General features: G+C 71.6%; 56 protein-coding genes and 1 riboswitch (1 of these 57 cut by a window edge). Of the genes, 22 read left to right on the forward strand and 34 right to left on the reverse strand.

Features of this window, described 5'->3' with window-relative positions:
- Positions 1-1987 (forward strand): LuxR C-terminal-related transcriptional regulator (locus tag ABZ896_RS10260; RefSeq protein ID WP_360924960.1); only part of this gene is annotated, 1987 nt, incomplete at its 5' end.
- 7 nt (positions 1988-1994) lie between these two features.
- Here the strand turns inward: ABZ896_RS10260 and bioD are convergent.
- From bioD to bioB, 3 genes are read right to left on the reverse strand one after another with little or no spacing between them, the layout of a single operon-like run.
- The gene (gene bioD, locus ABZ896_RS10265) at positions 1995-2711 is read right to left on the reverse strand and encodes a dethiobiotin synthase (RefSeq protein ID WP_360924963.1); all 717 of its coding nucleotides are present in this window, start codon (positions 2709-2711) and stop codon (positions 1995-1997) included.
- Position 2712: 1 nt separating this feature from the next.
- The gene (locus ABZ896_RS10270; RefSeq protein ID WP_360924966.1) at positions 2713-3984 is read right to left on the reverse strand and encodes an adenosylmethionine--8-amino-7-oxononanoate transaminase; all 1272 of its coding nucleotides are present in this window, start codon (positions 3982-3984) and stop codon (positions 2713-2715) included.
- The gene (gene bioB, locus ABZ896_RS10275; protein ID WP_360924969.1) at positions 3977-5119 is read right to left on the reverse strand and encodes a biotin synthase BioB; all 1143 of its coding nucleotides are present in this window, start codon (positions 5117-5119) and stop codon (positions 3977-3979) included. The genes ABZ896_RS10270 and bioB overlap by 8 nt, the downstream gene beginning before the upstream one ends.
- A gap of 148 nt (positions 5120-5267) precedes the next feature.
- Between bioB and ABZ896_RS10280 the strand changes: the two genes are divergently transcribed.
- Positions 5268-6395, forward strand: coding sequence for an 8-amino-7-oxononanoate synthase (locus ABZ896_RS10280; protein ID WP_360924972.1), 1128 nt, complete (start codon positions 5268-5270; stop codon positions 6393-6395).
- Positions 6396-6436: 41 nt separating this feature from the next.
- On the opposite strand, the gene ABZ896_RS10285 is transcribed toward ABZ896_RS10280, so the two are convergent.
- Together ABZ896_RS10285 and ABZ896_RS10290 are read right to left on the reverse strand one after the other, a co-directional pair.
- On the reverse strand, positions 6437-6658 hold the full coding sequence (locus ABZ896_RS10285; RefSeq protein WP_360924975.1) for a DUF397 domain-containing protein: 222 nt from the start codon (positions 6656-6658) through the stop codon (positions 6437-6439).
- A gap of 9 nt (positions 6659-6667) precedes the next feature.
- The gene (locus ABZ896_RS10290; RefSeq protein WP_360924977.1) at positions 6668-7528 is read right to left on the reverse strand and encodes a helix-turn-helix transcriptional regulator; all 861 of its coding nucleotides are present in this window, start codon (positions 7526-7528) and stop codon (positions 6668-6670) included.
- 214 nt (positions 7529-7742) lie between these two features.
- Between ABZ896_RS10290 and ABZ896_RS10295 the strand changes: the two genes are divergently transcribed.
- Complete coding sequence (locus ABZ896_RS10295; RefSeq protein ID WP_360924980.1) at positions 7743-8201, forward strand: ATP-binding protein; 459 nt, start codon at positions 7743-7745, stop codon at positions 8199-8201.
- Positions 8202-8210: 9 nt separating this feature from the next.
- Here the strand turns inward: ABZ896_RS10295 and ABZ896_RS10300 are convergent, their stop codons facing one another.
- A complete protein-coding gene (locus ABZ896_RS10300; RefSeq protein WP_360924982.1) occupies positions 8211-9125 on the reverse strand; it encodes a LysR family transcriptional regulator in 915 nt (304 codons plus the stop codon).
- A gap of 85 nt (positions 9126-9210) precedes the next feature.
- Here ABZ896_RS10300 and ABZ896_RS10305 point away from each other — a divergent pair, with 85 nt between their 5' ends.
- Positions 9211-9870, forward strand: a complete 660-nt coding sequence (locus ABZ896_RS10305; RefSeq protein WP_360924984.1) for a LysE family translocator — start codon at positions 9211-9213, stop codon at positions 9868-9870.
- 53 nt (positions 9871-9923) lie between these two features.
- On the opposite strand, the gene ABZ896_RS10310 is transcribed toward ABZ896_RS10305, so the two are convergent.
- The 3 genes from ABZ896_RS10310 to ABZ896_RS10320 form a co-directional block, all read right to left on the reverse strand.
- The gene (locus ABZ896_RS10310; RefSeq protein WP_360924987.1) at positions 9924-10397 is read right to left on the reverse strand and encodes a C40 family peptidase; all 474 of its coding nucleotides are present in this window, start codon (positions 10395-10397) and stop codon (positions 9924-9926) included.
- Between the two features lie 3 nt (positions 10398-10400).
- A riboswitch (cyclic di-AMP (ydaO/yuaA leader) is annotated at positions 10401-10612 on the reverse strand.
- A 301-nt stretch (positions 10613-10913) separates the two neighbouring features.
- Positions 10914-11219 carry a hypothetical protein gene (locus ABZ896_RS10315; RefSeq protein WP_360924989.1) on the reverse strand — a complete coding sequence of 102 codons (306 nt, stop codon included), beginning with the start codon at positions 11217-11219 and terminating at the stop codon, positions 10914-10916.
- 7 nt (positions 11220-11226) lie between these two features.
- Entirely contained in the window at positions 11227-11856 is a 630-nt protein-coding gene (locus ABZ896_RS10320) for an ATP-dependent Clp protease proteolytic subunit (protein WP_360924992.1), read from the reverse strand.
- Between the two features lie 85 nt (positions 11857-11941).
- On the opposite strand from ABZ896_RS10320, the gene ABZ896_RS10325 reads away from it, so the two are divergent.
- Positions 11942-12214 carry a type II toxin-antitoxin system Phd/YefM family antitoxin gene (locus ABZ896_RS10325; protein ID WP_360924995.1) on the forward strand — a complete coding sequence of 91 codons (273 nt, stop codon included), beginning with the start codon at positions 11942-11944 and terminating at the stop codon, positions 12212-12214.
- 51 nt (positions 12215-12265) lie between these two features.
- Here the strand turns inward: ABZ896_RS10325 and ABZ896_RS10330 are convergent, their stop codons facing one another.
- A complete protein-coding gene (locus tag ABZ896_RS10330) occupies positions 12266-13258 on the reverse strand; it encodes an ABC transporter permease (RefSeq protein WP_360924998.1) in 993 nt (330 codons plus the stop codon).
- 129 nt (positions 13259-13387) lie between these two features.
- On the opposite strand from ABZ896_RS10330, the gene ABZ896_RS10335 reads away from it, so the two are divergent.
- From ABZ896_RS10335 to ABZ896_RS10370, 8 genes are all read left to right on the forward strand, one after another.
- Entirely contained in the window at positions 13388-14017 is a 630-nt protein-coding gene (locus tag ABZ896_RS10335) for a TetR/AcrR family transcriptional regulator (protein ID WP_360925001.1), read from the forward strand.
- 131 nt (positions 14018-14148) lie between these two features.
- Entirely contained in the window at positions 14149-14451 is a 303-nt protein-coding gene (locus tag ABZ896_RS10340) for an urease subunit gamma (RefSeq protein ID WP_010355509.1), read from the forward strand.
- A 9-nt stretch (positions 14452-14460) separates the two neighbouring features.
- Positions 14461-14772, forward strand: coding sequence for an urease subunit beta (locus tag ABZ896_RS10345; protein WP_360925004.1), 312 nt, complete (start codon positions 14461-14463; stop codon positions 14770-14772).
- Positions 14765-16486: an urease subunit alpha gene (locus ABZ896_RS10350; protein WP_360925007.1), complete on the forward strand. Its 1722-nt coding sequence runs from the start codon at positions 14765-14767 to the stop codon at positions 16484-16486. The genes ABZ896_RS10345 and ABZ896_RS10350 overlap by 8 nt, the downstream gene beginning before the upstream one ends.
- A 13-nt stretch (positions 16487-16499) precedes the next feature.
- Complete coding sequence (locus tag ABZ896_RS10355) at positions 16500-17174, forward strand: urease accessory UreF family protein (RefSeq protein WP_360925010.1); 675 nt, start codon at positions 16500-16502, stop codon at positions 17172-17174.
- A gap of 99 nt (positions 17175-17273) precedes the next feature.
- The gene (gene ureG / locus ABZ896_RS10360; protein ID WP_360925013.1) at positions 17274-17951 is read left to right on the forward strand and encodes an urease accessory protein UreG; all 678 of its coding nucleotides are present in this window, start codon (positions 17274-17276) and stop codon (positions 17949-17951) included.
- On the forward strand, positions 17939-18724 hold the full coding sequence (locus ABZ896_RS10365; protein WP_360925016.1) for an urease accessory protein UreD: 786 nt from the start codon (positions 17939-17941) through the stop codon (positions 18722-18724). The genes ureG and ABZ896_RS10365 overlap by 13 nt, the downstream gene beginning before the upstream one ends.
- Before the next feature lie 127 nt (positions 18725-18851).
- Positions 18852-20465, forward strand: a complete 1614-nt coding sequence (locus ABZ896_RS10370; protein ID WP_360925019.1) for an alpha/beta hydrolase — start codon at positions 18852-18854, stop codon at positions 20463-20465.
- Between the two features lie 51 nt (positions 20466-20516).
- Here ABZ896_RS10370 and ABZ896_RS10375 read toward each other — a convergent pair whose 3' ends face one another.
- From ABZ896_RS10375 to ABZ896_RS10405, 7 genes are all read right to left on the reverse strand, one after another.
- Positions 20517-21548 carry an NAD(P)-dependent oxidoreductase gene (locus tag ABZ896_RS10375; RefSeq protein ID WP_360925022.1) on the reverse strand — a complete coding sequence of 344 codons (1032 nt, stop codon included), beginning with the start codon at positions 21546-21548 and terminating at the stop codon, positions 20517-20519.
- Between the two features lie 58 nt (positions 21549-21606).
- Positions 21607-22326 carry a lysophospholipid acyltransferase family protein gene (locus tag ABZ896_RS10380; protein ID WP_360925025.1) on the reverse strand — a complete coding sequence of 240 codons (720 nt, stop codon included), beginning with the start codon at positions 22324-22326 and terminating at the stop codon, positions 21607-21609.
- 115 nt (positions 22327-22441) lie between these two features.
- A complete protein-coding gene (locus ABZ896_RS10385) occupies positions 22442-23668 on the reverse strand; it encodes a SpoIIE family protein phosphatase (protein WP_360925028.1) in 1227 nt (408 codons plus the stop codon).
- A gap of 57 nt (positions 23669-23725) precedes the next feature.
- Positions 23726-26158 (reverse strand): SpoIIE family protein phosphatase, encoded by a 2433-nt coding sequence (locus ABZ896_RS10390; protein WP_360925031.1) that lies wholly within the window; start codon positions 26156-26158, stop codon positions 23726-23728.
- A gap of 78 nt (positions 26159-26236) precedes the next feature.
- Entirely contained in the window at positions 26237-27457 is a 1221-nt protein-coding gene (gene rocD, locus ABZ896_RS10395; protein ID WP_360925034.1) for an ornithine--oxo-acid transaminase, read from the reverse strand.
- Entirely contained in the window at positions 27454-28266 is an 813-nt protein-coding gene (gene ddaH, locus ABZ896_RS10400) for a dimethylargininase (protein ID WP_360925037.1), read from the reverse strand. The genes rocD and ddaH overlap by 4 nt, the downstream gene beginning before the upstream one ends.
- A gap of 151 nt (positions 28267-28417) precedes the next feature.
- Entirely contained in the window at positions 28418-28906 is a 489-nt protein-coding gene (locus tag ABZ896_RS10405) for an Lrp/AsnC family transcriptional regulator (RefSeq protein WP_360925039.1), read from the reverse strand.
- An 84-nt stretch (positions 28907-28990) separates the two neighbouring features.
- On the opposite strand from ABZ896_RS10405, the gene ABZ896_RS10410 reads away from it, so the two are divergent.
- The 4 genes from ABZ896_RS10410 to ABZ896_RS10425 are packed head-to-tail and all read left to right on the forward strand — an operon-like array spanning position 28991 to position 33063.
- The gene (locus tag ABZ896_RS10410; RefSeq protein WP_360925041.1) at positions 28991-29740 is read left to right on the forward strand and encodes a LytTR family DNA-binding domain-containing protein; all 750 of its coding nucleotides are present in this window, start codon (positions 28991-28993) and stop codon (positions 29738-29740) included.
- A 2-nt stretch (positions 29741-29742) separates the two neighbouring features.
- Complete coding sequence (locus ABZ896_RS10415; protein WP_360925042.1) at positions 29743-30105, forward strand: hypothetical protein; 363 nt, start codon at positions 29743-29745, stop codon at positions 30103-30105.
- A gap of 34 nt (positions 30106-30139) precedes the next feature.
- Entirely contained in the window at positions 30140-31852 is a 1713-nt protein-coding gene (locus tag ABZ896_RS10420) for a cation acetate symporter (RefSeq protein ID WP_360925044.1), read from the forward strand.
- Positions 31849-33063 carry a histidine kinase gene (locus tag ABZ896_RS10425; RefSeq protein ID WP_360925046.1) on the forward strand — a complete coding sequence of 405 codons (1215 nt, stop codon included), beginning with the start codon at positions 31849-31851 and terminating at the stop codon, positions 33061-33063. Before ABZ896_RS10420 ends, ABZ896_RS10425 begins: the two co-directional genes overlap by 4 nt.
- A 3-nt stretch (positions 33064-33066) precedes the next feature.
- Here ABZ896_RS10425 and ABZ896_RS10430 read toward each other — a convergent pair whose 3' ends face one another.
- From ABZ896_RS10430 to ABZ896_RS10460, 7 genes are all read right to left on the reverse strand, one after another.
- Complete coding sequence (locus ABZ896_RS10430) at positions 33067-33231, reverse strand: hypothetical protein (protein WP_360925048.1); 165 nt, start codon at positions 33229-33231, stop codon at positions 33067-33069.
- A 13-nt stretch (positions 33232-33244) separates the two neighbouring features.
- Complete coding sequence (locus ABZ896_RS10435) at positions 33245-35269, reverse strand: protein kinase (RefSeq protein WP_360925051.1); 2025 nt, start codon at positions 35267-35269, stop codon at positions 33245-33247.
- 36 nt (positions 35270-35305) lie between these two features.
- The gene (locus ABZ896_RS10440; RefSeq protein WP_360925054.1) at positions 35306-36670 is read right to left on the reverse strand and encodes a PASTA domain-containing protein; all 1365 of its coding nucleotides are present in this window, start codon (positions 36668-36670) and stop codon (positions 35306-35308) included.
- Positions 36671-36756: 86 nt separating this feature from the next.
- Positions 36757-37704: a cytochrome c oxidase assembly protein gene (locus ABZ896_RS10445; protein ID WP_360925058.1), complete on the reverse strand. Its 948-nt coding sequence runs from the start codon at positions 37702-37704 to the stop codon at positions 36757-36759.
- Positions 37705-37855: 151 nt separating this feature from the next.
- The gene (locus ABZ896_RS10450) at positions 37856-38881 is read right to left on the reverse strand and encodes a 6-phosphofructokinase (protein WP_360925061.1); all 1026 of its coding nucleotides are present in this window, start codon (positions 38879-38881) and stop codon (positions 37856-37858) included.
- Positions 38882-39072: 191 nt separating this feature from the next.
- A complete protein-coding gene (locus ABZ896_RS10455) occupies positions 39073-39801 on the reverse strand; it encodes a glutamine amidotransferase (protein ID WP_360925064.1) in 729 nt (242 codons plus the stop codon).
- 14 nt (positions 39802-39815) lie between these two features.
- Positions 39816-41054 carry a MurT ligase domain-containing protein gene (locus ABZ896_RS10460; RefSeq protein WP_360925066.1) on the reverse strand — a complete coding sequence of 413 codons (1239 nt, stop codon included), beginning with the start codon at positions 41052-41054 and terminating at the stop codon, positions 39816-39818.
- A gap of 110 nt (positions 41055-41164) precedes the next feature.
- Here ABZ896_RS10460 and def point away from each other — a divergent pair, with 110 nt between their 5' ends.
- Positions 41165-41767 (forward strand): peptide deformylase, encoded by a 603-nt coding sequence (def, locus tag ABZ896_RS10465; RefSeq protein WP_360925069.1) that lies wholly within the window; start codon positions 41165-41167, stop codon positions 41765-41767.
- Between the two features lie 7 nt (positions 41768-41774).
- On the opposite strand, the gene ABZ896_RS10470 is transcribed toward def, so the two are convergent.
- Positions 41775-42419 (reverse strand): TetR family transcriptional regulator, encoded by a 645-nt coding sequence (locus ABZ896_RS10470; RefSeq protein WP_360925072.1) that lies wholly within the window; start codon positions 42417-42419, stop codon positions 41775-41777.
- A gap of 172 nt (positions 42420-42591) precedes the next feature.
- On the opposite strand from ABZ896_RS10470, the gene ABZ896_RS10475 reads away from it, so the two are divergent.
- Positions 42592-43821, forward strand: coding sequence for an acyl-CoA dehydrogenase family protein (locus ABZ896_RS10475; protein WP_360925075.1), 1230 nt, complete (start codon positions 42592-42594; stop codon positions 43819-43821).
- Here the strand turns inward: ABZ896_RS10475 and ABZ896_RS10480 are convergent.
- The 8 genes from ABZ896_RS10480 to ABZ896_RS10515 form a co-directional block, all read right to left on the reverse strand.
- Positions 43818-44339: a cupin domain-containing protein gene (locus tag ABZ896_RS10480; RefSeq protein ID WP_360925077.1), complete on the reverse strand. Its 522-nt coding sequence runs from the start codon at positions 44337-44339 to the stop codon at positions 43818-43820. The genes ABZ896_RS10475 and ABZ896_RS10480 overlap by 4 nt on opposite strands.
- The gene (locus ABZ896_RS10485; RefSeq protein WP_360925080.1) at positions 44336-45550 is read right to left on the reverse strand and encodes a cytochrome P450; all 1215 of its coding nucleotides are present in this window, start codon (positions 45548-45550) and stop codon (positions 44336-44338) included. The genes ABZ896_RS10480 and ABZ896_RS10485 overlap by 4 nt, the downstream gene beginning before the upstream one ends.
- Position 45551: 1 nt before the next feature.
- Positions 45552-46613, reverse strand: coding sequence for a type III polyketide synthase (locus ABZ896_RS10490; RefSeq protein ID WP_360925083.1), 1062 nt, complete (start codon positions 46611-46613; stop codon positions 45552-45554).
- Positions 46614-46783: 170 nt separating this feature from the next.
- On the reverse strand, positions 46784-47020 hold the full coding sequence (locus tag ABZ896_RS10495; protein WP_360925086.1) for a DUF6213 family protein: 237 nt from the start codon (positions 47018-47020) through the stop codon (positions 46784-46786).
- A gap of 25 nt (positions 47021-47045) precedes the next feature.
- Positions 47046-48431: an NADP-dependent succinic semialdehyde dehydrogenase gene (locus ABZ896_RS10500; protein ID WP_360925089.1), complete on the reverse strand. Its 1386-nt coding sequence runs from the start codon at positions 48429-48431 to the stop codon at positions 47046-47048.
- Between the two features lie 70 nt (positions 48432-48501).
- Positions 48502-48963 carry an NUDIX domain-containing protein gene (locus tag ABZ896_RS10505; RefSeq protein WP_360925092.1) on the reverse strand — a complete coding sequence of 154 codons (462 nt, stop codon included), beginning with the start codon at positions 48961-48963 and terminating at the stop codon, positions 48502-48504.
- Complete coding sequence (locus ABZ896_RS10510) at positions 48960-50498, reverse strand: ATP-dependent DNA ligase (protein ID WP_360925095.1); 1539 nt, start codon at positions 50496-50498, stop codon at positions 48960-48962. Before ABZ896_RS10510 ends, ABZ896_RS10505 begins: the two co-directional genes overlap by 4 nt.
- 29 nt (positions 50499-50527) lie before the next feature.
- Positions 50528-51451, reverse strand: coding sequence for an NAD(P)/FAD-dependent oxidoreductase (locus tag ABZ896_RS10515; RefSeq protein WP_360925098.1), 924 nt, complete (start codon positions 51449-51451; stop codon positions 50528-50530).
- Positions 51452-51515: 64 nt separating this feature from the next.
- Between ABZ896_RS10515 and ABZ896_RS10520 the strand changes: the two genes are divergently transcribed.
- Positions 51516-52088, forward strand: coding sequence for an XRE family transcriptional regulator (locus tag ABZ896_RS10520; RefSeq protein WP_360925101.1), 573 nt, complete (start codon positions 51516-51518; stop codon positions 52086-52088).
- Between the two features lie 7 nt (positions 52089-52095).
- Here ABZ896_RS10520 and ABZ896_RS10525 read toward each other — a convergent pair whose 3' ends face one another.
- Positions 52096-52515 carry a hypothetical protein gene (locus ABZ896_RS10525; RefSeq protein WP_360925104.1) on the reverse strand — a complete coding sequence of 140 codons (420 nt, stop codon included), beginning with the start codon at positions 52513-52515 and terminating at the stop codon, positions 52096-52098.
- A 96-nt stretch (positions 52516-52611) separates the two neighbouring features.
- On the opposite strand from ABZ896_RS10525, the gene ABZ896_RS10530 reads away from it, so the two are divergent.
- Together ABZ896_RS10530 and ABZ896_RS10535 are read left to right on the forward strand one after the other, a co-directional pair.
- Positions 52612-54696, forward strand: coding sequence for a hypothetical protein (locus ABZ896_RS10530; RefSeq protein WP_360925107.1), 2085 nt, complete (start codon positions 52612-52614; stop codon positions 54694-54696).
- Between the two features lie 200 nt (positions 54697-54896).
- A protein-coding gene (locus tag ABZ896_RS10535) for a hypothetical protein (protein ID WP_360925235.1) crosses the window boundary here: on the forward strand, positions 54897-54943 show its 5' end (the start). The gene runs 1564 nt beyond the window's last position; 47 of the gene's 1611 nt are visible here — the first part of the coding sequence; the start codon lies at positions 54897-54899; its stop codon lies off the right edge, out of view.

Genomic DNA, 54943 nt, shown 5'->3' on the forward strand with positions numbered 1-54943 from the left:
TCGACGGCGAACCGGTGTTGCTGGAGCGCACGGTGTACGCGGACTGGATCTCCCCCACGGTCTCGGCGATCGAACCGGACTGCCCCTCGGTCACCTCGCGCACGCGGGCGCGGGCGGTGTCGTCTTCCGGGACGCCTGGACGAGGATCGCCGCCTACGAGACCGGGTCGCCGGCGGACCGTCGTGACGTGCACCGGCTGCTGGCCCGCGTGCTGCACGGCACGGGGGAGACGCCCCACCGCTCGTGGCACCGGGGCGCGGGCGCGCTCGGCCCGAGCGGACGGCTCGTCGCGGAGCTGAAGGCGTCCGCGGACAAGGCGCGCAGGACGGGCCGGCTGGCGCTGGCGCGGGCTCTGCTGGAGCGTGCCGCCGCCCTCACCCCGGATCCACCGGAGAGCGCCCGGCTGCTGACACGTGCCGCCGCGGCCGCCTGGCAGTCGGGCGACGGCGACCGGGCCCGCCGCCTCGCGGCCGCGGGAGCCGCGGACGACGCCCTCACCGGGCTGTTCGCGCTGCGGGCGGGGAACGCGACGGAGGCGTTCGACGGGTTGCTGTCGGCGGTGGCCCGCCCCAGGAGACGGAACGATTCTTCAGGGACCTGTGGGACAAGAGAGATCCGAGGGATAGGAGAGGCCTGCAGGACAGGAGAGGCCTACGGGACAGGAGAGTACGACGGGGTCTCGGACCCCCGGCACCTCCTCGCCCGGGCCACCGAAGCCGCCATCTACACCGGTGACCTGCGCCGCTGCCGGGAGGCCGCCCAGGTCGCCGGAGAGCTGGAGATCGTGCCGCCCGGCACCCTCGGCGGGCTCGCGGCGGCCTTCGAGGGGCGTTACGAGGACGCCCGTGACCTGCTCCGGGCGGCCGCCGGGCACTGCGCCCCCGGCGGCGACCCCAGTTCCCTGGTGCACGCCGGCATCGCCTCGCTGCTGCTCGGCGACCACACCCGCGCCGCCACCGCGACCGTCCGCGCGGTGGCCGCGGCCCGCGACCGGGGCGAGAGCGCCGTGGCGGTGCAGGCCATGGAGTTCCGCGCCTACGCCGACTTCTGGACCGGGCGCCCCCAGGTCGGCCGGCTCGCCGCCCTCGACGTCCTGCACCAGGCCCACACCACCGGCCAGGACAACGGGGCCTGCCACCTCCAGGCCGCCCTCGCCATGTTCGCGGCGATCACCGGCGACGCGGACGCCTGCCGCGAACGCGCCGCCGCCGCACGGTCGTACGCCCTCGCCCGGGGCCTCGGCCTGCCCGCCGCCCTCGCCCAGTGGGCGCTCGCCTTCCTCGACCTCGGCACCGGCAACTTCGCGGGCGCCGCCGCCCGGCTACGCGCCCTCGCCGGGTTCGGCCCCGGACACGGGCACCGGGCCATCCGCCATCTCGCCACCCCGCACTACGTCGAGGCCGCCGTCCGTACCGACGACACCCGGATCGCCCGGGGCGCCCACGCCGACTACCACCGCTGGGCCACGACCGTACGCAGCCCCGACGACCTCGCCCTCAGCGCCCGCTGCCGGGCCCTGCTGGCGCCCGGTGAGGAGGCCGTCGAGCACTACCGCACCGCCCTCGACCTGCACGCGAGCGGCACCCGGGACTTCGAGCGCGCCCGCACCGAGATGCTGTTCGGCAGCGCCCTGCGCCGGCTGCGCCGCCGTACCGAGGCACGCGACCGCCTCCACAGCGCGCTGGAGGCCTTCGAGCACTTCGGGGCCCCGCAGTGCGCGGACCGGGCCCGCGCCGAACTCCGCGCCCTCGGCGCTCCCGCCGAACCCGCCCGCGCGGCGGCCGACCACCCCACCACCCGGCTCACCGCGCAGCAGTTCCTGGTCGCGCGGATGGCCGCCGAGGGCGCCACCAACCGTGAGATCGCCGCCCGTCTCGCCCTCAGCCCCCGCACCATCGACCACCATCTGCGCGGTGTCTTCACGCGGTTGGGGATCCGCTCCCGGATCGAGCTGGTGCGACTCATCGCGGACAGCGAGGTTTCCTGACGTTCCGTCAGGGTGCCTCGCGCACCCCGAACGCCTCCGCGTCCCACGTCCCGTCCAGTCGCGGTGCCAGCCAACTCGGCGCCGTGGTGCGGAAGTCGGCCGGTTCCAGCCGGCCGGCTCCCGCCGGGAGCGCGCCCAGCAGCGGTGCTGCGGACACCGTCGGAAGGTCCGCGAGGTTGCAACGCGAGGCCAGGTCAGGGGAGTCGGGCCAGCTGCCGATCACCACGCCCGCCAACTCCAGCCCGCGTCCTCGAAGTTCACGGGCCGTCAGCTCCGTCGTGTTCAGCGTGCCGAGGCCCGCCGACGCCACGACCAGCACCGGTGCCCGCAGCGCCCCGGCCACGTCCGCCAGCGTGCCGCCCTCCTCGTCGAAGCGGACGAGCAGCCCGCCCGCGCCCTCCACGAGGACCAGGTCGTGCCCGGCCGCCAGCTTCTGCGCCCGCTCCACCACGTCCCCCGGCCGCACCGGCGCCAGTCCGGCCCGCCGGGCCGCCGTCGCCGGGGCCAGCGGCTCGGGATAGCGCGCGCACTCCGCCGTCGTGACCGGCCCCGCGAGCCGCGCCACCTCGGCGGCGTCCCCCGGCTCGTCCGGCCGTACGCCGGTCTGCGCCGCCTTGAGGACCGCGACCGTACGGCCCGCGGCGAGCGCCGACGCGGCGACCGCGGCCGTGGCGACCGTCTTGCCGACCTCCGTGCCCGTCCCCGTGATCACCAGTACCGGCATGTCATCCCTCCCGCGCGGCGGCACCCACCGCACGCGCGATCCGCGCCACGTCCTCGTCGCCCGTGACGTACGGCGGCATCGTGTAGACGAGATCGCGGAACGGCCGCAGCCACACGCCTTCCCGTACGGCGGCCGCCGTCGCGGCCTTCATGTCGACCTCGTGGTCCAGCTGTACGACCCCGATGGCGCCCAGCACCCGTACGTCCCGCACGCCCGCGATCCCCCGAGCGGGTGCCAGCCCCTCCCGCAGCCCCGCCTCGATCCGCTTGACCTCCGCGCGCCAGTCCTGCCCGAGCAGCACACCGACAGAGGCGCAGGCCACCGAAGCCGCCAGCGGGTTGCCCATGAAGGTCGGGCCGTGGGCCAGCACCGGCACCTCGCCCCGCGAGATCCCGTCGGCCACCCGGGGCGTGCACAGCGTCGCCGCCATCGTCAGGTAGCCGCCGGTCAGCGCCTTGCCCACGCACATCACGTCCGGCGTCACCGCCGCGTGCTCCGCCGCGAACAGCGCTCCCGTACGTCCGAACCCGGTCGCGATCTCGTCGAACACCAGCAGCACGTCGTGCGCGTCACACGCCTCACGCAGCACCCGCAGATACGCGGGGGAGTGGAACCGCATCCCGCCCGCACCCTGCACCACCGGCTCCACGATCACGGCGGCCAGCTCGTCGGCGTGCCGCTCGATCGCCGCGCGCAGCTGGTCGGCGTACGACTCCTCGTACTCCGTCGGTGGCGCGTCCACGAACACCTGGCGGGGCAGCACCCCGGACCACAGTTCGTGCATCCCGCCCTCGGGGTCGCACACCGACATGGGCTGCCAGGTGTCGCCGTGGTAGCCGCCGCGCCAGGTCAGCAGGCGCTGCTTCCCCGGACGGCCCAGGGAACGCCAGTACTGGAGGCACATCTTGACCGCCACCTCGACCGACACGGACCCGGAGTCGGCGAGGAAGACATGCTCCAGGCCCTCGGGTGACATGTCGACAAGGAGCTTCGCGAGGCGGACGGCGGGCTCGTGGGTGAGCCCGCCGAACATCACATGGCTCATCCGGCCGAGCTGCTCGCGCGCGGCCTCGTCCAGCACCGGGTGGCGGTAGCCGTGGATCGCCGACCACCAGGACGACATGCCGTCGACCAGCTCCGAGCCGTCGGCCAGCCGCAGCCGCACCCCGCTCGCCGACTCCACGACCAGCGGGTCGACCCGGCCGGGCATCGGACCGTACGGATGCCAGACGTGCCGCCGGTCGAGGTCCAGAAGGTCCGGCAGGCTAGGCATTGGGTGCGAGATCCGTCCCGGCCCCTCGACGGCGTACGGCGACCAGGTCGGTCCGGGGCTCGTTCACCTCCGGCGCGGCAGCGGCCGTACCGCAGACACCACCACCCTCATGAGACCCACAGCCACCCGCTGCCCGGTGCTCCGGCAGTGTCACCTGATCCGCGCCCTCCACCTCGAACCCGGCGTCCGCGATCATCTCCAGGTCGGCCTTGCCGGCCTGGCCCTCGGTGGTGAGGTAGTCGCCCAGGAAGATCGAGTTGGCGAGGTTCAGGGCGAGCGGCTGCATGGTGCGCAGATGGACCTCGCGGCCGCCCGCGATGCGGACCTCCACGTCCGGGCAGACGAAGCGGACCATCGCGAGGATCCGCAGGCAGCGCTGCGGGGTGAGGTTCCACTCCTTGGCCAGCGGGGTGCCCTCGACCGGGATCAGGAAGTTGACCGGAACCGAGTCGGGGTCCAGCGCGCGCAGCGAGTAGACGACGTCGACGAGGTCCTCGTCCGACTCGCCCATGCCCGCGATCAGACCCGAGCAGGCGGACAGGCCCGCCGCGTGCGCCTTGGTCACGGTGTCCACGCGGTCCGCGTAGGTGTGTGTGGTGGTGATGTCGCCGTAGGTCGACTCGGACGTGTTGAGGTTGTGGTTGTAGGCGTCCGCGCCCGCCTCGCGCAGCCGCTCGGCCTGGCCGTCGGAGAGCAGACCGAGGCAGGCGCACACCTCGACGCCCTCGTTCTGCTCCTTGATCGCCTTGATGGTGCCCGCGACCCGGTCCACGTCCCGGTCGGTCGGACCGCGCCCGGAGGCGACCAGGCAGACCCGCTTGGCGCCACCGGCCAGACCGGCGGCCGCCGCCTTGGAGGCCTCGTCCGGCTTGAGCCAGGTGTACTTCAGGATGCCGGTCGTCGAGCCGAGCCGCTGGGAGCAGTAGGAGCAGTCCTCCGGGCACAACCCGGACTTCAGGTTGACCAGGTAGTTGAGTTTCACCCGCCGTCCGAACCAGTGGCGGCGCACCCTGCCGGCCGCGGCCACCACGTCGAGCAGGTCGTCGTCGGACGTGGCCAGCACGGCCAACGCCTCCTCGCGGGTCGGCAGCTCGCGCCGAAGCCCCTTGTCCACCAGCGTGTTCAGCAGGTCCATGAGAGCCGATCCTGTCCTACCGACCCGCCTCGGGCCAAGGTAGGGATCGAACAACTCACCCGCTTCGACGTGTGGGTATTGCCACACCGTGGGGAGCGTTTGCTGCCGCTAGGGTCTGTCCGTTGTCTACAAAAGTCCCGGAGGAGCCATGGCGTTCGGCTGGATCGACGAGCAGGCGGCCGCGCGCCGGCGGGCTGGGCTCGTACGGACCCTGCGGCCGCGTCCGGCCGACTCCCCGCTGCTCGATCTCGCGAGCAACGACTACCTGGGCCTGGCCCGCCATCCCGAGGTCGCCGAAGGGGCGGCGAGGGCCGCCCGGACCTGGGGCGGCGGGTCCACCGGATCGCGGCTCGTCACCGGCACCACCGAGCTGCACACCGAGCTCGAACGCGAACTGGCCGCCTTCTGCGGCTTCGAGGCGGCGCTCGTCTTCTCCTCCGGCTACGCGGCCAACCTCGCCGCCGTGACCGCGCTCGCCCCGCACGGCTCGCTGATCGTCTCCGACGCGGGCAACCACGCCTCGCTCATCGACGGCTGCCGGCTGGCCCGCGGGACGACCCAGGTGGTGGCGCACGCCGACCCGGCCGCGGTGCGCAAGGCGCTCGGCACCCACGACGGGCCCGCCGTCGCCGTGTCGGACACCGTCTTCTCGGTGGACGGGGACGCGGCACCGCTGGCCGAACTGGCCTTGGCGTGCCGGGAGTTCGGCGCGGGACTGGTCGTCGACGACGCGCACGGACTCGGAGTGCTCGGCGAGGGCGGCCAGGGCGCCCCGCACGCGGCGGGACTCGCGGGAGCCGACGACGTGGTCACCACGGTCACGCTCTCCAAGTCGCTCGGCAGCCAGGGCGGTGCCGTCCTCGGACCGGCGCGCGTGATCGACCACCTGGTCAACGCGGCCCGGACGTTCATCTTCGACACCGGACTCGCCCCCGCGGCGGCGGGCTCGGCCCTCGCAGCCCTGCGGCTGCTGCGCCGCGAGCCCGGGCGGGCGGCACGCGCGCGTGCGGTCGCCGCCGACCTGCACGCACGCCTGACCGCCGCGGGTCTGGAAGCGGTACGTCCGGACGCCGCGGTGGTCTCGGTGCGTGCTCCCTCCCCGGAGGGGGCCGTGCGGTGGGCGGCCGACTGCCGTGCCGCCGGGCTCTTCGTGGGCTGTTTCCGGCCCCCGTCGGTGCCCGACGGCATCTCACGGCTGAGGCTGACCGCCCGCGCGGACCTCTCCGAGGAGCAGATCGAGCGCGCTGTGCGTGTGATCGGCGAGACACGACCATGAGTCGGCGTGACACGGCCGTGCGCCGGTGCGGGACAGGACGGTCAGAACGCGGCAGTGAAGCCCGCCCAGCTCTCGGGGGAGAAGAGCAGCGCGGGTCCGTCCGGGTCCTTGGAGTCGCGTACGGCGATCAGTCCGGCCGGTGATCCGGCCGGCAGGCTCGCCGTCTCGACGCAGTTGTTCGCTCCGGTGCTGTAGCTGCTGCGCAGCCAGTGCACCCCGTGCAGTGCGGTACTGGAAGGTACGTTCCGAGGCAGAGCAGACATGGTGCCTCCTTACGCGCCGTCACCTATCACGGCGATGTAATCCAACGATTCCTCGGGCGAAAGGGCGTGTTCCTTAAGGGTGTTGAAGGCCTCCGTATAGGCCTGGAGGTCTTCTTTCCGTTCGAGGTAGAGGCTACTCGTCATGTGGTCGAGAACAACCACGTCCAGATCAGAAGTGCTCGAAAACGAGAAGATTACGAAAGGCCCGGTGATGCCCGCATGCGCCCCGGCGGTGAACGGCAGCACCTGCAGACACACTTGGGGCAGCCGGGCCGCGTCGAGGAGCCGGCGCAACTGACGCGCCATCACGTCCGGGCCGCCGACCTCGCGGCGCAGCACCGCCTCGTCCAGGACGGCGCTCAACTCCAGCGGCGGCGCCGCGCGCAGCACGTCCTGGCGGGCCAACCGTACCTCCACCAGCGCGTCCAGCCGCTCGTCGTCGAGGCCGTCCACCGCGGCCCGGGTCACCGCGCGGGCGTATTCGGGCGTCTGGAGCAGCCCGGGCACGACCGAGGTCTCCAGGGTGCGCATCGCACTCGCCTGGGACTCGAGGCTGATGAAGTCCCGGTAGGTGGCGGGCAGAATGCCCCGATAGGCGTGCCACCAGTGGTGCCGGCCGCCGCCCTCGTCCGGGCCGGCCAATGCCAGAAGCAATTCCCGCAATGGGGAATCGCCTACGGCATAGGCGTCCAGCAGTAACCGCACATCGGCCGGTTTCACCCCACTGGCGCCGGTCTCGATCCGGCTCACCTTCGACTGGTGCCAGCCCACCAGCCGGGCCGCCTCACCACTGGTGAGCTTCGCACCGGTGCGCAGGGCACGCAGTTCGGCACCCAGTTTCCGGCGGCGCACCGCGGGACCGTGCTGCATGGGGCCTCTCCTTACTCCTTACGGGGTGCCCAAATACGGTCTCGCGTCGCAGAGTTCACCGCTTTGAGCGACAGATATATGCATATCTTGGTGGATCGGCACCCGTCAGCGCCCCGGCAATGGCACTCTGGCGACGAAGCACCAGTCCGGGACCGTACTCGAACCATCCGCCTCGTGTCGGACTCCGGTCCCGTGGGAAAGGGACGACGTCGCCATGGCAGACCATCTGGAAGCATCCGTCACTCTGCCGAGCGAACCCGCCTCGGTCTCCGCGGCCCGCGGCTATGTCCTGAGCACCCTGGCGGAGTGGGGGCTGCCGGCGGACACCGAAGCGGCAGAGACCGTCCGCCTCATCGTCTCCGAACTCACCACCAACGCCGTACAGCACACCTTCGGCCAGTCACCCACCTTCACGGTGGACATCGAGCTGCACCGTGACGAACACCTGCGCATCGGGGTCACCGACAGCCACCCCCGCTTCCCCAAGCGCCTGCCGGCCGCGGTCCAGCAGGACAACGGCCGGGGCATGGTGATCATCCGCTGGCTGGCCGCCGAGTGCGGCGGCAAGCTGAGAGTCCGCCCCACCCGCGAGGGCGGCAAGACGGTCTCCATCGAACTGCCGTGGACGGCCCCGGCCCAGCCGGTCGCGACGGCGGGGCAGCAGGAGCCGTAGACAAGCCTGTCAGTGGTGGTGGACCCGGCCGAACGCGCCCCGCAGCAGGGCCCGGAAGGCGTCCGCGGCGGCCGCCGCCTCTCCCGTCCGGCGGACGACCGAGATCGTACGGCGCAGTCGTCCACCCTCCAGCCGCCGTACCCCCACCGGCGTGGCCGCCGTCCGCGCCACCATCTCCGGCACCACCCCGACCCCCAGCCCCGCGCTCGCCAGCGCGCACACCAGGGCGTAGCCCGGGGTCGCCACCAGCACCGACGGCGCGGCCCCGGCCCGGGCCAGTTCCGCCTCCACCTCCCGGCGGGCCGGATGATCCGGCGCCATGCTGATCAGCGGTTGCCCCGCGAGTTCCGTGAGCGGCAGGGGTGCGGTGTCACCGGCGAGGGCGTGTCCGGGGGCCGTCACCAGGACCAGTTCCTCCACCAGCACGGGTTCCGCGCTCAGGGTGGCCGGGAGCGGGGTCGGTTCGGCCGGTTCGTAGGTGTGCGTCAGCGCCAGGTCGATCGCGCCGGACGCCACCGCCGTTACCCCGGCGGGGGGTTCGTAGAAGGAGACCGTCAACTCCACGTCCGGGTGGGCCCGTCGGAAGGCGCTCAGGACCGGCGGCAGTAGTTGGATGCCGGCCGTCTGGAAGGTGCCCAGGCGCAGCTGACCGCCCGACAGGCCCGTCAGCAGGGCGAGTTCGTGCCGGGCGCGGTCCAGCTCGTCGAGCACCCGGCGGGCCCGTACGACCAGCAGCTCGCCCGCGCCGGTGAGCCGGGTGCCGCGGTGGTGCCGTACCAGAAGGGCCGTGCCCGCCTCCCGCTCCAGCTTGGCCAGCTGCTGGGAGAGCGCCGGTGCCGTGTAGCCGAGGCGCTCGGCGGCCCGGGTGATGGAGCCGGCCTCCGCGACGGCGACGAGGGCGGCGAGACGGGTGGGGTCGTACATACGGGCCTGCCCAAAGAGATGCTTAAGGGAGACCCAGGTTATTCGACATACCTGCTGAAGGCTTGGGGGCGGCAGGCTGGGTCGCATGGACGGACAGCTCATCGCTTTCACGGGGGTCGCCGCGGGCATGGTCGCCATGCCGGGGGCCGACTTCACCGTCGTCGTACGCAACGCCCTGGTCTCCCGCCGGGCCGGCGTCGCCTGCGCACTCGGCGTCGCGGGCGGCCTGCTCGTGCACACGGCGCTGGCGGTGGCGGGGGTCGCGGCGGTGCTGACGGCGGTGCCCGCGCTGTTCCGGGCGCTCCAAGTGGCGGGTGGCGCCTACGTGTTGTACATGGGGGTACGGGCCCTGCTGGCGCTGCGGGAGTGGACGGCGGGGGCCGGAACCGAAGCGGACGCCCGGACTGAAGCGGACGCCGGAGCCGACACCGGCACTCGGCGTTTCGCTCCCTTGCGCCAGGGCTTCGTCACCAACGCGCTCAACCCCAAGGCGCCGGTCACCTTCCTCAGCCTGCTGCCGCAGTTCGTGCCCGCGGGAAGTCCCGCGCTGCCGCGCACCCTGGTGCTCGCGCTGATCGTGGTCGCCCTCGCGCTGGTGTGGTTCCCCGCGGTCGCCGTCCTGGTGGACCGACTCGGGCGGTGGCTGCGCCGGCCCCGGGCCGCCCGGGCGATCACCGCGGTCACCGGCGGCGCGCTCACGGCTCTGGGGACCGTCCTGCTGGCCGAGCCGCTGCTGGCGGCCTGAGCGTGCCCGAGGGGGCGACGGCGGGTCAGGTCGCCGTCACCCCCTCGGAGAGGTCACTTGACCCGGCCGTACCAGACGCTCTTCGTCCAGATCTTCTGCAGTCGGACCACGTCCCCGGTCTTCGGGGCGTGCCAGATCTTTCCCTTCCCGGCGTAGATGCCGACGTGGTAGACGTTCGAGCCCGAGTGGAAGAACACCAGGTCTCCGGCCTTGCGGCTGCCCGCGGAGATGTGGCGGGTCTTGTTGTACTGCTGGGCCGCCGTTCGCGGGAGCTTCTTGCCCGCCTTCTTGAACGAGTACTGCGTAAGCCCTGAGCAGTCGAAACGCTTCGGCCCCACGGCGCCGTACCTGTACGGCGAGCCCTTCTTGGAGGCCGCGACGTTGAGTGCCTTGGTCGCCGGCGTCGCGGCCGCGGCATCGGAGGCGATGCCCGGGATCACGACGGAGCCGCTCACGGCGGCCAGGGTGAGCGCCGAAGCCGTACCGGCTCGGGCCATCAGCGACGGGACACGATTGAGCGCAGACATGCGCAACCCTTCGTCAGCCGCCTGTGAAGGATGACCTGTCGGATTCGGGCTGGCGAAGTTGCCCGGCCGCTGACGCGGCTTCACCCCAAGGGCTGCTCGGCCCGGTCATGGCGTGACCGTCCCGGCGACCCGTCGTGCTTGGGTCCTCCACTCCTGCCGATCCACTCCTGTCGACCGGTCATCCGGGCGGCGGCAGGACTCGGCGTCCACCCGGATCGCCCCGCCGCTGCGGCGGGGGCTTGTCGTCAGACAGGGATCTTGACGCACGGAAGTGCGAAAAACCCAACGGAACCATGGATTTGTGTTGTTACTCACCAACCACCCGTTTGGGTGGACACCCCTTCGAACGAGGGGGTGTCGAGGGGGCCGGGGACGCCCGGACCAGCAACGAAGGCCCCTATCCCGCTCCCGTTATCGGCGCGTTGCGCAACCTTGACGGTCGTGAAAAAGGAGCCCCGCCTCCGCCAATGGGGGGTACGTCGTTTGGTCCGTTTCGACTCAGCTCCGGACGCCCCGTCAACTCACGGAGTCGGGCGGCAGGGTGACCCTGGCCGTGCGCCGCTCGCCGTCCAGGACCCGCAGAGCCCGCGCGAGAGTCGCCGCGTGCAGTTCGCGCTCGCCCCGGGTGTGCATCAGTACGAGTGCGTCGCGCAACTCGGTCGCCCTGCTCACCAGGGCCTGCGCCGCGCGCAGTCCGCCGTAGGTGTCCTCGTGCCGGGCGGGGTTGATCCGGCCGAGCAGGTCGACGACGTCGAGGTAACGGTCGATCAGCTCGCCCTCGGCGCGGGTGAGCGCGGGCAGCGGCGGCAGGTCCGGCACCATCGGCGACTCACCTCGCGCCGGGCAGCGAGGACTTGCGGCTCGGCACGATCCGGTCCGCGAGGCCGTAGTCCAGCGCCCCCTGCGCGTCCAGGAACTTGTCCCGCTCGATGTCGGCGCTCACCTGCTCGGGGGTGCGTCCGGTGTGCCGGACGAGCAGCTCCTCAAGGCGGGCCCGCACCCGGAGCAACTCGTCGGCCTGGATGGCCAGATCGCTGGCCTGTCCCTGGACGGGCTCGGTCAGCTCCGGCTGGTGGATCGTCACCCGCGCGCCCGGCAGCAGGGACCGCTTGCCCGGGGCGCCGGCCGCGAGCAGCACCGCCGCGGAGGAACCGGCCTGCCCGAGGCACGTCGTCTCCACGTCACAGGTGACGTACCGCATCGTGTCGTAGATCGCCGACATCGCGCTGAACGAGCCGCCGGGGGAGTTGATGTACAGCGAGATGTCCCGGTCCGGGTTCTGGTACTCGAGATACATGAACTGCGCCATCACGTCGTTCGCCGAGATGTCGTCGATCGGCGTCCCGAGGAAGACGATCCGCTCCTCAAGGAGCTTCGAGTACGGATCCATCGTCGTGCTGCCGGAACTCGTGCGCTCGGTGAACTCGGGCAGGACGTAACGGGCGGACGGTCGGGTCATGGCATACCCCTCCTCGCGACGGTGCTGTCTGTGCGGAGCTGTCTGTAAAAAATGTACAGGACGTACGTGACGTTATGATGGGGGTATGGCCTACGAGATTCCGGTGACGCAAGCCAGGGCTGAGCTCGCCGACCTGATCAACCGGGTGGTGTACGGCGGCGAGCGTGTCGTCGTCACACGGCACGGAAAGCCGCTGGTCGCCCTGGTCTCCGCCGCCGACCTCGAACGGCTGGAGGAGCTGCGGGAGCCCGCGGAGGAGCAGGTGGTGAGCGCCGTCTCCACGGTCCGCGAAGTCGCGTCCGCTCCTCGCGAACAGCAGCGGTTCGGCATCGCGGCACACCACAGGGGCCCCTCGTAGAACGCGAAGAACCGCGCACCCGGCGCGGTTCTTGACGACGAGCCTTGAGGGTCAGCCGGCAGGCATCAACTCCCGCTCGGCCACGGCCGGTTCACCACTCCTCGCCCGCCCCTTCAGCGCGCTCCCCAGGACTACGGCGCCCAGGCCCAGCGCGGCCCACCAGCTGAGCGTGAGGACCGGACCGGTCGCCGCCGCGCCGTCGAAGAAGGACACCGAGCGCAGCAGGCTCGCGCTCGCCCCCGGCGGGAGCCACTGACCGACCGTGCCGACCGGCTCGGGCAGCAGCTGCGGCGCCGAGGAGGCGCCGGAGAACGGGTTGCCGAGGAACATCACCAGCAACGCGACGACCCCGACCCCCGCGGTGCCGACCAGGGCGGCCACTCCCGCCACGGCCGCGCTCACCGCCAGCGTCGACAGGGCGAACACCCCTGCCTCCGCCCACCAGTTCCCGCCCAGCACGTCCAGCCAGCTGTGCGCCAGCGCGGCCGCGACGACACCCACCAGCGCGGCGGCCCCGGTCAGCGCGACCACAGCGCGGAAGCCGCGCAGCCCGACCACGGTCACGACCGCGCCCGCGATGATGCCGGCCAGGGCCAGCGGCAGCACGGAGGAACTCAGGGCCGCGCCCCGCGGGTCGTTCGCGGAAGCGGGGACGACGTCGGTCACCTTCACCTCGGCGCCGCCGCCGCTCGCGGCCGTCTGCTGGGCCACGGCCTGCTGGAGGAGCTGGGCGACGACCGGGCTCGCGGCCGAGGCGGTCAGCAGTTCGGGCCCCTGGGCGGTGACCACCACCGCGCCGTATACGGTCCGGTCCGCGATCGCGTCCCGGGCGGCGGCCTCGTCCGCGTAGTGGTGGATCTCGAAGGCCCCCTCGTGCTGCCGGAGCGCCTTCTCCATCTGTGCGGTCGCGGTGGCCGGTCCGGCCACGCCGAGGGGCAGGTCGCGAGGTGCGGTGCGGGCGGCGGGCCAGGCGAAGGCCCAGAGCGCGAGGGCGGCGAGCAGGGGGACGAGGAGGACGACCGCGAGCGTGCGGCGGGTGGACATGGGGATCTCCCGGGTCGGAGGGGTGGACGGGCGCTCTGAAAAAGAAGGATCGTTCGTTTTAGGTTCGCTCCCACCGTCCCGCCGAAGCCGCTCCTTGTCAAGAAGGAATGTTCGTTTTACGTTGTGGCCATGGCCCGCGTATCCCAGGAACACCTCGACGCCCGCCGCCGCCAGATCCTCGACGGCGCCGCGGTCTGCTTCGCCCGCAACGGCTTCCACGCCACCTCCATGCAGGACGTCCTCAAGGAGGTCGACCTCTCGGCCGGGGCGGTGTACCGCTACTTCAGCGGCAAGGAGGCGCTGATCGCCGCGATCGTGGGGGAGGTGCTCGGCCAGGTCCGCGAGGGCTTCGAGGAGGCGGCCCGCAGCACCCCGCCCCCGCCGCCGGACCTGCTGGTGGCGACCGTGCTCAGCCGCGTCCTCGCCACCAAGGAGTCGCTGACCGTCGACGGGCGGCCCGCGTTCCCGGGGCTGGTCGTCCAGGTGTGGGCGGAGACCATCCGCAACGAGGAGCTGGCGGCCGTCCTGCAGGAGGGCTACGGCGCGGTGCGCGAGGCCTGGACGCGGATCGTCCGGGCGCACCAGGACGCCGGGACGATCCGGTCGGACGTCCCCCCGGAGTACGTGGCCCGCACCATGATGGCCGCCGCGATGGGCTTCCTCGCGCAGCAGGCGCTGTTCGGTCCGGCGCCCGCCGAGGAGCTGCGGGACGGTCTACGGGCGTTGATGAGCGCGCGGGGCGAAGCCGGCGCGAACTGATGGATCACGGCTCGGTTAACGTGCCTGAAACCCGGTCCAACTAGCCTGCCGATCCACGCCACCAGCGACTTTGCCCGTGGCTGCGGCAACCGGATCCCGCACGGTCCGGAGCGAGGACTGTGAGGTGGGACGTGCAACTGACCCCGCACGAGCAAGAGCGACTGCTCATCCATGTGGCGGCCGACGTGGCCGAGAAGCGCCGGGCCCGCGGCCTGAAGCTGAACCACCCCGAGGCGGTCGCCCTCATCACGTCGCACATCCTCGAGGGCGCGCGTGACGGCCGTACCGTCGCCGAACTCATGGCCTCCGGGCGCAAGCTGCTGACCCGCGACGACGTCATGGAGGGCATCCCCGAGATGATCCACGACGTGCAGGTCGAGGCGACCTTCCCGGACGGCACCAAGCTCGTCACCGTCCACGACCCGATCGTCTGAGGGGCGCCGATGATTCCCGGAGAGATCCTCCACGGCGACGGGCCGATTGCCTACAACGAGGGCCGCGAGGTCACCCGGCTGACCGTCCTCAACGCCGCCGACCGGCCCGTCCAGGTCGGCTCCCACTACCACTTCGCCGAGGCCAACCCCGGCCTGGACTTCGACCGCGCGGCAGCGCGCGGCAAGCGGCTGAACGTCGCCGCCGGCACCGCCGTGCGCTTCGAGCCCGGGATCCCCGTCGACGTCGAACTCGTCCCGCTCGTCGGCGCCCGTGTGGTGCCGGGCCTGCGCGGGGAGACCGGAGGTGCCCTCGATGCCTGAGATCTCTCGTGCCGCCTACGCCGACCTGTTCGGCCCGACCACCGGCGACCGCATCCGGCTCGCCGACACCGACCTGCTGATCGAGGTCGAGGAGGACCGCAGCGGCGGCCCCGGACTCGCCGGTGACGAGGCGGTGTTCGGCGGCGGCAAGGTCATCCGCGAGTCCATGGGGCAGTCGCGTGCTACGCGCGCAGACGGCACCCCCGACACCGTCATCACCGGCGCGGTCATCGTCGACCACTGGGGCGTCGTCAAGGCCGACGTCGGCATCCGCGACGGCCGGATCACCGGCATCGGCAAGGCGGGCAACCCCGACACCATGGACGGGGTCCACCCCGACCTCGTGATCGGCCCCGAGACCGAGATCATCGCGGGCAACGGACGGATCCTGACCGCCGGTGCCGTCGACGCCCACGTCCACTTCATCTGCCCGCAGATCGCCGACGAGGCGCTGTCGGCGGGCGTGACCACCCTGGTCGGCGGCGGCACGGGCCCCGCCGAGGGCTCGAAGGCCACCACCGTCACCCCCGGCCCCTGGCACCTCGCCCGGATGATGGAGGCGATGGAGCAGTACCCGCTCAACATCGGCTTCCTCGGCAAGGGCAACACCGTCTCGCACGAGGCGATGCTCTCCCAGATCCGCGGCGGCGCCCTCGGCCTCAAGCTGCACGAGGACTGGGGCTCGACCCCGGCCGTCATCGACGCCTCGCTGACCGTCGCCGACCGCACCGGCGTCCAGGTCGCCATCCACACCGACACCCTCAACGAGGCCGGATTCGTCGGCGACACCCTCGCCGCGATCGCCGGCCGGGGCATCCACGCCTACCACACCGAGGGCGCGGGCGGCGGACACGCGCCGGACATCATGACCGTGGTCTCGCAGCCGCACGTCCTGCCCAGCTCGACCAACCCGACGCGGCCCTTCACCGTCAACACCGCCGAGGAACACCTCGACATGCTGATGGTCTGCCACCACCTCAACGCGGCGGTCCCGGAGGACCTCGCCTTCGCCGAGTCCCGCATCCGCCCGACCACCATCGGTGCCGAGGACATCCTCCACGACCTGGGCGCGATCTCGATCATCTCCTCGGACGCCCAGGCGATGGGGCGCTGCGGCGAGGTGATCATGCGCACCTGGCAGACGGCCCACGTCATGAAGCGGAAGCGGGGCGCCCTGCCCGGCGACGGCCGCGCGGACAACCATCGCGTACGGCGCTACGTCGCCAAGTACACGATCAACCCGGCCGTGGCCCAGGGCCTCGCCCACGAGATCGGCTCGGTGGAGACGGGCAAGCTCGCCGACCTGGTGCTGTGGGAGCCGGCCTTCTTCGGCGTCAAGCCGCACCTCGTCGTCAAGGGCGGCCAGATCGCCTACGCGCAGATGGGCGACGCCAACGCGTCCATCCCCACCCCGCAGCCGATCCTGCCCCGCCCGATGTACGGCGCGATCGGCCGTGCCCCCGCCTCGAACTCCTTCACCTTCGTGGCCCCGCTGGCCATCGAGGACGGGCTGCCGGAGCGGCTCCAGCTCGGCAAGCGGTTCGTCGCGATCGAGTCGACGCGCGGGGTCACCAAGGCCGACATGCGCGAGAACGACGCCCGCCCCGAGGTACGCGTCGACCCCGACAGCTTCGCCGTGCACATCGACGGTGAGCTGGTGGAGGCGACCCCGGCGGCGGAACTGCCGCTGGCGCAGCGGTACTTCCTCTTCTGATGGCAGGGCTGTGATGTCACGCGCCGCACTGCTCGTCCTGGCCGACGGCCGCTTCCCCGCCGGAGGGCACGCCCACTCCGGCGGGGCGGAGGAGGCGGTCAAGGCGGGCCGGATCACGGACGCGGAGAGCCTGGAGGCGTTCTGCCGGGGCCGGTTGCACACGGCGGGCCTGGTGTCGGCGGCACTGGCCGCGGCCGCGGCGGCGGGAGCGGACCCGACCCAACTGGACGCGGCCGCCGACGCCCGCACCCCGTCCCCCGCACTACGGCTGGCCGCCCGCAAACTGGGCCGCCAGCTGATGCGAGCGGCACGGGCGACCTGGCCGTCCGGCGAACTCGACGCTCTGGCAGGGAAGTTCCCCAAGGGCGCCCACCAGCCCGTGGTGCTGGGCCTGGCGGCACGAGCGGCCGGCCTGGAGCCTGTGGACGCGGCCTACTGCGCGGTGTACGAGAGCGTGAGCGGCCCGGCGAGCGCGACGGTGCGGTTGCTGAGCCTGGACCCCTTCGACGCGACAGCCGTACTGGCAAGACTGGCCCCGGAATTGGACCGCGTAGCGGACAGAGCGCTGGAGGCCGCTCGCAGAGCTGTAGGCGAGGGAGTAGACGTACTGCCCTCCGCATCCGCTCCGCTACTGGAAATCGGAGCAGAACTGCACGCGACCTGGCCAGTACGCCTGTTCGCCTCGTAGGAGAGGGCTGCGCGAACCCACCTGTTTTTAGGGGCGCGGGGAACTGCGCGACCAGCCCCCACAAACCCGCACTCGCCCACAAACCTCAAGGACCCGCACATGCACCTCGACCACACACACGACGGCCCCGCCGCAGTAAGCGCCGACGCTCACCGCAAAGACGGCTCCCACCGAGCCCTCCGCATCGGCCTCGGCGGCCCCGTAGGCTCCGGCAAAACCGCAACCGTAGCCGCCCTCTGCCGAGCCCTCCGGGACGACCTTTCCCTCGCAGTCGTCACGAACGACATCTACACAAGGGAAGACGCGGAGTTCCTCCTGAGAGAAGCGGTGTTGCCCCCCGAACGCATCACCGCCGTAGAAACGGGCGCCTGCCCCCACACGGCGATCAGAGACGACATCTCCGCCAACCTGGAAGCCGTGGAGGACCTGGAAGACGAGGTGGGCCCCCTCGACCTCATCCTCGTGGAGAGCGGCGGCGACAACCTCACCGCCACGTTCTCCAAGGGCCTGGTAGACGCTCAGATCTTCGTCATCGACGTGGCCGGAGGAGACGACATTCCAAGGAAGGGCGGCCCCGGCGTCACCACCGCCGACCTCCTCATCGTCAACAAGACCGACCTCGCCCCCTACGTCGGCTCCGACCTCGCCCGCATGGCCGCCGACGCGAAAGCACAACGCTCCGAACTCCCGGTCGTCTTCCAGTCGTTGAGGAGCGAGACCGGCGTCAGGGACACCGTCGACTGGGTGCGCGCGCAGCTCACCGCGTGGACGGCGTGACGGGGGTTCGGGCCACCGCCCGCCTGGTCGCGAGGGACGACGGCCGCGGCGGCACGGCCCTGCCCGTGCTGGAGAGCGACGGCCCCCTGGCGCTGCGGAAGACCCGGGGGACCGCCGACGAAGCGCGCGTGATGCTCGTGGGCGCGATGAGCGGCCCGCTCGGCGGTGACCGCTTCACCGTGGAGGCGAACACAGAGCCAGGCGCCCGCCTCCGCGTCGGCTCGGCCGCCGCCACCATCGCCCTGCCCGGCCAGACCAAGGGCGAGGCCCACTACGACGTCCGCCTCACCGTCGCCGACGACGCCGAACTCCACTGGCTGCCCGAGCAGTTGATCTGCGCCGGCGGCAGCGATCTGTACGTGAGCACACGGGTCGCCGTCGGCACGACGGGCCGGCTCGTGCTGCGCGAGGAGCAGGTGCTGGGCCGGGTGGGGGAGGAGCCCGGACGACTGACCGGCAGGCTGGTGCTGCGGATCGCGGGCCGGACCGTCCTCGACCAGGAACTCTCCTGCGGCCCGGGCGCCCCCGGCGGCTGGGACGGCCCCGCCGTGCTCGCCGGGCACCGTGCCGTCGGCCAACTCCTTGTCGTACGGCCGGAGTTCACCGAGAATCCGGTGCAGGCGCGCAAGATCGCCGAGCACGCCGTGGCCGTCCCCCTCGCCGGCCCCGCCGCCCTCGTGACCGCCGTGGCCCCGGACGCCCTGCGGCTGCGCCGGGTGCTGGACGAGGCGCTGACCGCCCTGAACGCCCGTTCCGCCCACCTGAGTATGTAGTCCGCCCAGCGAACTACCCCCTCCGGTTATCGGATTGGCAAAGAAGGTCCCCACCCCCCTGTTCACAGGGTCTCCATAGCCACGAGGATCCCCGTACGAATCGAATCGACGTACGGGGAGGTCCCCCTTGAGGGAGACGAGACCGAAGTGGCGCACGACGGCACTCGGTTCGGCCGGCGTGCTCATCGCGGCCACACTCATATCCGGTGCCGTCGCGGTGCCCGCGGCCGGAGCCAACGCGCACGTGGACGGCGCGCGGCACGGCCAGGACCGGGAGGCCGTGGGCGCGACGATCGCCGCCCAGCGCGCCGCGAAGGCCGGCATCGACTGGCAGGACTGCCCCGCCGACTGGGGTCTGGAGAAGCCGATCCAGTGCGGCTGGGTCAGCGTCCCGCTCGACTACGCGAAGCCCTACGGCAAGCAGATCAAGCTCGCCGTCGACCGCATCGGCAACACCGGGACCAAGGAGGAGCGCCAGGGCGCGCTCGTCTACAACCCCGGCGGTCCCGGCGGTTCCGGCCTGCGCTTCCCGCGCCGCGTCACGACCAAGAACGCGATCTGGGCCAACACGGCCAAGGCGTACGACTTCGTGGGCTTCGACCCGCGCGGCGTCGGCCACTCCGCGCCCATCTCCTGCATGGACCCGCAGGAGTTCGTGAAGGCGCCCAAGGCCGACCCGGTCCCGGACAGCGAGGCCGACAAGCTGGCCCAGCGCAAGCTGGCCGCCGAGTACGCCAAGGGCTGCGCCGAGCGCACCGGCAAGGCGATGCTCCAGCAGATGACCACGCCCAACACCGTGCGCGACCTCGACGTCATCCGTGCCGCGCTCGGCGAGAAGAAGCTCAACTACCTGGGCGTCTCCTACGGCACCTACATCGGCGCCGTCTACGGCACCATGTTCCCGGGCCACCTGCGCCGCATGGTCGTCGACAGCGTCGTCAACCCGTCCCGGGAGAAGATCTGGTACGAGGCCAACCTCGACCAGGACGTCGCCTTCGAGGGCCGCTGGAAGGACTGGGAGGACTGGGTCGCCGCCAACGACGCCGCCTTCCACCTCGGCACCACCCGCGCCGCCGTGCAGGCGAAGTGGCTCGAACTGCGCGCCACCGCCAAGAAGAACCCCATCGGCGGGGTCGTCGGCCCGGCCGAGCTGATCGGCTTCTTCCAGAGCGCCCCGTACTACGACTCCTCGTGGGTGCCGGTCGCCACGGTGTTCAGCAAGTACGTCGCCGGTGACACCCAGGCGCTCGTCGACGCGGCCGCCCCGGACCTCTCCGACACCGCGGGCAACATCACCTCGGAGAACGGCAACGCCGTCTACACGGCCGTCGAGTGCACCGACGCCAAGTGGCCCACCAGCTGGAAGAAGTGGGACAAGGACAACACCGCGCTCAACAAGAACTACCCGTTCATGACCTGGGCCAACGCCTGGCTGAACCTGCCGTGCGCCACCTGGCCGGTGAAGCAGCAGACTCCCGTGGACGTGAAGACCCACAAGGGCCTGCCGCAGGTGCTGATCGTGCAGTCCACGCGGGACGCCGCCACCCCGTACGACGGCGCCGTCGAACTGCACCAGCGCTTCAAGGGCTCCCGCCTGATCACCGAGAAGGACGCGGGCTCCCACGGTGTGACCGGCCTGGTCAACGCGTGCATCAACACGCGGGTGGACACCTACCTGCTCACCGGCAAGCTGGACAGCTCCGACGTGACCTGCACGCCGCACGCCACGCCGAAGCCGTAGCCCTCCGGGGGTGAAGTGAAGACGGACAGCCGGGAATCCGGCTGTCCGTCTTCACTTGTCGAGAAAGTCGTCCTCCGCCGTGTAGTCGAAGAGGTCGCCGTAGTTCTGGAACATCTTCGGGTACGCCTCCCGCCAGTCCCGTCCGGCCAGGCGCCCCTCGATCCACGCGACGGTCTCCGGCAGCCGGTCCGCGTACCGCGCCACCACCGGGCGGTACCCCAACTCCCGCTCGGCGGCGGACATGTCGCACACGACCGGCACCGGCACCGACCACGGAGTGTCACCCACGGTCGGCGACGGCGGCGGACCCTCCAGCAGCACGGTCTCCGTCTCGACGCCCATCACCGCGTCGATCGCGGCGGCGATCTCCGCGACCGTGGGAGCGTCCGGGTCCACGGCGTTCAGGGCCCTGCTACCGGGGCGCGCGGCGGCCAGCCGGATCAGCTCCGCGATGTTGTGCACGTTGGCCGGGTGGAAGCGGCTCAGCCCGCCGTACGGCAGCACGCGCCGGGACCGGCCGTCCAGGTTGCGCTTGACGAAGTACAGCTCGCGCGGGGTCTGGCAGCGCGGTCCGTGGATCGCGCCGGCCCGCAACAGTGTGGTCGGCAACCGCCCACCGGCCGCGAGGAGTTCACGTTCCAGCCCCGCCTTGCGGGTGCTGTACGACGTCTCGCCCGGCTTGACGGTCCGCTGACCCTCGCCCATCGGGACCGGGTACTCCGGGAAGCCGTCCGGCTCGCCCTGGGTGTCGAAGTTCCGGCCCTTGTCGTCCTCGTACACCGAGACGCTGGAGACCACCACGGCGGAGCCCACCCGGTCGGCCAGCGTCACCAACTGCCGTGCGTGCTCGGGCCCGTAGGCGACCATGTCCACCAGCACGTCACAGCCGTCGCCGACCGCCGCGGCCAGCGCGCCGTCGTCCGCCCGGTCGGCCGCCGCGACGCGCACGTCCTCGGGCCACTCCTCGTCCCGTCCGCCGCCGCGCGAGACGGCGGTCACCGCCCAGCCGTCCCGGGCCAGCGCCCCCACGGCCACCCGCCCGATCTGTCCCGTCGCCCCGATCACCACAGCACGTCGTGTCATGCCGTGACCCTACGGTCGGGCGGCTTGCCGGCCCAGGCCGCTCTGCCGACAGCAGAGGTCAACTGAGCGGCATGCGCGGGAACTTGCGTTCCTTGGCGGCGGCGGCCTCCTCCGCCTTGACCACGGCCGCGTACTGGTCGACGTACTCCTGGTCGGACAGCTTCAGGATGGCGTACATGATCTCGTCGGTGATGGCCCGCAGGATCGCCTTCTCGTTCTCCATGCCGTCGTAGCGGGAGAAGTCGAGCGGCTTGCCGAAGCGGATCACCACGGGGTGGACGTTCGGGATGACCTTGCCGGGCGGCTGGGCCTCGAAGGTGCCGATCATCGCGCAGGGGATGACCGGGACGCCGGCCTTGAGCGCCATCACCGCGACTCCGACCTTGCCCTTGTACAGGCGGCCGTCGTGGGAGCGGGTGCCCTCCGGGTAGATGCCGAGCAGCTCGTCCTTGCTCAGCACGCCGAGGCCCTCGCGGATGGCGGCCTGGCCGGCCTCCTTGCCGGAGCGGTCCACCGGGATCTGCCCGGCGCTGCGGAAGAAGAAGGCGGTGAGCCGGCCCTTGAGGCCGGGACCGGTGAAGTACTCGGCCTTGGCGAGGAAGGTGATCCGGCGCGTGAGGACCGCCGGCATCAGGAAGTGGTCCGAGAAGGAGAGGTGGTTGCCCGCGACGATGGCCGCGCCCGACTCCGGGATGTGTTCCAGGCCCTCTATTCGGGGCCGGAAGACCAGTCTCAGCAACGGCCCCAACAGCACGTATTTGAGCAGGTAGTAGAACAAGGCGAGGCGCTCCTCGGTCGGGCGGACGGCTCAACTCCGCGTCCTGGCTGGTCAACCGGCGTGAGATGGGGCTGTCAGTGTAGGCGTAGGCGAGGACGGCCGGAACAGGGCCGATTCACAGCCGCACGATGACCAGAGCCGTGTCGTCGGTGGCCCCGCCGGGCGGCAGCAGTTCCTCCAGGACGGCGTCGGCGAGCTGCTCGGGGTCGTCCTCCCGGTGCCGGGCGAGGGAGTCGGCGAGGCGGTCGAGGCCCGTGTCGATGTCCTCGCGCCGCCGTTCCACCAGACCGTCGGTGTACAGCACGAGCGTGGCGTCCTCGCCGAACGTGGTGGTGGCCTGCGGCCTCGGGATCGGGTCGGGGCGGGCGTCGAGCGGCGGGTCGGTCGCCCGGTCGAGGCACTCCACCCGCCCGTCGGCGTGCACCAGCATCGGCGGCGGGTGCCCGGCGCTGCTGTAGGTGATCGTCGAGAGGTCGAAGTCGATGAAGGCGGACACCGCGGTCGCCGACTCGGCCCCCTTGATCACATGGGCGTACCGGCCCAGCACCTCCAGTGCCTGCGCCGGGCCCGTGGCCACCCGGGAGGCCGCGCTCAGCGCGCTGCGCAGCTGGCCCATGACACAGGCGGCCCCGAGGCCGTGGCCGACGACATCGCCCACCGAGACGCCGATGCGGTGGCCGCCGACCAGGTCGACCAGGTCGTACCAGTCCCCGCAGACGTTCAGCGCGCCGACCGCGGGCCGGTAGCGGACGGCCGCCTGGTCGTGCAGCGTCTGGCAGGTGGGCAGCATGGCGTCCTGGAGGGCCAGCGCGACCTCGCGCTCGCGGGCGTGCGCCTGCCGCAGCCGTTCGTTGAGCTCCTGGAGCTCACGGGCCCGCGTGTACAGCTCGGCCTCCAGGACCCGGGCCCGGCTGCCCCGGGGCCCGCCGCGGGCCCGCATCAGCTCGGTGACCTCCTCGACCCGGTGCACCAGCAGCGCGACCTTGCCGTCCGGGCCGAGCACCGGCGCGTTCACCGGGCTCCAGTAGCGCACCTCCCACTCGCCGGGGCGCTCGGGGTTCTGCACGTCGTACCGCTGGAGCGCCATGGCGTCCCGCTCGCCGGTGTCCAGGACCCGCTGGAGCGAGGCGGCGAGATTGCGCATGCCGGTCGCGGCGGGGTCGTTCGGGTTGTCGGGGAAGACGTCGAAGAGATAGCGGCCGATCAGGTCCTCGCGGCGCCGCCCGGCCACCTGCGGGAACTCCTTGTTGACGTCCGCGAAGACCAACTCGGGCGTGAGCAGCGCGACCATGCCGGGCAGTGCCTGGAACACCGCGGCGTAGTCGATGGGTCTGTCGGTCATGTCTGCCGCCTCCCCGCCGGGATCACACCAGTTTGGCACGGTATGGACAGGCTGTTTTCAGTCCTGCGGATCCTGAAGGGACTGCTCGGCCCAGATGATCTTTCCCTCGGGCACGAAGCGGGTGCCCCAGCGCTGGGCGAACTGGGAGACCAGCAGCAGCCCGCGGCCGCCCTCGTCCGTGGTGCGCGGATGGCGCAGATGGGGCGCGGTGGCGCCGCCGTCGAAGACCTCGCAGATCAGCGTCCGGTCGTGGATCAGCCGCAGCCGGATCGGGCCGACCGCGTGCCGGATCGCGTTGGTGACCAGTTCGCTGACGACCAGCTCCGTCGTGAACGCGAACTCCTCCAGACCCCACTCGGTCAGCTGCCGGGAGGCCGTCTTGCGGGCGTCCGCGACGAGCGCCGGGTCGGCGGGCACGTCCCAGTCGGCCACCTGCCCGGGGCCGAGCAGCCGGGTGCGGGCCATCAGCAGGGCCACGTCGTCGTGCGGCCGGTCCGGGGCGAGCGCGTCGACCACGGCCCGGCAGTGCCCGTCGAGCGAGGACGCCTCCCGCTCCAGGGCCTCGCGCAGCCGGTCCCGGCCCGCGTCCAGAGTCCAGTCCTCGCCGTGCGCGAGCAGCCCGTCGGTGTGCAGGGCGAGGACGCTGCCCGCCGCCAGGGCCAGCTCGACCGACTCGAAGGGCGGACCGCCCGCGCCGAGCGCGGGGCCCTGCGGGAGGTCCACGAAGGCGACCGTGCCGTCCGGCATGATCACGGCGGGCGCGGGATGCCCGGCGGCGGCCATCGTGCACTGCCCGTCGACGGGGTCGTAGACGACGTACACACAGCCGGAGCCCTTGGCGCTGTCGGTGTCCTCCGTCCGCGCCCCGACCTCCTCCTCGCGCGCCGACCGGGCCACCAGGTCGTCCAGATGGCCCAGCACCTCCTCGGGCGGCAGATCCAGCGCCGCGAGCGTGCGTACGGCGGTCCGCAGCCGGCCCATGGCCGCGGCGGCGCCGATCCCGTGCCCGGGCACCTCGCCCACCACGAGGGCGACGCGCGCTCCGGAGAGCGGGATCAGGTCGTACCAGTCGCCGCCGAGGCCGGTCAGCTCGTCGGCGGGCCGGTAGCAGGCGCTCACCTCCACGGCGTCCTGCTCGGGGAGCCGGTGGGGGAGCAGACTGCGCTGGAGGACGAGGGCGGCGTCCCGCTCGCGGGTGTAGCGGCGGGCGTTGTCGACACAGACGGCGGCCCGCGAGACGAGGTCCTCGGCGAGGTTGAGGTCGTCCTCGTCGAAGGGCTCCTGGCGGTGCCGGCGGAAGAAGGTGGTGACGCCGAGGGTGACGCCCCGGGCGCGGATCGGCACGACCAGCACGCTGTGCAGGCCCAGGTCGAGGAAGGTGGCCCGGCGCTCGTCGGGTATGTCGACGGCCCACTCGGCGGCCAGCGGGTCCAGCCGCTCCTCCCGCCAGGCCACGCCGGTGGAAAGGCACAGCAGCGGGGGCGAGCCGGGCCGGTAGGCGGCCACGTCCCCGAGGCCTACGACGGCCTCCGGGACGCCCTCGTTCACGGACTGGTGGCCCGCCCGCCGCAACGGCGCGCCCGCGCCGGGCTCGGCGCCCCGCAGCACCGTCTCCAGCAGGTCGACGGTGACGAAGTCGGCCAGCGCCGGGACGGCCACGTCGGCCAGCTCCTGCGCGGTGCGGGGGATGTCCAGGCTGCGGCCGATCTGCTCGCCGGCCCGGTCGAGCAGGGCGAGGCGCTGGCGGGCGCGGTGCCGCTCGGTGATGTCGACGACGGTGTAGTAGACGCCCATCGGATGGCCCAGTTCGTCGTCGAGCCGGGTGAACGACATGGTGTGCGCGGTCTCGCGGTGCGGGGCGGCACGGACCCGGCCGACATGCTCGTACCCGACGATCGGCTCCCCGGTCTCCAGGACGCGCCGCATCTGCGCCTCGATCGACTCGGCGTCCAGGCCCGGCTGGATCTCCCCGAAGCGCAGTCCGAGGCGCTGCGGGGCCGGGGCACTGCCGAACTGCTCCAGTGCCGGGTTGGACCAGACGCAGCGCAGTTCCAGGTCCACGATGGCGATGCCGATCGGCGAGCGGGTGACCATCTGTTCCAGCACGGCACGGCTCATGTCCCAGCCGGGGGCCTCCGCCATCTCGGACAGCAGCACGAGCCAGCGGGCCGGGCCGTGGGTGCCGGCGGCGGAGGTGATCCGCACCATGAGCCGGACCGGGCGGCCGTCGGCGCGCCGGGCGGTCAGCAGCCCCGCCCAGCCGCCGTCGCCGCGGCACCGCTCCGCCAGCTCCGGCGCCCGCCGCGCGTCCTCGTCGGTCAGCAGGGCGGCCGCCTTCGTCCCTACGACCTCGGAGGGGGCGTAGTCCAGCAGCCGCTGGGCGTCCTTGGTCCAGCCGGTGACCACGCCGTGAGCGTCGAGCAGCACGGGCGCGGCGTCGGCCACGTCGAACCGCCGCCGCGCGGTGTCGTGCTCCTCCTGTGCGCTCACGGCCGACCTCTCTGTCGCTGACAGTGGTCTACCACCTCTGAGACACATCTTCACCCGGTGAGCTGTTTTGCACTCGGGCTAGCGCTTGAGCACCCCTTCCAGGATGCCGAGTGCCGAGACGAGTTCCTCCGCTGTGATCGTCAGCGGAGGCGCCAGGCGGATTGTCGAGCCGTGGGTGTCCTTGACCAGGACGCCCTCGTGCATCAGGAGCTTGCTGACCTCGCGGCCCGTGCCGATCGCCGGGTCGATGTCGACGCCCGCCCACAGGCCGCGCGCGCGGAAGCCGACCACGCCCTTGCCGACCAGGTCGGCGAGGCCGTCGCGGAGCCGGACGCCGAGCTCCGCCGCCCGGCGCTGGAACTCGCCCGTCTCCAGCAGGTCGACCACCGCCGTGCCGACCGCCGCGGCCAGCGGGTTGCCGCCGAACGTGGAGCCGTGCTCACCCGGCCGCAGCACCCCGAGGACGCCCCGGCGGGCGACCACCGCGGAGACCGGCACGATCCCGCCGCCCAGCGCCTTGCCGAGCAGCAGCATGTCGGGGACCACCCCCTCGTGCTCGACGGCGAGCGTACGGCCCGTCCGCCCGAGCCCCGACTGGATCTCGTCCGCGATGAACAGGCACCCCTTGCGGAGGGTCAGCTCGCGCACGCCCGCCAGATAGCCGTCGTCCGGGATCACCACACCGGCCTCGCCCTGGATCGGCTCAAGCAGCACCGCCGCCGTCGTCTCGTCGACCGCCGCCTCCAGCGCCGCCAGGTCGTTGTACGGCACGATCCGGAAGCCCGGCGTGAAGGGCCCGAAGCCCGCCCGCGCCGTCTCGTCCGTGGAGAACGACACGATCGTCGTCGTACGGCCGTGGAAGTTCTCCGCCGCCACCACGATCGTCGCCCGGTCGGCCGGGACGCCCTTCACCTCGTACGCCCACTTGCGGGCCACCTTGATCCCGCTTTCCACCGCCTCCGCGCCGGTGTTCATCGGCAGCACCATGTCCAGCCCGGTGAGCGCGGCCAGCCGCTCGGCGAACTCCGCGAGCCGGTCGTTGTGGAAGGCCCGCGAGGTCAGCGTCAGCCGGTCCAGCTGCGCGTGCGCGGCCTCGATCAGCGCGGGGTGGCGGTGACCGAAGTTGAGGGCCGAGTACCCGGCCAGCATGTCCAGGTAGCGGCGCCCCTCCACGTCCTCCACCCAGGTGCCCTCGGCGCGCGCGACGACCACGGGCAGCGGGTGGTAGTTGTGCGCGAGGACCGGCTCCTCGGCCTCGATGAGATCGGCGGAGGAACGCGTGCTTACGGGTGCGGTCATGAGCGGATCTCCTGGGTGCAGCACTTGATGCCACCGCCGGCCTTGTGGAACTCGGACAGGTCGACGGGGACGGGGACATAGCCGTGGTCGTCGAGGCGCGCGGCGAGCGCCTCGGCCTGCGGGGCGATGAAGACGTGCCGGCCGTCCGACACGGAGTTCAGCCCGAAGGCCATCGCGTCGTCGCGGGTCGCGAGCACCGCGTCCGGGTACAGCCGTGCGAGTACCTCGCGGCTGCCCGACGAAAAGGCCTCCGGGTAGTACGCGATGTTGGCGTCGTCCAGGACGAACAGCGCGGTGTCCAGGTGGTAGAAGTGCGGATCCACCAGCGTCAGGCTGATCACCGGGTGCCCGAAGAACTCCTGCACCTCGCGGTGCGCGTCCCGGGTCGTACGGAATCCGGTGCCGGCCAGCAGGTACCGGCCCGTCCAGACGAGGTCGCCCTCGCCCTCGCAGACCGACAGGGGCCGCTGGACCTCGTAGCCCGCCGTCTTGAACCACAGGTCGTAGTGGGTGGACTCGGGGCGCCGCTCGGGCGCGTGGAAGAGCGAGCCGAAGACGCGGCCGCCGACGACGACCGCGGAATTCGCCGCGAAGACCATGTCCGGGAGACCGGGGACCGGGTCCACGGAGTCGACGGTGTGGCCGTGGGTCTCATAAGCGCTGATCAGCGTGCGCCACTGCGTCTGCGCGAGGTCCACGTCCACGGGGGTGTCGGGATGCATCCAGGGATTGATCGCGTACTGCACGGCGAAGTGTCTGGGTTCGCAGACGAGGAAACGCCGTCGGCGCTGCACACGGGAGTCGGACACAGAGGGGTTCCTCCGCTTCCTGCGGTGTCGACCAAGGGTTGACACCAAGGTAGGAACTGACCGGGACGCCCGACAAGCAACGACAATTGCGTGTCTGCGCAGGAACCCTGCGTATTTCCTCGGCCACACGCAGGGTTGCTGCGTTTGATCGCTACGCCTCCGGTGCGGGCTGGCTCGCCCCCGCCTCCAGGCTTTCCGGGATGAGATGGGACAGCACCATCACGCTGATCGTCTTCCGGATGAACGGCTCGGTGCGGATGCGCTCCAGCACCTCCTCGAAGTGCTCCACGTCCCGCGCCCGCACATGCAGCAGCGCGTCCGCGCCCCCGGTCACCGTCATCGCCGCGACGATCTCCGGATGGTTGCGCACCACCTCCGCCAGCCGCCGGGGCGGGGCCGCGCCCTCGCAGTACACCTCGACGTACGCCTCCGTGCGCCAGCCCAGCGCCGACGGCTCCACCGTGGCCGTGAACCCGGTGATCACCCCGGTCTCCCGCAGCCGGTCCACCCGCCGCTTCACCGCCGTCGACGACAGCCCGATCTCCGCGCCGATCTCCGCGAACGACGTCCGCGCGTTCGCCATCAGCGCGGTGACGATCTTCCGGTCGAGGTCGTCGAAACCGGTCGGCCTGCTGCTCATGCGGGCACTGTAGCCAGCGCGGACCGGCCGGGCGGGCTCTGCGGCACGTGTCCAGACGTACGGATTGCTCCTACACTCCGGACCATGCTGCGCGCCCTGGCTGTCGACGACGAACGCCCCTCGCTGGAGGAACTCCTCTATCTGCTGGGCGCCGACCCGCGGATCGGCAGCGTGGAGGGCGCCGGCGACGCGACCGAGGCGCTGCGCCGGATCAACCGCGCCCTGGAGTCCGGCCCCGACGGGCCCGAGGCGATCGACGTCGTCTTCCTCGACATCAACATGCCCGGCCTCGACGGCCTCGACCTCGCCCGGCTGCTCACCGGGTTCGCCACCCCGCCGCTCGTCGTCTTCGTCACCGCCCACGAGGACTTCGCCGTCCAGGCCTTCGACCTCAAGGCCGTCGACTACGTCCTCAAGCCGGTCCGCAAGGAGCGCCTCGCCGAAGCCGTCCGCCGGGCCGCCGAACGGCTCGACAGCGCCCCCCGAATACCCGTCCACGAACCCGACCCGGACCACATACCCGTCGAACTCGGCGGCGTGACCCGCTTCGTCTCCGTCGACGACATCACCCACGTCGAGGCCCAGGGCGACTACGCCCGTCTGCACACCGACAAGGGCAGCCACCTCGTACGGATACCGCTGTCCACGCTGGAAGAACGCTGGCGCTCCCGCGGCTTCGTCCGCATCCACCGCCGCCACCTCGTCGCCCTGCGCCATGTCGGCGAACTCCGCCTGGACGCGGGCACGGTGAGCGTCCTCGTCGGCGGCGAGGAACTCCCGGTCAGCCGCCGGCACGCGCGCGAGCTGCGGGACCTGCTGATGAGGAGGCCCTGACCGTGCCGCACCAGGACCCCGCCGAGCGCCGCGTCGTCGTCACCGGCCCGCCCCGCCGCACCCGCCCCGCCTCCGGCTACTACCGGCCGCGCACCGAGATCGACGAGCAGACCACCCTCGGCCACACCTACGTCCGCTCCCTGATGCGCACCCAACTGCGCGCCTCCCTCGCGGTGTTCGCCTTCCTCGGCCTGCTGATCGGCCCGCTGCCGCTGCTCTTCGCCGCGATGCCCGACGCCCGCCGCCTGGAATGGCTCGTCCTCGGCTTCGGCCTCTACGCCCCGCTGGTCCTGCTCGCGCGGTGGTACGTGCGGCGCGCGGAACGCAACGAACAGGACTTCGTGCGCCTGGTAGAGGACCGATGAACTCCCTTTACGCCGACCGACGTTGCGAGGGCCGATGAACTCCGGCTACTCGGTGCCCGCCGTCGCCCTGGTGGTCATCGCGACCGTCCTCGTCGGCGCCTTCGGCCTGCGCATCTCCCGCACCACCTCCGACTTCTACGTCGCCTCCCGAACCGTCGGCCCCCGCCTGAACGCGGCCGCCATCAGCGGCGAGTACCTCTCCGCCGCCTCCTTCCTCGGCATCGCGGGCCTGGTCCTCGTCCAGGGCCCGGACATGCTCTGGTACCCCGTCGGCTACACGGCCGGCTACCTCGTCCTGCTCCTGTTCGTCGCCGCCCCCCTGCGCCGCTCCGGCGCCTACACCCTCCCCGACTTCGCGGAGGCCCGGCTCGCCTCCCAGGCGGTACGACGGCTCGCGGGCGCCTTCGTCGTCGGCGTCGGCTGGCTCTACCTGCTGCCCCAACTCCAGGGCGCCGGGCTGACGTTGACCGTGCTCACCGACGCGCCCCAATGGCTCGGCGGGCTCATCGTCGCCGTCGTCGTGGTCGCCACCGTCGCCGCCGGCGGCATGCGCAGCATCACCTTCGTGCAGGCCTTCCAGTACTGGCTCAAGCTCACCGCCCTGCTCGTCCCCGCGCTCTTCCTGATCCTCGCCTGGCAGAGCGACGGGGCGCCCCAGCACGCCTTCGAGGAGCCCGCGACCTTCCGCGAGCAGCGGGTCGTGCGCGTCGCGAGCACCCTCGACCTGAAGCTGGAACAGCCGCTCACCGTCACGGTCACCGGCACCGTCGACGGCCGCCCGCACGACGACCAGAAGCTTCAACTCCCCGCCGGCACCCACCACATCGAGAAGGGCACCCGGCTCACCTTCCACAAGGGCACCACCGTCCCGGCCGCCGACCGCGGCACCAGCGACGGCATGTCCACCTCCCTCGCCGCGGGCCGCGAGGAACGGCCCCTGTACGCCACGTACGGACTGATCCTCGCCACCTTCCTCGGCACCATGGGCCTGCCCCACGTCGTCGTCCGCTTCTACACCAGCCCGCACGGAGTGGCCGCCCGCCGCACCACGGTCGCCGTCCTCGGCCTGATCGGCTGCTTCTACCTCCTGCCCCCGGTCTACGGCGCCCTCGGCCGCCTGTACGCCCCCGAACTGACCCTCACCGGCGACGCCGACGCGGCCGTCCTGCTGCTCCCCGAGCGCATGATCGGGGGCCTCGGCGGCGACCTGCTGGGCGCGCTGGTGGCGGGCGGCGCCTTCGCCGCGTTCCTCTCCACGGCCTCCGGACTCACCATGGCCGTCGCCGGCGTCCTCACCCAGGACGTCCTGCCCTCCCGCGGGGTACGGCACTTCCGGCTCGGCACGGTCCTCGCGATGGCCGTGCCCCTCGCGGCGAGCATGCTCGTCGGGGGCCTCCCCGTCGCCGACGCCGTGGGACTCGCCTTCGCGGTGTCCGCCTCCTCCTTCTGCCCGCTGCTCGTGCTCGGCATCTGGTGGCGGCGGCTGACCCCGCCCGGCGCCGCCGCGGGCATGGTCGTGGGCGGCGGCTCCGCGTTCGTCGCCGTGGCCGCGACGATGGCGGGCTTCCCGGGCACCGGCCCGCTGCACGCCCTGCTCGCCTGGCCCGCGCTCTGGTCGGTCCCGCTCGGCTTCCTCACGATGGTGGTGGTCTCCCTGTCCACGCCGAGCCGGGTCCCCGCGGGCACGGCGGCGGTGTTGGCGCGCTTCCATCTGCCCGAGGAGCTACGGGCGGAGGTCAAGGCATGAGCGGATTCCTCGCCGGCCTCTGCGTCGCGATCCTGCCCCTGCTCGCCGTCGGCTTCTGGCTCGGCCGGCGCACGGCCCGCCCGCAGAACCTCGGCGGACTCGGCACCCCCGTCGAGCACGCCACCTTCGAGACCCTGCACACCGCCTCCCTCGCCGCGCCCCCGCTCCGGGCCGGCCTCACCGAGGAGACCGCCCGCAAGTCGGCCCGCCGGCTGCGCACCCTGCTCGGTACCGACGCGCTCTGCCTCACCGACGAGAAACGCGTCCTGGTCTGGGACGGCGTCGGCGGCCACCACCGCGGCGAGATCATGGAACGCCTCACCGGCCCCCTGGAGACCGGCCGCGGCGAGGCCTTCCCGCTCCGCTGCGACGCCCCCGACTGCCCGGTCCGCTGGGCCGTCGTCACCCCCCTCACCGTCGACGACCGCGTCCACGGCGCCCTGGTCGCCTGCGCGCCCCGCGAGTCCGCCGTCCTGGTCCGGGCCGCCGGAGAGGTCGCCCGCTGGGTAAGCGTCCAACTGGAGTTGGCGGACCTCGACCAGTCCCGCACCCGGCTGATAGAGGCCGAGATCAAGGCACTTCGGGCCCAGATCTCCCCCCACTTCATCTTCAACTCGCTCTCGGTCATCGCCAGCTTCGTGCGCACCGACCCCGAACGCGCCCGCGAACTGCTCCTGGAGTTCGCCGACTTCACCCGCTACAGCTTCCGCAGACACGGCGACTTCACCACCCTCGCCGACGAACTCCACGCCATCGACCACTACTTGGCGCTGGTGCGGGCACGCTTCGGCGACCGCCTCTCCGTCACCCTCCAGATTGCGCCCGAGGTGCTGCCGGTCGCCCTGCCCTTCCTGTGCCTGCAGCCGCTCGTCGAGAACGCCGTCAAGCACGGCCTGGAGGGCAAGGCGGTGTCCGAGGGCAAGAGCCACATCAGCATCACCGCCCAGGACACCGGCGCCGAGGCCCTCGTCGTCATCGAGGACGACGGCACCGGCATGGACCCGGTCCTGCTGCGCCGGATCCTCGCCGGCGAGGTCAGCCCCTCGGGCGGCATCGGGCTGTCCAACGTCGACGACCGGCTCCGGCAGGTGTACGGCGACGCCTACGGCCTCGTCATCGAGACCGCTCCGGGCGCGGGCATGAAGGTCACCGCCCGGCTGCCCAAGTACCAGCCGGGGGTGCACTCGGCGGGCCGTCTCGGCGACGGCTGAGGGTCAGCGCGTGGCGACCATCCCGAGGGTGATCAGACCCAGCACGACCCAGCCGAACCACAGCCATCCGTTGCTGCCGAGCGCGACCGTGTAGGCCGTCACCGCGACGAGTCCGCCGACGGTGAGCACCCCCATCGTCCGCGTGGAGCCGTCCGTAGAACCGGGCATCGCGACACCCTCCTCAGGATTCGTCCCCCTCCATGGTGCCCCCGTTCTGCTTCCGGACGGTGCACACGACGAAATGAGTGCCGTTCTTCCAGGGCCCCTCGCTGGTCCAGGACCCCGCCCGGTAGACGGACGGATCGAAGCCGTAGTCCGCCGGCGGCGCCTTCCGCGCGCACGCCGCGTCCGACTCGGTGCGGGCCTCGTCGAACGGCACGTCCTCGTCCAGACGGGTGAACCCCAGCACCTGCTCGTCGTAGGAGCCCTCGCAGGACACCAGCCGGGCGTGACGGTTGCCGGGCACCTCCAGACAGTCCCGGCGCTGCATGGTCGCCGTGTCCGCGAACTCCGAGCCGAGCTTGCGATGGGTGCCGATCGGGCCGTACACCGGCCCGTTCCCGCCCAGCACCAGACACGCGGTGCGCCGCCCCGCCGCCGCGAACCCGCCGTCCGTGGGTACGACGGCCTGGCTGCGGACGTCCGCGAGCCGGTCCCGGATCTCCCGCGTCCGCTCCTCGCACTTCGCGGGCCCGAGCCGCCGCGCCTCGTCGGCGGAGGCGGCGGGCACGAACGCCATCACCTGCCCGTCCGGCGGGCCCACGGCACAGGAGGAGACCAGCCGCAGCTTGGGCGTCCCCTCGAACCGCCGCGCACCGGGCCAGTCGACGGTGACACAGTCCCCGTCCGCCAACGGCTTCACCAGTCCCACGGCCGCGCCGTACGGCTGCAGATCCCCGTTCCCACCGGTGCCCCCGCCTCCGTCGTCCGCCCGGTTGGCCATGGCGTACCAGACCCCGCCGAGCGCGAGCAGCAGCCCGAGCCCACAGGCCAGCACGGCCCGCAGGGCGTGCGAACGTTCACGTCGCCGCCGACCGCCGGCAGGGGCCTTGCGGGTCGGTTCACTCCGGCCGGACGGTGGCACACCGAAACCGGCGAGGGCGTCGCTCGACCCGAAGCCGGCGGACGGCTCGCCGGGCCCGTAGCCGCCGTACGGGCCGCTCGGCGGGGAGCCGACACCCGGTCGGGACCCGTAGCCGTTCGTCCCGCCGTGTCCCGGCCCGGGGGAGTCCAGATGGGCCCCGAAGCCCCGAGGTGCCGGCGGCGGCTCGCGGGTGACGCCCTCCCACGGTGACTGCGACCCGAGGTCCGTCTGGGTCCGGACGTACGGCTCCGACGGGGGCCGGAGGGCCCGCGACAGCGCCGCCTCCGCCTCCGTCGCCGACAGCCGGCGCCCCGGGTCCTTCGTGAGCAGCGCCTGGAGTACGGGCCCCAGCGCACCCGCGCGTACGGCCGGCCGCGGCTCCTCCATGACCACCGCGGTCACCTCGGCGAGATGCGACTCCCGCTCGAAGGGACCGAGCCCCTCGACGGCGTGGTACAGCGTGCAGCCCAGCGAGAACAGGTCGGCCGCAGGCGTCGGCGCCCCGCCCGTCGCCCGCTCGGGCGCCAGATACCCCGCCGTCCCCACCAGCACGGACGCCAGCGTGTACCGCGTCTCGCCCGCGTCCGGCTGCACGGAGATGCCGTAGTCGGTGAGCAGGACCCGTCCGTACGGCGACCCCGAGCGGTCCGGCGCCAGCAGGATGTTCGCCGGCTTCACGTCCCGGTGCATCACGCCCCGCTCGTGCCCGGCGGTCAGCGCGTCCAGCACCGCCAGCCCGATCCGCGCGCACTCCGCCGGAGCGAGCGGCCCGCGCAGTTCGATCAGGTCACGCAGGTTCACGGCGTCCGCCACGTACTCCATGACGATCCACGGCAGCCCGTCGTGCTCCAGCACGTCGTGCACGGTCACCACGTGCGGGTGGCCGCGCAGCCCGGCCGCGTGCCGGGCCTCCGCGCGGGCGCGCGCCACCCGGGCCTCCCGCTCGTGCCCCTCCTCGCCGGGGTCCCGGAACACGATCTCCTTCAGCGCGACCTCGCAGGCGAGTCTCTGGTCGTGGGCGAGCCACACATGGCCCTGGCCGCCGCTGCCGAGCGGGTTCAGCAGCAGATACCGGCCGGCGATGACCCGGCCCACTCCCGACGTCGGTGATCCTGAAGGCATCCGGTGACTCCCGGGTTCTGCGAGGTCTGCGGGGCGCTACGCGGCGACGCCGGTGCTCGGGCCGTCGTCCGTGGCGGGCGCACTGCTCGCCGGTTCGCTGCTGGGCGGTGGGGGAGGTGGAGGCGGCGGGGGCGCGCTCGTGGTGGTGGGTGCGCTGCTCGACGGTGGCGCGGCGGGCGGTGGACTCGGCGGATCGGGACTGGGCGGGTCCGGGCTCGGTGGCCCGGTCGACTCGGACGGCGCATGCGAGCTGGGCGCCGTATGCGAGGGAGGCGCGGACGAGCTCTTGTCCGGCGAACCGCTCGACGACGACGGCGGTGCGGAGGACGACTCCCCGGGCTTGCCGCTCGACGACGAACTCCCCGCCCCGGACGCCCCGGACGACCCCGAGGACCCGGAGGACGGCGGCGGGGGAGTGGTCGTGGGCTTGGTCGCCCCACCGGAACCGCTGGAACCGTCGGGCCCACCGGCCCCGCTGCTCGACCCCCCGGCCACGGTCAGCATCACGTACTCCCCGAACCGCAGCTCGGTCCCCGCGGCCGGATCCGTCGCCGTGACCTTCGCACCGGCGGGCGGTGCCGCCTTCCCCGCGTACCCGGTCGCCAGCCCCGCCGCGGTCAGCTTCCGGCTCGCCTGTTCGAAGGCGACCCCGGTGAGGTCGGGCACCGGCTTGCGCTCCCGGGTGTCGAAGGCGTGGTCCTTCTCACCCGCAGTGCCCACCGGCCGGTCGATACCGCGCTCGGGTTCCCGGACGTCGACCAGCGCGAGCCGTTCCAGTTTCAGCGGCGCGGGCCGTACGGCCACCACGGAATCCTGCTTGTATCCCGTCCACTTCTTGTTGCCGTCCTCGAATCGGAGAGAAATACGCCCGGTGTCACCTCGGAACGGCCGCAACGGATTTCCGCACGAACACTTCACAGCCGGAAGTCCCTGTTCATCGACGAGAATCGCGATTCCCGCCTGGAGCAAGGAGTTGTACGGGACGGCCTTTCCCTTCTTGTAGTCGTGGTTCTCCACGAGAGTGTCGTGACGCAGCAGAACGGGTGTGAGTCGATCGAGGTATTCCGGTATCTCGTCGGTACCGATGCCCGGCACACTCGCCCACGCCAGTGCCTTCTGGTGATTCCCGGGATCGGTGAGGAATCGCTCGAGTTTCTCGACGTCACATACGGTCGCCTGCTTGCTGCCCCCGTACAGACCCGGTGTGTCGCCCTGCTGGAGACTTCCCTGGACCGGCCGCGAGCGCACCACCTCGTCCTTGCCGAGCCCGCTGCCCTCGTCGAAGAAGGGCGCGAGCGAGGGCACACCGGCGGCCACCGCCTTGACCACGGTCACCGGCGAAGAGCCGTCACAGCCGCTCAGTGCCAGAACCAGAACGACCAGAACAGAGATCCTGTGCATAAATGCGCGAAGTGTCATCACCGCTCCCCCCGGCGGTTCCCCCAACGCGCTTCATGCTACTGAATGCTTCGGAAAGACGAAGCCTTTCACTGCCCGCGTGCGTTCAATGAGGCCAAATATGCGTTGTACGCCTCGAGTTCCTTGTCGCCGTCCCGGTCGGCGGCCCGGTCCTTGCGCTTGGCCTGCCGCTGTTCCGAGCCATACCACTGGAACAGCAGTGCGATGAGCACGAGAACGGAGGGAATCTCACTGAACGCCCAGGCGATCCCGCCGGCCGCGTTCTGGTCGGAGAGCGCGTCGATGCCGAGCGAAGCGGGCGGGTTCTTGAACGTCTCCACCATGGGCTCGGAGGCCATCATCAGCGCGATGCCGAAGAACGCGTGGAACGGCATCCCCGCGAACAGCTCCAGCATCCGCATCAGATAACCGGGCCGGTGCGGCCCCGGGTCCACCCCGATGATCGGCCAGAAGAACACCACACCGACGGCGAGGAAGTGCACCATCATCGCGATGTGCCCGGTCTTCGACCCCATCAGGAAGTCGAAGATCGGCGTGAAATAGAGGGCGTACAGACTCGCGATGAACAGCGGAATGGTGAACGCCGGATGCGTGACGATCCGCATGTACCGGCTGTGCAGCAGCGCCAGCAGCCACTCCCGCGGCCCCTTGCGCCCCTTCCCGGCGACGGGCAGCGCCCGCAGCGCGAGCGTCACAGGCGCCCCGAGCAGAATGAGGATCGGCGACAACATGCTGATCACCATGTGCTGCACCATGTGCACGCTGAACATGACCATCCCGTAGTCGTTCAGCCCGGTGCACATCACGAGCATGATGGTCAGCACCCCGACCACATAGGAAACGGTCCGCCCCACGGACCACGAATCCCCCCGCCGCCGCAACCGCACGACGCCCCACGCATAAAGCCCGAGCGCAAGAAGACAGGCGACGAGGAAGAAGGGATCAGCCGACCACTGAAGCCCCCGCCCCAGCGTGAACGGCGGCAGTTCCATGGTGCCGTGCCCGCTGTGATCCATTCCGGCGGCTCCTGATAGGTGGGGTTGTGTGCTTACGTCCGCCACCAAGACTAGAACCGCCCCGGGCTACTTCTTGGACCGGGGGCCACTTGACCCACTCAGGGGCGCGGGGAACTGCGCGACCAGCCACACACAACCAGCAGACCGCGACTTACAGAACGCACTCGGCCTCTTCGTATCGTTCGGCAGGCACGGTCTTCAGCGTCTCGACCGCCTCGGCGAGCGGAACCATGACGATGTCGGTCCCCCTCAACGCAGTCATGTGCCCGAACTCCCCCCGATGCACAGCCTCCACCGCATGCCACCCAAACCGAGTGGCCAACACCCGGTCGTACGCCGTCGGCGTCCCACCCCGCTGCACATGCCCCAGAATCACCGGCCGCGCTTCCTTCCCCAGCCGCTCCTCCAGCTCGATCGACAGCTGCCGCGCAATCCCGGCAAACCGCTCATGCCCGTAGATGTCCTTGCCACCTTCGTCGAACGCCATCGACCCCGGCGCCGGCTTCGCCCCCTCCGCCGCCACGACGATCGCGAACCGCTTCCCCGCCTCGAACCGCGCCCCGACCCGAGCCGCCAACTCCTCGATGTCGAAGGGCCGTTCCGGTACGACGATGGCGTGCGCGCCCGCCGCCATGCCGGAGTGCAGCGCTATCCACCCGGTGTGCCGCCCCATGACCTCGACGACGAGCACCCGCTGATGGGACTCGGCGGTGGTCTTGAGCCGGTCGAGCGCCTCCGTCGCGACACCGACGGCCGTGTCGAAGCCGAAGGTGACATCCGTGACCGCGATGTCGTTGTCGATGGTCTTCGGGACACCCACGATCGGCAGCCCGGCGTCCGACATCAGCCGCGCGGCCTTGAGCGTGCCCTCACCGCCGATGGGAATGATCGCGTCGAGCCCCAGCTCCTCGACATGCCCCTTGGCCCGCTCCACACCGTCCCGCAGATGGGACGGCTGGACCCGGGAGGAGCCGAGGATCGTGCCGCCGCGGGCGAGGATGCCGCCGACGGCGTCGAGGTCGAGCTTGAGGTAGTCGCACTCCAGGAGGCCCTTCCAGCCGTCCCGGAAACCGATGACCTCGTCGCCGTGGTCGGCGACGGCACGGTGCACGACGGACCGGATGACCGCGTTCAGGCCGGGGCAGTCGCCGCCGGACGTGAGGACACCAATGCGCATAAGCCCGCTACAACCTTCTCGACAGGGGCCGGATCCGGACCACGTCGTCCGGCTCGAACCCCGCCACCCTAGCGGCAGGAGGGGGCGGGGCCGAAGCATGCGTCCGCCTGCTGGACGACCCCGCTCACCTGTGCGGAAGAGCCGTCAGACGGGCTGATGAAGGGTGCCTGGAACCGAGGTGAACTCCCTGCTCACGCGGGCTGCTGCGCGGCCGAGATGCGCTCGTTGCGCAGCGCCTCGTACCAGCGGTCGTCGGTCGGCGGCAGCGCGTTCACATCGAGGGCCAGCTTCAGCAGCAGGTCGGCGATGAGCGGGTTGCGCGCGAGCACGGGCCCGTGCATGTACGTACCGAAGACCGTGTCGTTGTACGCCCCCTCCGTACCGTCCCCGGTGCCATTGCCGTTGCCCAGCTTGACGTTGGCGAACGGGCGGGCCGTGGGTCCGAGGTGCGTGACGCCCTGGTGGTTCTCGAAGCCGGTCAGCGGGGGCAGGCCCAGGCGCGGGTCGATGTCCGCGAGGACGTCACCGACGCAGCGCGCGCCCTCGCCGCGTACCGAGACCACGTCGAGCAGGCCGAGGCCGGGCTCGCGCTGGCCGAGGTCGTTGATGAACTCGTGGCCGAGGATCTGGTAGCCGGCGCACACCGAGAAGACGATCGCGCCGTTGCCGACGGCCCGGTGCAGACCGCCGTCCCGGCGCAGCCGCTCGGCCGCGAGCCGCTGCGGCCGGTCCTCGCCGCCGCCGATCAGGTAGATGTCGCCGGAGGTCGGCAGCGGCTGGTCGCTGCGTACGTCCAGGCGGGCCACGTCGAGGCCGCGCTGCCGCGCCCGGCGCTCCACGACCAGGACGTTGCCCTGGTCGCCGTAGGTGCTGAGGAGGTCGGGGTAGACCCAGACGATGCGGAGTTGGTTGTCGCTCACAAGAGTCCCCTGAGTCAGTTGCCGACGCGGCGGCGCAGGTCCTGGAAGGCGGTGTAGTTCGCGATGACCTCGATGCGGCCCGGCGGGCTCATCGACACGGCCTGGTCGAGGCTGTCGCAGACCTGGAAGTTCTGGTTCGCGACCTCCAGACGCACCGCGAGGTCCAGCTTGCGGTCGCCGAGCACGCAGATCGGGTGGCCGGTGAGGCGGGTGTAGTCGACGTCCCAGAGCCAGGAGGTGTCGGTGCCGTCGGCGCCGCGGGCGTTGACGGAGAGGATCACCGGGGTCGGCGGCGGGTCGATCAGGCTGAACGTCTCCAGCCAGCCGGCCGGGTTCTTCGCGAGCAGCAGCCGTAGATCACGCTGCTGGAACTGGACGACGTCGTAGCGGCCGGCGACGGCCTGCACCTGGTACATGCGTTCCAGGGCGACCTGCGGCGGCACGCCGAAGACGGCGGCGACGGCCGCGGAGGAGGCGGCGTTGGCCTTGTTGGCGCGGCCGGGCAGCTGGAGGTGGATGGGCCAGGCGGAGCCGTGCGGGTCGAGGACGTGGTCGCCCGAGAGCACCCAGCTCGGCGTGGGACGGCGGAACCCGCACTCCCCGCAGAACCAGTCGTCCCCGGGCCGCTGCATCACACCGCCGCAGGACGGGCAGGACCAGGCGTCGTCCTTCCACATCTGCCCGGCGGCGACCCAGATGACGTTGGGGGAGGAGGAGGCGGCCCACACGACGAGCGGGTCGTCGGCGTTGGCGACCACGACGGCCTTGCTCCCGGCCAGCCCCTCACGCCAGTTCTCGGCGAGCATGCGGGTCTCGGCGGCGCGGTCGAGCTGGTCGCGGGAGAGGTTGAGCAGGGCGATGCACTTGGGGTCGGTGTCCCGGGCGACGCCCGCGAGGTACTTCTCGTCGACCTCGATGACGCCGTAGCGGGCCTCGGACTTGCCGGCCAGCGCCGAGGTGATCCCGGCGGGCATGTTGGCACCGAGGGCGTTGGAGACGACCGGCCCGGCGGCGCCGAGCGCCTCGGCGATCAGCCGGGTGGTGGTGGTCTTGCCGTTGGTCGCCGAGACCAGGACGACGTCCAGGTTCTGGGCGAGCCGGGCGAGGAGGTCGGGGTCGAGTTTGAGGGCCACCCGGCCGCCGATGACCGAACCGCTGCCGCGACCTGCGGCCCTGGATGCCGCCGCGACTGCCTTGCCCGCCGTCACGGCGAGCTTGGCCCGCGGCGAGAGCGGGTCCGAGTTGGCTGTCATCAGTTCTCGATCCTCCTTGTACGCGCCGCGCCTGTGCCTCCGGCCACGTGGTGTGGACCTCAGCCTATCGAGATCCCTTCGCACTCCCGAATCGCCGTACCCTTGCGGCCATGCGAAACGGCTCGATTCCGGGCACGCGGGGGCGCGTCCGCCCTCTCACCCTCTTCGGTGACCCGGCGTTGCACACCCCCTGCGCCGAGGTCACGGACTTCGGCCCCGAACTGGCGACCCTGGTGGAGGACTTGTTCGCGACGATGTACGCGGCCGAGGGGGTCGGCCTGGCGGCCAACCAGGTGGGCGTCCCGCTCCGGGTCTTCGTCTACGACTGCCCCGACGACCAGGAGACCCGCCACCTGGGCCACGTGGTCAACCCCCGCCTTCTGAACGCGGACGGCGTAGTCCTGCGCGGCCCGGAGGGCTGCCTCTCCCTACCGGGCCTGGAGGCTGGAACGGAACGCTACGACCACGCGGTGGTGGAGGGTTTCACGGCAACGGGCGAGCCGATCACTGTGCACGGCACAGGATTTTTCGCCCGGTGCCTCCAACACGAGTGCGACCACCTGGAGGGAAGGATCTACGCAGACCACCTGAAGGGCAGACGCCACCGCAAGCTGATGAGGCAAGTATCCAGATCGTCTTGGGCCAGAGATCTGCAGCTCACTCAGGGGCGCGGGGAACTGCGCGACCAGCCCCCACCGGCCGGCAGCCGGTAGCCGACCGTCAGAACCCCGGACCTCCGACCTTGTCCCCCGCCGCAGCAAGACGACCCCACAACAGGTCCGCCATACTCCGCACCAACTCCGCCCGCTCACACGGCCGTTCCCCCAACCACCAGTCACCGGCCGCATACATCATCCCGACGATCCCATGCCCCCACACCCGAGCCAGCAACTGCCCCCCGGGCCCGAGATCCAGCCGATCCTCGATGACCTGAGCCAGCTCCTCACCCATCCGCCGAAGCAACGGAGCGCTGTGCTTGCCCACATCGAACCCCTGATCCCCGACCTGACTCCCCTCGGCGGGATGCATCAGGAACCGGTACACCTGAGGCCGGGCCTCGATCGCGGCGAGGTACGTGTCGAGCGTCGCCTCCACCCGCTCCCGCCGATCCGCCGGAGCGTCCAGCGCGGCCCGCAGCGAATCCAGCAGCGCGTCCGTGTGCCGCTTGGCGAGCGCCGCGTACAGCCCACCCTTGTCCCCGAAGTGCCGGTACAGAATCGGCTTCGTAATACCCGCCTCCGCGGCGATCGCGTTCATCGAGGCCTGCGGACCGTCACGCAGCACCACCCTGTCCGCGGCCTCCAGCAACTCACGCCGACGGCGGTCGGCGGACCGCTGCTGCTCGGTCCGCTGTGTGGTGTCCATGAGCTCTCCCCACCCGTGCTGAATCGGTAACGCCTGCGCAAACTAACACCCGGCAGGCGATTGGCATCGAACAGGCTGCTGACCGGTCATCGGGAGTTGACTTTTCCTACCCGCGAGTAACAGACTTGGGTTACCGCTAGTAACATGTACGTGCGCCGCCGCTGGAGGGGACATGGCCGAGTTCACCATGGAGCTCAACGACGAACAGAAGGAGGTCCGGGACTGGCTGCACGGCTTCGCCGCCGACGTCATCCGCCCCGCGGCCGCCGAATGGGACGAGCGTGAGGAGACTCCCTGGCCGGTCATCCAGGAGGCCGCGAAGGTAGGCATCTACTCCCTCGACTTCTACGCCCAGCAGTACTTCGACCCCACCGGGCTGGGTATCCCGATGGCGATGGAGGAGCTGTTCTGGGGCGACGCGGGTATCGCCCTGTCGATCGTAGGCACCGGTCTCGCCGCTGTCGGCGTTCTCGCCAACGGTACCGAGGAACAGATCGGCACGTGGATCCCCCAGATGTACGGCGAAGCGAACGACGTCAAGGTCGCCGCGTTCTGCTCCTCCGAGCCCGACGCCGGCTCCGACGTGGCCTCCATGCGCACGCGTGCCGTGTACGACGAGGCCAAGGACGAGTGGGTGCTCAACGGCACCAAGACCTGGGCGACCAACGGCGGCATCGCCAACGTCCACGTGGTCGTGGCCGTCGTGGACGCCGAGCTCGGCTCCAAGGGCCACGCGTCCTTCATCGTGCCGCCGAACACGCCGGGCCTGTCCCAGGGCCAGAAGTTCAAGAAGCACGGCATCCGCGCCTCGCACACCGCCGAGGTCGTCCTGGAGAACGTCCGCGTCCCCGGCCACTGCCTGCTCGGCGGCAAGGAGAAGCTGGACCAGCGCCTGGCGCGGGCCCGGGAGCGGGCGAAGGCGGGCAACGGTGAGCGGGTGAAGAACGCGGCGATGGCCACGTTCGAGGCGTCCCGCCCGGCGGTCGGCGCGATGGCGGTCGGCACGGCCCGCGCCGCCTACGAGGTCGCCCTCGACTACGCCAAGACCCGTGAGCAGTTCGGGCGGCCGATCATCGACAACCAGGGGGTCGCCTTCCAGCTCGCGGACATGCGGACGTCCATCGACGCGGCCCGGCTCCTCGTCTGGCGTGCCTCCTGGATGGCCATCAACGGCAAGCAGTTCACGGCGGCCGAGGGGTCGATGTCCAAGCTGTTCGCCAGCGAGACGGCGAAGAAGGTCACCGCCCAGGCGGTCCAGATCCTGGGCGGCAACGGCTACACCAGGGAGTACCCGGTGGAGCGGATGCACCGCGACGCGGCGATCTACACGATTTTCGAGGGCACGAGCGAGATCCAGCGACTGGTGATCGCCCGCACCCTCTCCGGAATGTCCATCCGCTAACGGTGTTGGAGCGGCGTCAGCTGCTCGATGTCGTACCTCCGCCGCAGCTCCTCGATCGCCTCGTGGTCCGGCGGCCCCCCACCCCCCAGGATCTCCAGCAGTTCCTCGAAGTACCGCTCGTGATCCGGGGGCGGGCTCGCCTGGAAGAACATCTTCGCGGGGGAGTCCGTCGGGTTGGCGAAGGCGTGGGGGCAGCCGGGCGGTACGACGATCACCGTGCCCGGTGTCGCCCGTACCACCCGACCCCCCGAACTCGACTCCCAACGCTGCCAGTTGTCCGGCGTGCGCACCCGCGGCTCGAAGGCGAGCACGTCCAGTTCGCCTTCGAGGACGTAGAACAACTCCTCGCTGCGGGTGTGCACATGCGCGCCCACGTCGAAACCGGGCGGCACGATCACCTCGAACGTCGACGCCATGCGCGAGTGCGACCCGGTCACCTTGAACGTCACGTGCTGCGCCGGCGTCCGGACGACCCGGCCGTGCCCCGGCGGGACGAGGAGCCCGTCGGGAGCCGTCACCACGTCACCGGGAGCGCCTCGGGACCGCGGATCAACGCGCCCTTCCGGAACGGCACTTCCTTCGCCGGCACCGCGAGCCGCAGCCCCGGCAACCGGTCGAGCAGCGCGTCGACCAGCAGCTCGGACTCCAGCCGGGCCAGCATGCCGCCCGGGCAGTAGTGCGGGCCGAACCCGAAGGACACATGCGGGTTGGGGCTGCGCGAGAAGTCGATCGTCTCGGGGAAGGCGAAGACGTCCGGATCCCGGTTCGCGGCCAGGTACGACACGTAGACGGGGTCGCCCGCCCGGATCCGTACCCCTCGGATGCCCACGTCCTCCGTGGCGATCCGCGACAGGCCGACCGCGTTGCGGTGCGGGATGTAGCGCAGCAGTTCGTCGATGGCCTGCGGGCGGATCGACGGCTCGGAGCGCAGCCGCTCGGCCAGGTCGGGGCGGGTCAGCAGCAGGTAGAACATCTGCCCGCTGTTGTTGGTGACCGCCTCGCCGCCGATCTGGAGCAGCACCGCGAGCCCGACGGCCTCGTCCAGCGTCACCTCGCCCCGGCCCACCGCCGCGCCGAGCAGCGAGGCCACGTCCTCGCCCGCGGAGCCCTCGCGGAGCCCGATGAGATCGGCGAAGTACGCGCCCATCTCGTTCTTGGCCTTCTCGCTGACCTTCGCCCCGTGCGAGGACGACAGGATCAGCTGGGTCCAGGTGTGCATACCGTGCCGGTCGGCCGCCGGGACGCCCATCAGCTCGCAGATCACGGCGATGGGGAACGGGGTGAGGACGGCCGCCGTGAGGTCGGCGGGCGGCCCGTCCTGCACCAGCTCGTCGACCAGCTCGTCGAGCATCCGCCGCGATCTCTCCCGCACCCGCTCCACGCCCTTCGCGGTGAACGCGGCCGCCACCGAGCGGCGCAGCCGGGTGTGGTCCGGCGGGTCGAGGAAGCCGACCGCGCCGCGCTGCGGGATGAAGTGCGGGGCGAGCCGGGTGACCGGCTGGTCCATGACGGCCTCGCGGCTGAAGCGCGGGTCGTTGGCCACCAGGCGGACGTCCTCGTACCGGGTGACCAGCCAGGCCCAGCCCTCCCCGTTGGGCAGCTGGATCCGGGTCACGGGCCCCTCGCGCATCAGCTCGGTGAGCACTGGGTCGAAGTCGGTCCCGCTCAGGTCGAGGGCCGGCCAGTGCCGGATCGGGGGCAGGATCTCGGTGATCGTCTCTTCGGTCATCTCAGTCCGTCTCGTCCGACCGCCGCCAGCGGCCCAGCGACATCTCCGCGGTGATACCGGGCCCGAACCCGGCGAGCAGCCCCCGCGCCCGTTCGTGCGCCCCGCCCGCGTCGAACAGCCGCCGCAGCGCGTCCAGTACGACGGCGCTGGCGATGTTCCCGTACTCGGTGAGCGTGGCCCGGCTGAACCGGAAGGCGTCCGGGTCGACCTGGAGGAACTTGCTCAGGTCGTCGAGTATTCGGGGACCGCCGGCGTGTACGACGTAGAAGTCCAGGTCGGCCGCGTCCCAGCCGTGCAGTCCCGCGAGGTCCTGGAGCGCCGGGGCGAGCGGCTCCATGGTGGCCGGCACCCGCTTGTCCAGCTGGAAGTGGAATCCGGTGGCCCGGACGTCGTACATGATCCACTCCTCGGTCTTGGGGATCAGGTACGAGCCGTTGCGCTCCAGCGCGATCCCCTCACCGCCCCGCCCGCGCACCACGGCCGCCGCGATCCCGTCGCCGAACAGCCCGTTGGAGAGCAGGTTCCCGATGCCGAGGTCGGTGGGCTGGTAGCACAGCGAGCAGAACTCGCAGGCCACGATGAGGGCGTTGGCCTCGGGGTAGGCCGTGCAGAAGTCGTGCGCTCGGTTGATCGCCGCGCCGCCCGCCGCACAGCCCAGCTGGGCTATGGGTATCTGCCGGGTGGTGGACTCGAAGTCCATCTCGTTGATCAGCCACGCGGTGAGCGAGGGCATCATGAAGCCCGTGCACGACACGTAGATGATGACATCGATGTCACCCGTCAGGAGCTCGGCGTCGTCGAGCGCTCGCTGCACGACGGCCGGCACGCGGGCCTTCGCCTCGGCCACGTAGACCTTGTTGCGCTCCTCGAACCCGGGATGCTTCAGCGTCTCCTCGATGGGCTGCACGAGGTGCCGGGTCCGCACGCCGGTGTTCTCGATCAGCCGCAGCGCCAACGGCAGTTGAGGATGATCACCATGCCGGGAGCGCGCCAGCTCCAGCGTCTCCTCCATAGTGATCACATACTCCGGAACGGACACCGAGGGTCTGCACAGAGTGGCCATGAACCGTCCCTGCTTTCGCATCGGAAGTGGTCCAGTCCACGATCACCCGGGGGAAAGCCGACTTCTCGCCGGGTTACTCCGAACGTGCGATCACCGAAGCGCTTTTAGGGGCGCGGGGAACTGCGCGAGCAACCACGACGAACCCGCACCCGGCAACGCACGAGCAACCCCTACGACGCCCCGCCGCTACTGTGCGCGATACAGGCCACGTCAATCCGATCCGCAAGCTTCGCCAGCTCGATCGTCAACGCGGCCACCGTGTCCTCATCGAGCCCCTCCTCCCCGGCCTCGACAAGATGCAGCCACCGCCCGCCCAGACTGCGCAGCAGCTTGCTCACATCGGCCGCCGACACCTGCAACGTGCCCCGGTCGTCGACGATCAGAGGCAGAGTCACTTCACGGTTCACACCCGGGATCGTAGCCGCGCAAGCGTCACGCTCCGTGCCAAACCGTCGTGATGTTGCAGAACTCCCGGATTCCCTGCCCGGACAGCTCACGCCCGTACCCGGACCGCTTCACCCCGCCGAACGGGAACGCCGGATGCGACGCGGTCATCCCGTTGACGAACACACCGCCGGCCTCCAGATCCCGGACGAAACGGTCGACCTCGCCCTCGTCGCGCGTCCACACGTTGGAACTCAGCCCGAACGGCGAGTCGTTGGCGATCAGCACCGCCTCGTCGAGGTCGGCCGCCCGGTACACCGTCGCCACCGGCCCGAACGCCTCCTCGCGATGGATCCGCATCTCGCGCGTGACGTCCGCGATGACCGTCGGCGGGTAGTACCAGCCGTCGCCCTCCGGCCGCTCCCCACCGCACAGCACGCTCGCCCCACTGCGCCGCGCGTCGTCGACCAGCTCCTCCAGATCGGCCCGCCCCTGCTCGCTGGAGAGCGGCCCGACCTCGGTGTCCTCCTCCAGCGGGTCGCCGACCTTCAGCGCGCGCATGCCCGCGACGAACCGCTCCACGAACCGGTCGTACACGTCCGTGTGCACGATGAACCGCTTCGCGGCGATGCAGGACTGCCCGTTGTTCTGCACGCGCGCGGTCACCGCGATCTCGGCGGCCCGGTCGACGTCGGCGGACGGCATCACCACGTACGGGTCGCTGCCGCCCAGCTCCAGCACCGTCTTCTTCACCATGTCGCCGGCGGTGGAGGCGACGGCCCGCCCCGCCGGTTCACTCCCGGTGAGCGTGGCCGCCTTGACGCGCTCGTCGCGCAGGATGTCGTCGATCGCGCCGGAGCCGACGAGCAGGGTCTGGAAGCAGCCCTGGGTGTAGCCGGCCTGGTGGAAGAGGTCCTCCAGGAACAGCGCGGTCTGCGGCACGTTCGAGGCGTGCTTGAGCAGGCCCACGTTGCCCGCCATCAGCGCGGGCGCCGCGAAGCGGATCACCTGCCACAGCGGGAAGTTCCACGGCATCACCGCGAGCACCGGACCCAGCGGCCGGTAGAGCACGCGCGCGCGTGCGGCGCCGGAGTCCTTGACGTCGGACTCGGCGGGCTCTTCGTCGGCGAGCAGCTCCTGGGCGTGCTCGGCGTACCAGCGCATCGCCTTCGCGCAATTCGCGGCCTCCGCGCGGGCCTGCTTGACCGGCTTGCCCATCTCGGTGGTCATGACCCGGGCGATGTCCTGCTGTGCCTCGTCGAGCAGGTCGGCGGCGCGGTTCAGGAGCCGGGCGCGTTCGTCGAAGGACGTGGTCCGGTAGGTGCGGAACGTCGCCTCGGCGAGCTGGAGCCTGCGCTCGATCTCCTCCTCGCCCATGGCCTCGTACGTCTTGAGCGTCTCGCCGTTCGCCGGGTTCACCGTAGCGATGGGCATGACCGAACCTCCTGGGGGCGGGCTGTCCTTCGACCTTCCCGCGCGCCGCGAGCCACCGCAACGCGTGGGCTCAGGCCGAGTGCTCCACGAGGCGATCGAGAAACGCGGCCTGCGCCGTGACGATCACGGCCCGCGCCCGGTCGAGGCCGAACCACGCCACCCGGTCCAGCTCGGGGAACTCCTGGATCCGCCCGGACTTCGGCGGCCACTCCATGCTGAAGACCCCCGGCACCACCGTCGCCGGATCGAGGTCCGCCTCGATCGCCCACGCCGTGACGACCTTGCCGCCGGTCTGCCGCACCTCGCCCAGGGGTACGGCCTCCCCGTCCGGCGGCGCCAGCCCGAGCTCCTCCTGGAACTCCCGGCGGGCCGCGTCCCACGCGGACTCCGACCCGGCCTCGTACTCGCCCTTCGGGATCGTCCACGCCCCCGCGTCCCGGCGCGCGAAGAACGGGCCGCCCATATGGCCCAGCAACACCTCCGGGCCGTCCTTGGTGTGCCGGAACAACAGCAGTCCGGCGCTCGTCCTCACGGCGCCACCTCGGGGTGCGCCGCCAGCAGGGTCTCCACGGTGTCCGCCTCCTCCGGCCGCTTGTCCTCCCGGTAGCGCACCACACGCGCGAACCGCAGGGTGACTCCGGCCGGATACCGGGTCGACCGCTGGAGACCGTCGTAGGCGATCTCGACGACGAGTTCGGGCCGTACGGTCACCACGTAGCCGCCGCTGTCGACGGCCAGTTCCTGGAGCCGTTCGGTCTGCCAGGTGAGCATCGCGTCGGTCATGCCCTTGAAGGTCTTGCCGAGCATGGCGTAGCCGCCGTCCGCGGTGCGGGCGCCCAGGTGCAGGTTGGAGAGCTTGCCGGTGCGGCGGCCGTGCCCCCACTCGGCGGCCAGCACCACCAGGTCGAGCGTGTGCACGGGCTTGACCTTGAGCCAGGAGGCGCCGCGCCGGCCCGCGCTGTAGGGCGCGTCGAGGGACTTCACGACGACACCCTCGTGGCCGCGCGCGAGGGTCTCGGCGAGGAACTCCTCGGCCGCTGGGATCCCCTCAGGACCCGACACCAGCGTGCGCCGCACCCGCATCGGCTCCGGCACCAGCCGCGCCAGTTCCGCGTGCCGTTCGGCGAAGGGCAGGTCGAGGAGGTCGTGGCCGTCGACGGACAGGGCGTCGAAGAAGACGGGGGAGACCGGGACCTCCCTGGCGGCCGTCGTCACGTCCACGCGGGAGCCGACGCGGCCCGCGGTCTCCTGGAAGGAGCGGGGCCGCCCGTCCGCGTCGAAGGCGATCACCTCGCCGTCCAGGATGAACCGCTCGCCCCTCAACTCCAGTGCTGCGGCGGTCAGTTCGGGCAGCCGGTCGGTGATGTCGTCGAGGGTGCGGGTGTACAGCCGTACGACATCGCCGTCGCGGTGGATCTGGACGCGGATGCCGTCCAGCTTCTCCTCGACCGCGCAGGCGCCGAGTTTCTCGACCGCCTCGGCCACCGAGGAGGCGCTGTGGGCCAGCATCGGGAGGACCGGTTGTCCGACGGTGAGGCGGAAGCGGTCCAGGGCGGCCGGGCCCTCGGCGAGGAGGGCCTCGGCCACCGTCTGGAGCGAGCCGGCGAGCATCACGGCGCGGCGGACGTCGGCGGGCGGTGCCTCGGTCGCCCGGGCCAGCCCCTCCACCGCGACCGCGTCCAGCGCGCCCTGTCGTACCTCGCCCGTGATCAGCCCGAACAGGAACCGCTGCTCGCCCTCGGTGGCCGCACCCATCAGCTCCCCGACCAGCCGGGACCGCTCGGCCTGCGAGCCGGCTCCGGCGACTTCGCCCAGCGCGGAGAGGAGGCCGTGCACCTCGCGCACGGTCAGCGTCGGCTCGGTGGCGGGCTCGACGGGTCGGCTCAGCACCTTCCAGCCGACACCGAGCCGTCCCTGCGGAAGCCGTCCCGCCAGATACGGGATGACGATCGGCACGTCCTCCGGCTCCGCCTCCCGGAACAGCTCCGCGAGCAGCGCGATCTTCTTGGAGCGCGCCGAGGTCGCGGCGACCTCCTGGGACACCTGTGCCAGCCGGGCAAGCAACATGCCTCCAGAGTGGACCGGAGGCGGCGGGTCTACACCCCGACGGCCGCGTCGAGGTCCGCCATCAGCAGGTCCCCGTTGATGGTCGCCCCGGCCCGGTAGCCGCCCGCCGCCGCGTTGATCACCTGCTCGGCGAACCCCATCGCGTTGCCCGCCACCCACACGCCCGGCACGGTCGTCTGCCCCGTCGCGTCGACCACGGGATACGCCCCGAACGGGGTCTCGGTCAGCTCGGCCCCGATCTGCTCCAGCAGGGCATTCTGGGGGACCGCCCTCGGTGCGGTGAAGACGACCTCGCGCGCATGCGCGGTCCCGTCCTTCAGGCGTACGGCGGTCAGCCGGTCGTCCGTCACCACCAGCTCGGCGACCTCGCCGGGCACCACGTCGACGCCGGCCGCCGCGAGCCTGCGCAGATCGTCGTCCGACAGGTCGGACTCGGCGACCTCGTGCAGGAAGAACGTCACGTCCCTCGACCACTGGGACACCATCAGCGCCTGGTGCACGCTGAGCGCAGAGGTCGCCAGCACGCCGAACGCCTGGTCGCGGACCTCCCAGCCGTGGCAGTACGGGCAGTGCAGCACGTCCCTGCCGAAGCGCTCGGCGACGCCGGGGACGTCCGGCAGCTCGTCCTTGAGGCCGGTGGCGACGACGAGGCGGCGGGCGTGCCGCGTGAGGCCGCTCTCCAGGGTCACGGCGAACCCCTCCGCGACCTCGACGACCCGGTCCCGGACCAGCTCCACGCCGTACCGTGCGATCTCCTCGCGGCCGATCGCCAGGAACTCCCGCGGCGGCATGCCGTCCCGGGTGAGGAAGCCCTGCATGTGCGCGGCGGGCGCGTTGCGGGGCTCGCCCGCGTCGACGACCAGGGTGCGGCGCCGGGCCCGGCCCAGCACGAGAGCGGCGGAGAGGCCGGCCGCGCCGCCTCCGATCACGATCACTTCGTAGGTATCGGTCATGCCGCCACCGTCGCTCCGGAGCCGCGGGATTGACAAACGAAGTTGCCGAACCTGCAATACGGGGATGAGCACCGAAGACGTTCTCGCCGATGTCGGTCCCCGGCTGCGCCGGCTCCGCAAGGAGCGGGAGGTGACCCTGGCGGCGCTGTCCGAGACGACCGGGATCTCCGTCAGCACGCTGTCCCGCCTGGAGTCCGGCCTGCGCAGGCCCAGCCTGGAGCTGCTGCTGCCGATCGCGCAGGCCCACCAGGTGCCGCTGGATGAACTGGTCGGCACGCCCCCGGTGGGCGACCCCCGGGTACGGGCCAAGCCGCTGGAGCGCCACGGCCGCACCTACTGGCCGCTCACCCGCCAGCCCGGCGGCCTCCAGGCCTTCAAGGTCCTGGTCCCCCAGCGCGACGAGGAGCCCGAGACCCGTACCCACGAGGGCTACGAGTGGCTGTACGTACTGTCCGGCAAACTGCGGGTCGTCCTCGGCGAGCACGACGTGGTGATGACGGCCGGGGAGGCGGCGGAGTTCGACACCCGCGTCCCGCACTGGTTCGGTTCCACGGGCGAGGGCCCGGCGGAGTTCCTGAGCCTGTTCGGGCCCCAGGGGGAGCGGATGCACGTACGGGCGAAGCCGCGCAAGGGGTGACGCGGGGTCAGCGGTCGGAGCCGAACTTCAGGTGGGTGAAGGTGTGCCCCTGGATCACCGGACCGTTCTGCGTGCCACCGGAGATGGTGTTGTACACGATGCTCTCTTGGCGGACGGCGGGGCTCAACTCCTCGATGAGGCGCCGGAGTTCCTCGGCCAGAGCAGGGTCCTGCGTCAGCAGGCGGCGCAGGCTGAGCCGGATCGACGCGGTGACGTCGGCGGTGAGATCCTCCTCGTCGGCGGTTCCGGCCGCCGCGACCAGGGCGTCGCGGGACTGCTCCAGTTCACCCGCCACGGCGTCCTCTCCGCTGCCGCGCGCGAGCAGCCGTACCACCCGCTGCTTGGCCTGCTCCCAGGCGTCGGTGACCATGAGCCCGACCACCGTCGTCGCCCCGGTCCCGATCAGTGTCACCAGTTCGGCTTCCACCAGGCTCCCTCGTCTCTTCGGGCCGTCCACCATATGCCGTGCGTGGATAGTAAGTTGAGGCCCCTTGCACAAGACGGTCGAACAGAGGACGGCGACGTGGACGAGGGTAGGGCCGGGGCGACGACCACGCACAATTCCGTCTCGGGGAATGCGGTGGTCAACGGCCCGGTCGTGATGGCGAGTCGTGTCGAGTCGCTGACCCTGGTGTCCCCACTGCGTGTGACGCCACGTCAAGTTCCGCCGGCCATAGGGAACTTCGTCAACCGGATCACGGAACTCGAACGCCTGCGCTCGATCGCGGACGCGCTGCGCGCATCCCATGCGCCGGGCATCGTCGTCCTGTCCGGGCTCGGTGGAGTGGGCAAGACCCAGCTGGTGGCGGAGTGGGTGGCCAGGGCACTCGCACCTTCCTATCCCGGAGGCCACCTCTACGTGGACCTGGAGGAGGGCAGACGGGACGGCGCGGGCGACGTGAGCGCCGCGATCGCAGGCTTCCTCCGGGCTCTGGGCGTGCACCGCGACTACCTGCCCGACGAACTGGGCGAGCGCGCCGCGCTGTTCCGCAGCCTCACCGCGGACCACCCCACCCTCGTCGTGGTCGACAACGCCCGGCAGGCGGCCGAGGTCCGTCCGCTGGTCCCGTCCCAGGGCCTGCTCGTGGCCATCAGCCGCACCGGACTGCCCGCTCTGGCCATGGACGGCGCGGTGGCCATCGCCCTCGATCCGCTCGACGAACGGGCGGGGGTGGAGCTCGTCCGCCGCTGGCGCACCGCGGACGCGGACCACGCGGCCCAGGCGCTGGTCCGGCTCTGCAACGGCATGCCCCTGGCGCTCCGTACCGTCGGAGAATGGCTGCTGAACCGCCCGCAGTTGAGCCTGACGGACGCGGTGAGCGTGCTCGGCGCCGATGGCCCGCCGCCGTCCGAAGGAGGCACATCGATGACGACGGTTCTCGACCTCGCCTACTCGGGATTGTCCGAACGCGCCGGGCGGCTGTACCGGTTCGTCGGATGCCTGCCCGGTACGACGTTCACCGGCGGTCTCGCGCGGGCGGCCGGCGTGCCGGCGGTCGAGGACGCGGTGGGTGAACTCCTCACGGCCCACCTGCTGTCCGTCGCCCCCTCCTCCGACCGGCCACGCCGTCTCCGTCCGCACGACGTCGTCAGGGAGCACACCCGGCAGGTGGCGAGAAGGCTCCCCGAGGCGGAGCGGCGGGCCGTCCTGCGCGCCGTGGCCGACTTCTACACGGCGGCCGCGGCGCACGCGGACGTTCTCGTGCTCGGCGCCGGGCGCTTCCGGCTGCAGGACCCACCGACCCCGGCCCAGGAGGAACTCTCCCCGACCGAGCCGCTGTTCACCCAGAGCGCGGAAGCGCTGGAGTGGCTCGACGCGGAGCGGGCCAACCTGCTGTCGCTGCTGCGGGTCGCCGCGGACGAGCGGTGGGACGACACCGTGTGGCAGCTGTGCGAATCGCTGTGGGCGCTGTTCGACGGGCGCAGGCACCATCGGGACTCCATCGAGGCGCACACCCTGGGCATCGAGGCGGCGCGGAGATGCGGTCGCGAGGACGCCGAGGTGCGGATGCGCAACCAACTGGCCCGCGCCTACTACGGGTTGGGCGCCCACGACCAGGCCAGTGAGACGCTGGCGCAGGCCGAGCCACTGCTCGACCGGGTCGCCGACGCGCGGCTGAGCGGCATGATCCGGGAGACACAGGGACTGATCGCCCTGGCCTCGGGAGCCCACGAGGATGCCCACCGGCTGTTCGTCCAGGCCCTCGATGCCAACGTGCGGCTCCAGGACACCCATGGCGTCGTGGTGCAGTCGTACAACATCGGGCAGGCGCTGGTCGCCGCCGGGCGTCCGACGGAGGCCCTCGACGTGCTGGACGAGGCCAGGGCCACCGCCGTCGACTCGTGCGACCACGGGATGCTGCCTCGCATCGACCTCGTCCGGGCCCGGGCACTCCAGGGGCTGAACAGGTTGGAGGCCGCGAGCGAGGCGGCCGTCCGCGCGGCCGAGCAGGCGGACGAGCGCAAGCAGTACGGCAGGCTCGACCAGGCGCTGGGCGTGCTGTCCGAGCTGGCCGCGAGCACCAGTGACACGGCACTGCGCGAGGCCTGCGAAAGGAAGCTTCGCGCACTGCACAGGAGCGTCGGAGTGACGCCCGAGGACGGCTGAGCCCCTCGGCCGACCGGAGAACCCGACCGACCCGCCTTCCGCCCCGTCCCCGCTCCCATGTCCCGGAGAGACCGTTGTCCCTGTTGCGCCGCCGGTCACTGCCTCGCGCCCGGTCCCGCTGGGACACCTGGCCGCCGCCCAAAGCGGAGGTTCTGGGCGTCGTCCGCACCCTCACCTCCGCGACCCGCGTCCTGGACGTCATGGAGTTGCTGCGCCGCGAGGACGGCATAGAGAAGTACCTCACCGT

Origin of the sequence: Streptomyces sp. NPDC047072, assembly GCF_040643855.1 — a bacterium.
Classification (GTDB): domain Bacteria; phylum Actinomycetota; class Actinomycetes; order Streptomycetales; family Streptomycetaceae; genus Streptomyces.

What these genes read in the sequence shown, in the direction of transcription:
- bioD (WP_360924963.1), bottom strand. Translation starts at nt 2,711, where the DNA reads ATGCCGGTACTGGTGATCACGGGGACGGGCACGGAGGTCGGCAAGACG.
- ABZ896_RS10270 (WP_360924966.1), bottom strand. Translation starts at nt 3,984, where the DNA reads ATGCCTAGCCTGCCGGACCTTCTGGACCTCGACCGGCGGCACGTCTGG.
- bioB (WP_360924969.1), bottom strand. Translation starts at nt 5,119, where the DNA reads ATGGACCTGCTGAACACGCTGGTGGACAAGGGGCTTCGGCGCGAGCTG.
- ABZ896_RS10280 (WP_360924972.1), top strand. Translation starts at nt 5,268, where the DNA reads ATGGCGTTCGGCTGGATCGACGAGCAGGCGGCCGCGCGCCGGCGGGCT.
- ABZ896_RS10285 (WP_360924975.1), bottom strand. Translation starts at nt 6,658, where the DNA reads ATGTCTGCTCTGCCTCGGAACGTACCTTCCAGTACCGCACTGCACGGG.
- ABZ896_RS10290 (WP_360924977.1), bottom strand. Translation starts at nt 7,528, where the DNA reads ATGCAGCACGGTCCCGCGGTGCGCCGCCGGAAACTGGGTGCCGAACTG.
- ABZ896_RS10295 (WP_360924980.1), top strand. Translation starts at nt 7,743, where the DNA reads ATGGCAGACCATCTGGAAGCATCCGTCACTCTGCCGAGCGAACCCGCC.
- ABZ896_RS10300 (WP_360924982.1), bottom strand. Translation starts at nt 9,125, where the DNA reads ATGTACGACCCCACCCGTCTCGCCGCCCTCGTCGCCGTCGCGGAGGCC.
- ABZ896_RS10305 (WP_360924984.1), top strand. Translation starts at nt 9,211, where the DNA reads ATGGACGGACAGCTCATCGCTTTCACGGGGGTCGCCGCGGGCATGGTC.
- ABZ896_RS10310 (WP_360924987.1), bottom strand. Translation starts at nt 10,397, where the DNA reads ATGTCTGCGCTCAATCGTGTCCCGTCGCTGATGGCCCGAGCCGGTACG.
- ABZ896_RS10315 (WP_360924989.1), bottom strand. Translation starts at nt 11,219, where the DNA reads ATGGTGCCGGACCTGCCGCCGCTGCCCGCGCTCACCCGCGCCGAGGGC.
- ABZ896_RS10320 (WP_360924992.1), bottom strand. Translation starts at nt 11,856, where the DNA reads ATGACCCGACCGTCCGCCCGTTACGTCCTGCCCGAGTTCACCGAGCGC.
- ABZ896_RS10325 (WP_360924995.1), top strand. Translation starts at nt 11,942, where the DNA reads ATGGCCTACGAGATTCCGGTGACGCAAGCCAGGGCTGAGCTCGCCGAC.
- ABZ896_RS10330 (WP_360924998.1), bottom strand. Translation starts at nt 13,258, where the DNA reads ATGTCCACCCGCCGCACGCTCGCGGTCGTCCTCCTCGTCCCCCTGCTC.
- ABZ896_RS10335 (WP_360925001.1), top strand. Translation starts at nt 13,388, where the DNA reads ATGGCCCGCGTATCCCAGGAACACCTCGACGCCCGCCGCCGCCAGATC.
- ABZ896_RS10345 (WP_360925004.1), top strand. Translation starts at nt 14,461, where the DNA reads ATGATTCCCGGAGAGATCCTCCACGGCGACGGGCCGATTGCCTACAAC.
- ABZ896_RS10350 (WP_360925007.1), top strand. Translation starts at nt 14,765, where the DNA reads ATGCCTGAGATCTCTCGTGCCGCCTACGCCGACCTGTTCGGCCCGACC.
- ABZ896_RS10355 (WP_360925010.1), top strand. Translation starts at nt 16,500, where the DNA reads ATGTCACGCGCCGCACTGCTCGTCCTGGCCGACGGCCGCTTCCCCGCC.
- ureG (WP_360925013.1), top strand. Translation starts at nt 17,274, where the DNA reads ATGCACCTCGACCACACACACGACGGCCCCGCCGCAGTAAGCGCCGAC.
- ABZ896_RS10375 (WP_360925022.1), bottom strand. Translation starts at nt 21,548, where the DNA reads ATGACACGACGTGCTGTGGTGATCGGGGCGACGGGACAGATCGGGCGG.
- ABZ896_RS10385 (WP_360925028.1), bottom strand. Translation starts at nt 23,668, where the DNA reads ATGACCGACAGACCCATCGACTACGCCGCGGTGTTCCAGGCACTGCCC.
- rocD (WP_360925034.1), bottom strand. Translation starts at nt 27,457, where the DNA reads ATGACCGCACCCGTAAGCACGCGTTCCTCCGCCGATCTCATCGAGGCC.
- ABZ896_RS10405 (WP_360925039.1), bottom strand. Translation starts at nt 28,906, where the DNA reads ATGAGCAGCAGGCCGACCGGTTTCGACGACCTCGACCGGAAGATCGTC.
- ABZ896_RS10410 (WP_360925041.1), top strand. Translation starts at nt 28,991, where the DNA reads ATGCTGCGCGCCCTGGCTGTCGACGACGAACGCCCCTCGCTGGAGGAA.
- ABZ896_RS10420 (WP_360925044.1), top strand. Translation starts at nt 30,140, where the DNA reads ATGAACTCCGGCTACTCGGTGCCCGCCGTCGCCCTGGTGGTCATCGCG.
- ABZ896_RS10425 (WP_360925046.1), top strand. Translation starts at nt 31,849, where the DNA reads ATGAGCGGATTCCTCGCCGGCCTCTGCGTCGCGATCCTGCCCCTGCTC.
- ABZ896_RS10430 (WP_360925048.1), bottom strand. Translation starts at nt 33,231, where the DNA reads ATGCCCGGTTCTACGGACGGCTCCACGCGGACGATGGGGGTGCTCACC.
- ABZ896_RS10435 (WP_360925051.1), bottom strand. Translation starts at nt 35,269, where the DNA reads ATGCCTTCAGGATCACCGACGTCGGGAGTGGGCCGGGTCATCGCCGGC.
- ABZ896_RS10440 (WP_360925054.1), bottom strand. Translation starts at nt 36,670, where the DNA reads ATGCACAGGATCTCTGTTCTGGTCGTTCTGGTTCTGGCACTGAGCGGC.
- ABZ896_RS10445 (WP_360925058.1), bottom strand. Translation starts at nt 37,704, where the DNA reads ATGGATCACAGCGGGCACGGCACCATGGAACTGCCGCCGTTCACGCTG.
- ABZ896_RS10450 (WP_360925061.1), bottom strand. Translation starts at nt 38,881, where the DNA reads ATGCGCATTGGTGTCCTCACGTCCGGCGGCGACTGCCCCGGCCTGAAC.
- ABZ896_RS10460 (WP_360925066.1), bottom strand. Translation starts at nt 41,054, where the DNA reads ATGACAGCCAACTCGGACCCGCTCTCGCCGCGGGCCAAGCTCGCCGTG.
- def (WP_360925069.1), top strand. Translation starts at nt 41,165, where the DNA reads ATGCGAAACGGCTCGATTCCGGGCACGCGGGGGCGCGTCCGCCCTCTC.
- ABZ896_RS10470 (WP_360925072.1), bottom strand. Translation starts at nt 42,419, where the DNA reads ATGGACACCACACAGCGGACCGAGCAGCAGCGGTCCGCCGACCGCCGT.
- ABZ896_RS10475 (WP_360925075.1), top strand. Translation starts at nt 42,592, where the DNA reads ATGGCCGAGTTCACCATGGAGCTCAACGACGAACAGAAGGAGGTCCGG.
- ABZ896_RS10485 (WP_360925080.1), bottom strand. Translation starts at nt 45,550, where the DNA reads ATGACCGAAGAGACGATCACCGAGATCCTGCCCCCGATCCGGCACTGG.
- ABZ896_RS10490 (WP_360925083.1), bottom strand. Translation starts at nt 46,613, where the DNA reads ATGGCCACTCTGTGCAGACCCTCGGTGTCCGTTCCGGAGTATGTGATC.
- ABZ896_RS10500 (WP_360925089.1), bottom strand. Translation starts at nt 48,431, where the DNA reads ATGCCCATCGCTACGGTGAACCCGGCGAACGGCGAGACGCTCAAGACG.
- ABZ896_RS10510 (WP_360925095.1), bottom strand. Translation starts at nt 50,498, where the DNA reads ATGTTGCTTGCCCGGCTGGCACAGGTGTCCCAGGAGGTCGCCGCGACC.
- ABZ896_RS10515 (WP_360925098.1), bottom strand. Translation starts at nt 51,451, where the DNA reads ATGACCGATACCTACGAAGTGATCGTGATCGGAGGCGGCGCGGCCGGC.
- ABZ896_RS10520 (WP_360925101.1), top strand. Translation starts at nt 51,516, where the DNA reads ATGAGCACCGAAGACGTTCTCGCCGATGTCGGTCCCCGGCTGCGCCGG.